The 57,671-nt window shown below is 41.2% G+C and carries 54 protein-coding genes and 1 riboswitch (2 of these 55 only partly in view); of the genes, 37 read left to right on the plus strand and 17 right to left on the minus strand.

The features are described 5' to 3' along the window. Together D890_RS0106345 and D890_RS0106350 are read left to right on the plus strand one after the other, a co-directional pair. Positions 1 to 362 carry the final stretch of a CRISPR-associated endonuclease Cas3'' gene (locus D890_RS0106345; RefSeq protein WP_083916943.1) on the plus strand. 1,033 nt of this gene lie to the left of the window's left edge, so only the last 362 of its 1,395 coding nucleotides appear in the window; its start codon lies beyond the left edge, outside the window; it ends in the stop codon at positions 360 to 362. Positions 363 to 416: 54 nt separating this feature from the next. Then, positions 417 to 2,420: a BglG family transcription antiterminator gene (locus D890_RS0106350; protein ID WP_018963680.1), complete on the plus strand. Its 2,004-nt coding sequence runs from the start codon at positions 417 to 419 to the stop codon at positions 2,418 to 2,420. Positions 2,421 to 2,442: 22 nt separating this feature from the next. On the opposite strand, the gene D890_RS0106355 is transcribed toward D890_RS0106350, so the two are convergent. Beyond that, on the minus strand, positions 2,443 to 3,270 hold the full coding sequence (locus D890_RS0106355) for a Cof-type HAD-IIB family hydrolase (RefSeq protein ID WP_018963681.1): 828 nt from the start codon (positions 3,268 to 3,270) through the stop codon (positions 2,443 to 2,445). 169 nt (positions 3,271 to 3,439) lie between these two features. Between D890_RS0106355 and D890_RS07655 the strand changes: the two genes are divergently transcribed. The 9 genes from D890_RS07655 (at position 3,440) to D890_RS0106400 (ending at position 10,397) form a co-directional block, all read left to right on the plus strand. Then, positions 3,440 to 3,940 carry a PTS sugar transporter subunit IIA gene (locus D890_RS07655; RefSeq protein ID WP_018963682.1) on the plus strand — a complete coding sequence of 167 codons (501 nt, stop codon included), beginning with the start codon at positions 3,440 to 3,442 and terminating at the stop codon, positions 3,938 to 3,940. A 4-nt stretch (positions 3,941 to 3,944) separates the two neighbouring features. Beyond that, positions 3,945 to 4,250: a PTS sugar transporter subunit IIB gene (locus D890_RS0106365; protein ID WP_018963683.1), complete on the plus strand. Its 306-nt coding sequence runs from the start codon at positions 3,945 to 3,947 to the stop codon at positions 4,248 to 4,250. A gap of 25 nt (positions 4,251 to 4,275) precedes the next feature. Continuing rightward, positions 4,276 to 5,682, plus strand: a complete 1,407-nt coding sequence (locus tag D890_RS0106370) for a PTS transporter subunit IIC (RefSeq protein ID WP_018963684.1) — start codon at positions 4,276 to 4,278, stop codon at positions 5,680 to 5,682. 93 nt (positions 5,683 to 5,775) lie between these two features. Beyond that, the gene (locus tag D890_RS0106375; protein WP_018963685.1) at positions 5,776 to 6,732 is read left to right on the plus strand and encodes a phosphoglycerate dehydrogenase; all 957 of its coding nucleotides are present in this window, start codon (positions 5,776 to 5,778) and stop codon (positions 6,730 to 6,732) included. Positions 6,733 to 6,735: 3 nt separating this feature from the next. Continuing rightward, positions 6,736 to 7,065 carry a UxaA family hydrolase gene (locus tag D890_RS0106380; RefSeq protein ID WP_018963686.1) on the plus strand — a complete coding sequence of 110 codons (330 nt, stop codon included), beginning with the start codon at positions 6,736 to 6,738 and terminating at the stop codon, positions 7,063 to 7,065. Beyond that, complete coding sequence (locus D890_RS0106385) at positions 7,046 to 8,215, plus strand: UxaA family hydrolase (protein WP_018963687.1); 1,170 nt, start codon at positions 7,046 to 7,048, stop codon at positions 8,213 to 8,215. The genes D890_RS0106380 and D890_RS0106385 overlap by 20 nt, the downstream gene beginning before the upstream one ends. A 34-nt stretch (positions 8,216 to 8,249) precedes the next feature. Beyond that, positions 8,250 to 9,398, plus strand: a complete 1,149-nt coding sequence (gene dgoD / locus D890_RS0106390) for a galactonate dehydratase (RefSeq protein WP_018963688.1) — start codon at positions 8,250 to 8,252, stop codon at positions 9,396 to 9,398. A gap of 52 nt (positions 9,399 to 9,450) precedes the next feature. Beyond that, the gene (locus tag D890_RS0106395; protein ID WP_018963689.1) at positions 9,451 to 10,101 is read left to right on the plus strand and encodes a bifunctional 4-hydroxy-2-oxoglutarate aldolase/2-dehydro-3-deoxy-phosphogluconate aldolase; all 651 of its coding nucleotides are present in this window, start codon (positions 9,451 to 9,453) and stop codon (positions 10,099 to 10,101) included. A gap of 29 nt (positions 10,102 to 10,130) precedes the next feature. Beyond that, a complete protein-coding gene (locus D890_RS0106400; RefSeq protein WP_018963690.1) occupies positions 10,131 to 10,397 on the plus strand; it encodes an HPr family phosphocarrier protein in 267 nt (88 codons plus the stop codon). A 35-nt stretch (positions 10,398 to 10,432) separates the two neighbouring features. On the opposite strand, the gene D890_RS0106405 is transcribed toward D890_RS0106400, so the two are convergent. Further along, on the minus strand, positions 10,433 to 11,029 hold the full coding sequence (locus D890_RS0106405; protein ID WP_018963691.1) for a GNAT family N-acetyltransferase: 597 nt from the start codon (positions 11,027 to 11,029) through the stop codon (positions 10,433 to 10,435). Between the two features lie 109 nt (positions 11,030 to 11,138). Here D890_RS0106405 and radC point away from each other — a divergent pair, with 109 nt between their 5' ends. The 3 genes from radC to D890_RS0106420 all read left to right on the plus strand — a co-directional run bounded on the left by radC (position 11,139) and on the right by D890_RS0106420 (position 13,297). Then, the gene (gene radC / locus D890_RS0106410) at positions 11,139 to 11,846 is read left to right on the plus strand and encodes a RadC family protein (RefSeq protein ID WP_018963692.1); all 708 of its coding nucleotides are present in this window, start codon (positions 11,139 to 11,141) and stop codon (positions 11,844 to 11,846) included. Between the two features lie 63 nt (positions 11,847 to 11,909). Continuing rightward, positions 11,910 to 12,128 carry a hypothetical protein gene (locus D890_RS0106415; protein WP_245533158.1) on the plus strand — a complete coding sequence of 73 codons (219 nt, stop codon included), beginning with the start codon at positions 11,910 to 11,912 and terminating at the stop codon, positions 12,126 to 12,128. Continuing rightward, positions 12,125 to 13,297 (plus strand): DNA polymerase Y family protein, encoded by a 1,173-nt coding sequence (locus D890_RS0106420; RefSeq protein ID WP_018963694.1) that lies wholly within the window; start codon positions 12,125 to 12,127, stop codon positions 13,295 to 13,297. The genes D890_RS0106415 and D890_RS0106420 overlap by 4 nt, the downstream gene beginning before the upstream one ends. A gap of 222 nt (positions 13,298 to 13,519) precedes the next feature. Here D890_RS0106420 and D890_RS07970 read toward each other — a convergent pair whose 3' ends face one another. Next, positions 13,520 to 13,669: a hypothetical protein gene (locus D890_RS07970; RefSeq protein WP_018963696.1), complete on the minus strand. Its 150-nt coding sequence runs from the start codon at positions 13,667 to 13,669 to the stop codon at positions 13,520 to 13,522. A gap of 130 nt (positions 13,670 to 13,799) precedes the next feature. Between D890_RS07970 and D890_RS0106435 the strand changes: the two genes are divergently transcribed. The 16 genes from D890_RS0106435 to D890_RS0106505 all read left to right on the plus strand — a co-directional run bounded on the left by D890_RS0106435 (position 13,800) and on the right by D890_RS0106505 (position 29,599). Next, positions 13,800 to 14,198 carry a hypothetical protein gene (locus tag D890_RS0106435; protein ID WP_156802693.1) on the plus strand — a complete coding sequence of 133 codons (399 nt, stop codon included), beginning with the start codon at positions 13,800 to 13,802 and terminating at the stop codon, positions 14,196 to 14,198. A 1-nt stretch (position 14,199) separates the two neighbouring features. Then, on the plus strand, positions 14,200 to 15,360 hold the full coding sequence (locus tag D890_RS07660) for a glycosyltransferase (RefSeq protein ID WP_018963698.1): 1,161 nt from the start codon (positions 14,200 to 14,202) through the stop codon (positions 15,358 to 15,360). 606 nt (positions 15,361 to 15,966) lie between these two features. Continuing rightward, positions 15,967 to 17,964: a methyl-accepting chemotaxis protein gene (locus tag D890_RS0106445; RefSeq protein WP_018963699.1), complete on the plus strand. Its 1,998-nt coding sequence runs from the start codon at positions 15,967 to 15,969 to the stop codon at positions 17,962 to 17,964. An 85-nt stretch (positions 17,965 to 18,049) separates the two neighbouring features. After that, on the plus strand, positions 18,050 to 18,817 hold the full coding sequence (gene pxpB / locus D890_RS0106450; protein WP_245533159.1) for a 5-oxoprolinase subunit PxpB: 768 nt from the start codon (positions 18,050 to 18,052) through the stop codon (positions 18,815 to 18,817). A gap of 5 nt (positions 18,818 to 18,822) precedes the next feature. Then, positions 18,823 to 19,857 (plus strand): 5-oxoprolinase subunit C family protein, encoded by a 1,035-nt coding sequence (locus D890_RS0106455; RefSeq protein WP_018963701.1) that lies wholly within the window; start codon positions 18,823 to 18,825, stop codon positions 19,855 to 19,857. 18 nt (positions 19,858 to 19,875) lie between these two features. Beyond that, positions 19,876 to 20,673: a 5-oxoprolinase subunit PxpA gene (locus D890_RS0106460; protein WP_018963702.1), complete on the plus strand. Its 798-nt coding sequence runs from the start codon at positions 19,876 to 19,878 to the stop codon at positions 20,671 to 20,673. A gap of 16 nt (positions 20,674 to 20,689) precedes the next feature. Continuing rightward, positions 20,690 to 20,923, plus strand: a complete 234-nt coding sequence (locus D890_RS0106465; protein WP_018963703.1) for a hypothetical protein — start codon at positions 20,690 to 20,692, stop codon at positions 20,921 to 20,923. An 86-nt stretch (positions 20,924 to 21,009) separates the two neighbouring features. Next, positions 21,010 to 22,047, plus strand: coding sequence for an LCP family protein (locus tag D890_RS07665; protein WP_156802694.1), 1,038 nt, complete (start codon positions 21,010 to 21,012; stop codon positions 22,045 to 22,047). Positions 22,048 to 22,210: 163 nt separating this feature from the next. Further along, entirely contained in the window at positions 22,211 to 22,888 is a 678-nt protein-coding gene (locus D890_RS0106475) for a hypothetical protein (RefSeq protein ID WP_018963705.1), read from the plus strand. A 6-nt stretch (positions 22,889 to 22,894) separates the two neighbouring features. Then, a complete protein-coding gene (locus D890_RS08150) occupies positions 22,895 to 23,206 on the plus strand; it encodes an amidase domain-containing protein (protein WP_169333496.1) in 312 nt (103 codons plus the stop codon). After that, positions 23,203 to 24,336: a hypothetical protein gene (locus D890_RS0106480; protein ID WP_018963706.1), complete on the plus strand. Its 1,134-nt coding sequence runs from the start codon at positions 23,203 to 23,205 to the stop codon at positions 24,334 to 24,336. The genes D890_RS08150 and D890_RS0106480 overlap by 4 nt, the downstream gene beginning before the upstream one ends. Before the next feature lie 174 nt (positions 24,337 to 24,510). Continuing rightward, on the plus strand, positions 24,511 to 25,236 hold the full coding sequence (locus D890_RS07670) for a hypothetical protein (RefSeq protein WP_018963707.1): 726 nt from the start codon (positions 24,511 to 24,513) through the stop codon (positions 25,234 to 25,236). 38 nt (positions 25,237 to 25,274) lie between these two features. Then, complete coding sequence (locus D890_RS0106490; RefSeq protein ID WP_018963708.1) at positions 25,275 to 26,360, plus strand: hypothetical protein; 1,086 nt, start codon at positions 25,275 to 25,277, stop codon at positions 26,358 to 26,360. Between the two features lie 184 nt (positions 26,361 to 26,544). After that, positions 26,545 to 27,333, plus strand: coding sequence for a hypothetical protein (locus D890_RS0106495; protein WP_018963709.1), 789 nt, complete (start codon positions 26,545 to 26,547; stop codon positions 27,331 to 27,333). Next, positions 27,330 to 28,472, plus strand: coding sequence for a hypothetical protein (locus D890_RS0106500; RefSeq protein WP_018963710.1), 1,143 nt, complete (start codon positions 27,330 to 27,332; stop codon positions 28,470 to 28,472). Before D890_RS0106495 ends, D890_RS0106500 begins: the two co-directional genes overlap by 4 nt. A gap of 38 nt (positions 28,473 to 28,510) precedes the next feature. After that, positions 28,511 to 29,599 carry a hypothetical protein gene (locus tag D890_RS0106505; protein ID WP_018963711.1) on the plus strand — a complete coding sequence of 363 codons (1,089 nt, stop codon included), beginning with the start codon at positions 28,511 to 28,513 and terminating at the stop codon, positions 29,597 to 29,599. Between the two features lie 217 nt (positions 29,600 to 29,816). On the opposite strand, the gene pdaA is transcribed toward D890_RS0106505, so the two are convergent. After that, positions 29,817 to 30,779, minus strand: coding sequence for a delta-lactam-biosynthetic de-N-acetylase (gene pdaA, locus D890_RS0106510; RefSeq protein ID WP_018963712.1), 963 nt, complete (start codon positions 30,777 to 30,779; stop codon positions 29,817 to 29,819). 139 nt (positions 30,780 to 30,918) lie between these two features. On the opposite strand from pdaA, the gene D890_RS0106515 reads away from it, so the two are divergent. Continuing rightward, positions 30,919 to 31,794, plus strand: a complete 876-nt coding sequence (locus D890_RS0106515; RefSeq protein ID WP_018963713.1) for a bifunctional methionine sulfoxide reductase B/A protein — start codon at positions 30,919 to 30,921, stop codon at positions 31,792 to 31,794. Between the two features lie 142 nt (positions 31,795 to 31,936). Beyond that, positions 31,937 to 33,283: a tryptophanase gene (locus D890_RS0106520; RefSeq protein ID WP_018963714.1), complete on the plus strand. Its 1,347-nt coding sequence runs from the start codon at positions 31,937 to 31,939 to the stop codon at positions 33,281 to 33,283. 205 nt (positions 33,284 to 33,488) lie between these two features. On the opposite strand, the gene D890_RS07900 is transcribed toward D890_RS0106520, so the two are convergent. The 3 genes from D890_RS07900 to D890_RS0106535 all read right to left on the minus strand — a co-directional run bounded on the left by D890_RS07900 (position 33,489) and on the right by D890_RS0106535 (position 37,695). After that, positions 33,489 to 36,452 (minus strand): M56 family metallopeptidase, encoded by a 2,964-nt coding sequence (locus D890_RS07900; protein WP_018963715.1) that lies wholly within the window; start codon positions 36,450 to 36,452, stop codon positions 33,489 to 33,491. Positions 36,453 to 36,455: 3 nt separating this feature from the next. Continuing rightward, positions 36,456 to 36,842: a BlaI/MecI/CopY family transcriptional regulator gene (locus D890_RS0106530; RefSeq protein ID WP_018963716.1), complete on the minus strand. Its 387-nt coding sequence runs from the start codon at positions 36,840 to 36,842 to the stop codon at positions 36,456 to 36,458. Positions 36,843 to 37,014: 172 nt separating this feature from the next. Next, on the minus strand, positions 37,015 to 37,695 hold the full coding sequence (locus tag D890_RS0106535) for a GntR family transcriptional regulator (protein WP_018963717.1): 681 nt from the start codon (positions 37,693 to 37,695) through the stop codon (positions 37,015 to 37,017). 181 nt (positions 37,696 to 37,876) lie between these two features. Between D890_RS0106535 and D890_RS0106540 the strand changes: the two genes are divergently transcribed. Together D890_RS0106540 and D890_RS0106545 are read left to right on the plus strand one after the other, a co-directional pair. Further along, a complete protein-coding gene (locus D890_RS0106540; protein WP_018963718.1) occupies positions 37,877 to 38,854 on the plus strand; it encodes a dihydrodipicolinate synthase family protein in 978 nt (325 codons plus the stop codon). Between the two features lie 71 nt (positions 38,855 to 38,925). Continuing rightward, positions 38,926 to 40,164 (plus strand): solute carrier family 23 protein, encoded by a 1,239-nt coding sequence (locus D890_RS0106545; RefSeq protein WP_018963719.1) that lies wholly within the window; start codon positions 38,926 to 38,928, stop codon positions 40,162 to 40,164. Between the two features lie 71 nt (positions 40,165 to 40,235). On the opposite strand, the gene D890_RS07905 is transcribed toward D890_RS0106545, so the two are convergent. From D890_RS07905 to D890_RS0106580, 8 genes are all read right to left on the minus strand, one after another. Next, positions 40,236 to 40,472, minus strand: coding sequence for a P-loop NTPase family protein (locus D890_RS07905; RefSeq protein WP_211209994.1), 237 nt, complete (start codon positions 40,470 to 40,472; stop codon positions 40,236 to 40,238). A gap of 102 nt (positions 40,473 to 40,574) precedes the next feature. After that, the gene (locus tag D890_RS0106550; protein ID WP_018963720.1) at positions 40,575 to 40,901 is read right to left on the minus strand and encodes a tRNA-binding protein; all 327 of its coding nucleotides are present in this window, start codon (positions 40,899 to 40,901) and stop codon (positions 40,575 to 40,577) included. A 31-nt stretch (positions 40,902 to 40,932) separates the two neighbouring features. After that, on the minus strand, positions 40,933 to 41,466 hold the full coding sequence (locus D890_RS0106555) for a hypothetical protein (protein WP_018963721.1): 534 nt from the start codon (positions 41,464 to 41,466) through the stop codon (positions 40,933 to 40,935). A gap of 33 nt (positions 41,467 to 41,499) precedes the next feature. Further along, on the minus strand, positions 41,500 to 42,948 hold the full coding sequence (gene brxL / locus D890_RS0106560; RefSeq protein WP_018963722.1) for a BREX system Lon protease-like protein BrxL: 1,449 nt from the start codon (positions 42,946 to 42,948) through the stop codon (positions 41,500 to 41,502). Beyond that, on the minus strand, positions 42,948 to 45,260 hold the full coding sequence (pglZ, locus tag D890_RS0106565; RefSeq protein ID WP_018963723.1) for a BREX-4 system phosphatase PglZ: 2,313 nt from the start codon (positions 45,258 to 45,260) through the stop codon (positions 42,948 to 42,950). The genes brxL and pglZ overlap by 1 nt, the downstream gene beginning before the upstream one ends. A gap of 1 nt (position 45,261) precedes the next feature. After that, positions 45,262 to 49,509, minus strand: coding sequence for a hypothetical protein (locus tag D890_RS0106570; protein ID WP_018963724.1), 4,248 nt, complete (start codon positions 49,507 to 49,509; stop codon positions 45,262 to 45,264). A 2-nt stretch (positions 49,510 to 49,511) separates the two neighbouring features. Then, on the minus strand, positions 49,512 to 50,291 hold the full coding sequence (locus D890_RS0106575; protein ID WP_018963725.1) for a hypothetical protein: 780 nt from the start codon (positions 50,289 to 50,291) through the stop codon (positions 49,512 to 49,514). Beyond that, positions 50,281 to 52,665: a phosphoadenosine phosphosulfate reductase domain-containing protein gene (locus D890_RS0106580; RefSeq protein ID WP_018963726.1), complete on the minus strand. Its 2,385-nt coding sequence runs from the start codon at positions 52,663 to 52,665 to the stop codon at positions 50,281 to 50,283. Before D890_RS0106580 ends, D890_RS0106575 begins: the two co-directional genes overlap by 11 nt. 430 nt (positions 52,666 to 53,095) lie before the next feature. Beyond that, positions 53,096 to 53,301, plus strand: a riboswitch (cobalamin riboswitch). Positions 53,302 to 53,333: 32 nt separating this feature from the next. On the opposite strand from D890_RS0106580, the gene D890_RS0106585 reads away from it, so the two are divergent. Then, positions 53,334 to 54,428, plus strand: coding sequence for an ABC transporter substrate-binding protein (locus D890_RS0106585; protein ID WP_018963727.1), 1,095 nt, complete (start codon positions 53,334 to 53,336; stop codon positions 54,426 to 54,428). A gap of 76 nt (positions 54,429 to 54,504) precedes the next feature. Here D890_RS0106585 and D890_RS0106590 read toward each other — a convergent pair whose 3' ends face one another. Then, positions 54,505 to 55,584, minus strand: a complete 1,080-nt coding sequence (locus D890_RS0106590) for a Gfo/Idh/MocA family protein (protein ID WP_018963728.1) — start codon at positions 55,582 to 55,584, stop codon at positions 54,505 to 54,507. Positions 55,585 to 55,747: 163 nt separating this feature from the next. Here D890_RS0106590 and D890_RS0106595 point away from each other — a divergent pair, with 163 nt between their 5' ends. Next, complete coding sequence (locus D890_RS0106595; RefSeq protein WP_018963729.1) at positions 55,748 to 57,139, plus strand: APC family permease; 1,392 nt, start codon at positions 55,748 to 55,750, stop codon at positions 57,137 to 57,139. A gap of 102 nt (positions 57,140 to 57,241) precedes the next feature. Continuing rightward, positions 57,242 to 57,553, plus strand: coding sequence for a secondary thiamine-phosphate synthase enzyme YjbQ (locus tag D890_RS07680; protein ID WP_018963730.1), 312 nt, complete (start codon positions 57,242 to 57,244; stop codon positions 57,551 to 57,553). Between the two features lie 23 nt (positions 57,554 to 57,576). Here the strand turns inward: D890_RS07680 and D890_RS0106605 are convergent, their stop codons facing one another. After that, a protein-coding gene (locus D890_RS0106605) for an amino acid permease (protein WP_018963731.1) crosses the window boundary here: on the minus strand, positions 57,577 to 57,671 show its 3' portion. The gene runs 1,234 nt beyond the window's last position; the window shows 95 of its 1,329 coding nt (coding positions 1,235–1,329); its start codon lies beyond the right edge, outside the window; its stop codon occupies positions 57,577 to 57,579.

Consider the following 57,671-nt stretch of genomic DNA (forward strand, 5'->3'; position numbering starts at 1 on the left):
ACGCTTTCGAATTAGATGAGTGGAACGTTGTCACACAAGACTACAACGATTTGGTACCATTTTTTGATTGGCTATCACTGGTCAAAAAAGTTTGGAGCCACTTGGGCGAATATGCTCTCATAAATGTCGGTTTAGCAAACACAAAGCAACATTTTATAAAGGCTGATGCCATAGAAACCAGTGATGACTTAGTACAAGTGAGAAGAAGATTGCCTAATGATATTAGCAATTGGCCCAAAGTTCCACGTGAAACACTGGTTCACAAACTGGCAAGTACGCCAGTTCCCCTTTTAGAAGCCGTTAAGGGAACCATTATAGGTGAATCACATGTACTGCTTAAACAACCAAATCGTGTTTTATAAGCGATAAAAAAGAACCTACAAATAAGAGCAGTTGCTATATAATATCGCTGAATCATGAAAGAAACACGCGAAATGACACGCCTTTTCAAAGAACGACATGTAAGAGAATGCTTATACCTTATTGATCTTGAAGAACCTTTATCCATAGCGGAAATAAGCAAAGCACTAAACATAAAAAGCAGGACATTAAAAAGTGACCTTAAGGAACTTGTTCCTTTCCTTGCCTCCAACGGCCTGACACTGGTAAGCAAGAGAGGTAAAGGCATTTATGTTGTAGCCAAGGACAAACAAACCAAGAAAGACATTAAGAAAAAACTGGAAAGTACGTTAAGCGAAGTTAGCCCAGACAGGGAAACACGTTGCAAAGAAATGTTATTGGATTGCCTTTTGCAAAATAAGATTCCCACATTGGAAGACTGGTGCTTCACATTTACGGTGTCGCGTCCCACAGTACTTAAAGACTTACGCATAGTAAAAGACTGGCTTAAAGATAAAGGCTTAAACTTGGTAGGCAAACCTGGAAGCGGTTATGTTTTGGAAGGCAAAGAAAAGGAATTCTGCATAAGAGATGCTTTATCAAGTTTGCTTGCTGATGAACTCCACAGCGACAGCCATGTGGAAGAAGGAATCGGGCAAAACGGTAATAAAAGGAATTTGCTAAAGGATGTGGATTTAGAAGGTGTGGAAAAATTCATTGAAAACGTTGAAAAAACCATGCAAACAACAATTGCCGATAGTGATTACGAGTTACTTCGTCTTAGAACGGCAATAAGCATAAAACGCATTAAAGAAGAAAACATTGTGGAAATGGACCAAGAAACTTTTGAAGAAATCGCTCAAAGTCCAACATATAACATAATTGCTGGCCAATGCGGTTTTTTAGAGAATTATTATGATATTGTTTTGCCACCAGAAGAAATTGCTTATTTAACTTTGCTCTTTCTAACAGCAAAACCTCAAAACCCGGCACAAACAAAACCAGACCAGAAAAGCGAACAGTATTTTGAACTGGCAAAGACTGTGGCACAGATATCTCAAGATGTACTGGGTATACCTCTTGCATATGATACAGAGCTCATCGACATGCTTGCAGCTCACTTGGAAACAACTATTAGCCGCATCAAATACGGTTTCGATATAGAAAACCCGTTGGCTGCTGAAGTCAAAGATGAATACCCTCTTTATTTTAGCGTCGCAAAAGTAATAGCTACTCTCCTTACCAATAAACTGGGTATCCGCATAATGGAAGATGAGGTAGCTTACATTGCAATGTACATCGCAACGGCTGCTGAAAAAGCAAAAACGAAGAATGCACAAAAAAAACGTGTGGCAGTATTTTGTCCGTTGGGCATTGGCATGTCTAACTTCATTTACTGGAAACTTGCAAATGAACTGCCTGAGGTTGAAGTAGTCCAAGTAGGGTCATATAAAGAACTTTCATCGGGTAAACTTGAACCAGATATAAACTTGATTGTTTCGACTATACCATTACCTAATACATGTGTACCGAGTGTAGTTGTGTCTCACCTGCTTAACACAGAAGAAATAAAGAAAATAAAAGAGAAGCTCAACTTAATGGATGCGTCTTGGCATAGTTTACTGCACCTGTTCGATGAGCGTTTAATACTTCTTAATGTTGAAACTAAGGATCGTACAGAAGCTCTTTCGCTCCTTGCTTCAAGAATGGTTCAATACGACTATACAAAACCGCAGTTCGTTGATGCCATCATAAAGAGAGAGGAAATGTTCCCCACCGCCATCAATGCACCAATACCTTTTGCTCTACCACATGTGGAATATGATTACACCATAAAAGAAGGATTTGGGTTAGCTTTCCTGAGCAGTCCTGTTTTATTCAAAGAAATGGGAAATCCAGATCATGAGATGCCCGTCAAAATCATACTCATGCCCGCACTTCTTTCTGATGGCAAATTAGGTAAAATTCTGAGCCAGCTTTTAGAGCTCATGAAAGATACAAAATTCATCCGCAAGCTATTAGCAGCCAAATCAGCTTCTGAAATAAGAAGCCTTCTTATTAAAGAACTCAGTCAGTTATAGAAAGTTATCATTTATCTACAGGCTAAGGATGTTCCTTAAGAACAAGTTCGTTTATTGCCCATGCAACGCCAGCTTGATTATTCGTTTTTGTCACTAATCGGGCTATCCGTTTGGCTTCCCTGACAGCATTTTCCATGGCTACAGGATAGCCTACCTTGCTCATTATGTCCACATCATTATAGGCATCCCCAATATACATAACTTCATCAGGTGTAACATGGAAATAATCGCATAGAAAACTCAAAGACTGTTCTTTTCCTACATTAGGTCCATAAACTTCATAGAAAGGTCCAGCTTCTTTGAGCAAAGACTTAACTACACTGGCTTCCTTATAAAGATTGTCCACAGCGTCAAGCACATCAAGAACTTTCTCTTCAGGACCGAAAAAAGCTACTTCCACTACATCCTGTGGGAGTACCTGAAGTACGTCTGGGACCCTATTTACCCTATAGCCATTTCGTTTCAAATAAACCTCGTAAGGACCTACGTAGTCCTTGTCCACAAGCATATCATTTTCCTTAATAAAGTCTGATGACACAAAATAAAACAGATTTCTTTTTCGGCTTTCCTTTACCAAATGGGACGCAATCGACTGGCTTAAATAAACTTGCCTGATAATTTCCTCCGAAAGTGGCTTGTAAATAAAAGCACCATTTTGTAGCACCACCGGTACATCTAAACCTAAACCTTGGATGACTGGCTTCGCATAACTAAAGTGCCTGCCAGTAACCAATGTAACATGAACACCCCGGTCCAAAGCCTGCTTAATTGCTTGCTTGTTCTCTTCAAGCAAGACTTTGTCATCGGTGACTAACGTACCATCAATGTCTGTCAATATGAGCTTTACCATTGCCGTTTGCCCAAATCAATTGTAACATCTGAGAACATTGTTGAATGCCCATTTTCTTTCCCATTACATCACTTAGTAAACGAAATGTACTTACTTTACATAGACATCGACAGGTATGTTAATTGACTTATAAATCAACGTGAAAAACAATGTAATCAAGGAGGTTTATATGGACGTTAAAGAAATCATAAAACCAGATTTGATCTTCAAACAGATGGACTTTAACACACCAGAGGAGGTGATTAGCTTTTTAGCAGAGAAACTTACATCCAATGAGTTGGTAAAGTCGGAATTTCGACCTGCCGTATTGGAACGTGAAAAAACATTTCCTACTGCACTGTTCACAGGCTCCATAAACGTCGCCATACCCCACACAGATGTGAAATATGTAAACAAACCCGCAATTGCCATAGCGACCTTAAAACATCCCATTTCATGGAGAAGAATGGATAAACCAGAGGATGACATTCCAGTATCCATGGTATTCATGCTAGCCATAGTAGACCCGAACGAATATGTCCTGTTCCTTTCAAAATTGACTACTCTATTCGGCAAACCCGATGTTTTAGCAGATTTGTACAATGCCAACTCCAATGCGGACATGGCAAACATTCTCTTAGCCAATTTGTGTGGCGAAGAAAAGCAAGAAAACAAGAATAAGGAGGATTGATTCCATGGCGACTGACAACAAAACACTGCGCATACTGGCCGTATGTGCTGACGGTGCAGCCACATCCACAGTTGTGGCTGTTAGGCTAAGGGAATATTTCGGAAACAAAGGCGTAAAAGTAGAAGTCGTTCAAGGTCGCGTAGTCGATGCGAAACGTTCCGTGGAAAGTGGGAAATTCGATCTTGTAGTTTCTACAGCAGGTTCCAACTTAGGCATTACCAATGTTCCCGTACTTAACGGTATCCCCTTACTAACGGGTATCGGTAAAGACCAATTTTTCGCTGAGGTCGAAAAAGTTCTTAAAAAATAGAACCAACTAAAGGGAGGCGGGTAGCATGTTTAACGTTGTTATTAAAGCTTTTGGAGCGGCAGTTTTACTGCCACTCATCATTTTGGTGTTTGAACTACTCTTACGTGTGAATTTCTCCAAAGCTTTGAGATCTGCGCTTTACATTGGTATTGGACTGAACACGTTAACATCCATTCTCAATCCCTATTTTATGGGATTAATTGGAAAAGCTGTTTCAGACATGATTACAGGTAGCGGTGTAAATCTACCTTATGTTGACACAGGATGGTCATTGTTAGCATCTTTGGCTTACTCCACTCTCATAGGCGCTCTTATTATCCCAATAGGCATAGTAGTTAACTTAGTAATGGTTTTTCTTCACTGGACAGATACTCTGGACTTAGATTTGTGGAACTTCTGGCACTGGGCATTTGTAGGAAGCCTTGTCTACTACGCAACAAATAATCTGGTTTATGGACTGCTAAGTGCTATCGCCATTGAAATGTTTCTTCTCATTCTTGGTGATGCCACAGCGCCAACCATGCAAAAGTTTTTCAACTTACCTGGCCTTGCTTGGCCACATGCCAGCGGACAAGGCGGGACACTTATTGCTCTACCTGTAAAATGGATTTGCGATAAGATCGGCTTGAGCAAAATAAAGTTAAATTCTCAAACCATACGGGACCGCTTGGGTCTGCTTGGCGACGCTTCGGTCATAGGCTTCATCATAGCTGTCATAATTGGGCTCATAGCCTGGAGTAGCAAACTTGGCGATTTACAAGTTTGGGGTAGTTTATTTGCACTCGGTATCGGAACTGCTGCATATATCTTCATGTATCCAAAAGCAACAGCCGCCTTAATGGAAGGATTTGAGCCACTTACTAGCAGAGTCAGTGAAATGCTGTCCAAGTCCGGTTCTCAAAGAGGGCTCAACTTTGGTATGGACTCCGCACTTTGCATTGGACATCCAGACGTTATAACCACTGGGTTACTGGTCATGCTTACCACAGTCCCGCTCATGTTTTTACTGCCTGGCAATAGGATTCTAATTCTCGGTGATATCGGTGTAACCCCATTCTTCTTAGCTTCAGCCGTAACGGCAATCATGGGCGGAAACATCATCACATCTTACATTGCCACAACCATATCTATGATCATTACCCTCTATTTCAGTAGCGCCGTATCTGTGAATTTCGCTTCTTTGCTTACATCCATAGGTATCGCTCTTCCTGATACAGGTTCTGCCGTTGTTGGTGCTGATACAAGGCCCTTGCATGGTTTGTTCTGGATGTTAGGCAAGTGGACTATCGGAGGCATACCCGTTGGAATCATACTTACCTTTGTGGTTATCTTTGCCATGCTTTTCTTCTTCCACCGCAATAAGACTGGTTGGTACAAAGCTTTCGGTTATGAAGAAGAAAAGGAAGAAACTGTAGCAGAAGCAAATTCATAAATAGCTTTTGCCCGTGATCCCACATCTGAGTTTTTCCACCTTACTTGGATGTGGGATCACCCACCCGATGAAAAAGAAAGGAGCTGATTATAAATGGCAAAATGGAAAGTTGTTGCCACAGCTGTTACCTTCGGTCGAATCAACAAAGAACCGCTTGAACGCCTTCAAAAGGCTGGTTGCGAAGTACTCTTAAACCCTTATGGAAGGCCTTTGACAGAGGATGAAATGATTAAGCTTGCATCGGACGCTGATGCCATTATCGTTGGTAACGATAAAGTTACAAGACACATCATGGAGAATTGCAAAAATCTCAAGTTAATTGCTAAACATGGTGTTGGAACAGATGGGATTGACATTAACGCGGCAAAAACACTGGGAATTACTGTGACGAATGCCCCAGCAACCAACAATGAGGAAGTGGCAGACCTCACTTTCGGGCTCATGATTGCTCTTGCAAGAGGTATATGCAAGGCAAACACGGACACAAAAAATGGAAAGTGGATTAAACCGACTGGAGTAAGCCTTTACCAAAAAACCATTGGTATTGTAGGCGTTGGAGCCATTGGAAGGGCTGTATCAAAGAGAGCCACTGGTTTTAGCATGAACATACTTGGCTATGACACAATGGAAAACGAAGAGGCAAAGCGGTTAGGTTTGAAGTTTGTACCATTAGATACACTTTTGCAGCAATCAGATTTTATAACATTGCATTTACCTTTGACTAACGACACGCGCAATTTACTGAACAAAGATAGGTTCCAGCAGATTAAAAAAGGTGCCATACTGATAAACACAGCACGCAGTCAATTATTAGATATGGATGCTTTGTATAAAGCACTTACCGATGGAACGCTAAGGGGATATGGGACAGATGTTTACGATTTTGAACCTCCTGAGCATCTACCATTCTTTGATCTGGAAAATGTAATTCTCACGCCGCATATTGGTGGAACAACGCTGGAGTCCAATTTGCGTATGGGAAACACCGCCGTAGATAACGTGTTAGCTGTGTTAAATGGGCAAATTCCCCCCAACGTGGTTGAAGGATGAGAAATGTCAGATATTCAACGCTCAAACAGCTCTCAATGTAAGCAAGCATTATTATTGCACCCTAAGGATGATGTCGCTGTGGCTTTATGCGCTTTGAAGAGCGGAGAAAACGTTCAAATAACCCTTGATAGGAATGTTGTTGATGTTGTCACTGCACAAGATGATATAGACATCTACCACAAAATTGCTATACATGATGTTAGTCAAGGAGCAGATGTTCATAAGTATGGAGAAGTTATCGGCGTAGCGTCTCAACCTATAAAAAGAGGGCAATGGGTTCATATCCATAATGTGGAAAGTAAGGTATGGACAAATGCAAATAAAAGCATTTAGAAGACCTGATGGAACCTACGGAATAAGAAACAAGATTCTTATATTACCATCAGTAGGATGTGCAAATGAGACAGCCCGTTCAATAGCAGAACAAGTTGATGGAGCCATTTATGTGCCTAACCCTAAAGGTTGCGGCCAAGTGGGCAAAAGTTTGGAGATAACCCGTAGAACGCTCTTGGGTTTTGCCTCAAATCCTAATATCTATGGCACCATCGTTGTTGGTTTGGGTTGTGAAACGGTCCAACCTCAAGCATTGTTTGAAGAAATTAAGAACCATTCTTTGAAACCCACTGAATTACTCATCATACAGGACGAAGGCGGAACTGTACGCACTGTGGAAAAAGGAATTAGACTCGCATCTGCTATGGCTCAAGAAATGTCCAAACAGCAGCGTGAACCAGCAGACATTTCTTGTTTATTGCTTGCCACCAACTGCGGTGGCTCAGACGCTACTTCAGGCATTAGCGCAAACGCCGCATTAGGTTACTGCAGCGACTTAATCGTTAAAGAAGGTGGCAGCGTCATCCTCGGTGAAACTACAGAGTTTATCGGTGCTGAGCACATCTTATCTCGCAGGGCAAAAGATGATAACGTGCGCAAAAACCTTCTGCACATCGTTCACTCATTAGAAAAAGAGTTCATAGAAAAAGGCATCGATCTTCGTGGGGCAAACCCGTCACCAGGAAACATAAGAGGTGGGTTAAGCACTCTATCTGAGAAATCACTTGGTTCCATCGTTAAAGGAGGTACGTCAGCAGTTAATGAAGTCGTCAAATACGCTGAGAAGCCTTCCCAGAAAGGCCTCATAATCATGGACACGCCAGGGTACGATATTGAATCTGTTACGGCCATGGCTGCAGGCGGAGCACAGTTATGTGTATTTACTACGGGGCGAGGAACGCCCATAGGAAACGCACTCATTCCTGTCATTAAGGTAACAGGAAATCCTCGTACGTTTGAGAACATGAGGGACAACATGGATGTAGATGCATCTTCCATAATACGTGGCACACAAACCATTGCAGAATGTGGCGATCAACTTTTTAACGAAATAATTGATGTTTGCAACGGCAAGCTTACAAAAGCGGAAACATATAACTTTTCTGAAAGCGCTATTTACAGGCCACAAGAGCCATGGTGTTCCTGGTAAAGATGAAATTTACTTAAAGGAGGTACTTAAAAACGTGAAAATAACATCCATCGATGTGTACAAGGTCAAACCACGCTGGATATTCATAAAAGTGGGAACAGATGAAGGTATCTACGGGTGGGGAGAACTCATATCAGGGACAAAAACAGAAACCGTGGTAGCCGGCGTTAAGGAAATGGGCGAAACCATTATAGGCAAAAATCCCATGCAAATTGAAGATATTTGGCAAACATTGTACCGCTCGTTCTTTAGGGGTGGACCTATCAATATGACCATTCTATCGGGCATTGAAATGGCACTCTGGGACATCAAAGGAAAATATTTCAACATACCTGTGTACGAATTTTTGGGAGGCCGCAGTAGAGATAGAATAATGGTTTATTCATGGATAGGCGGAGACAGACCTGGCCAAACTGTGGCTGACGAAGCCCTGGATAGAAAAAACAAAGGTTTCAAAGCCATAAAGATGAATGCCACTTCGGAAATGCATTATGTGGATTCCTTCAAGAAAGTGGATGAAGTTCTTAAAAGAGTAGATTCCATACGTAGTGCTGTAGGTTATGATTTGGAAATTGGTATAGATTTTCACGGCCGAGTACATAAACCCATGGCAAAAGTCCTTGCGAAAGAACTTGAGAAATACAGACCCATGTTCATAGAAGAGCCTGTCTTGCCGGAAAATGACGATGCATTGATAGAGATCGCTTCTCACACATCTATACCCATTGCTACAGGCGAAAGGCTTTATACGCGTTGGGGTTTCAAAGACGTTTTTAGAAGCGGTTTAGTAGATATCATCCAACCGGATGTAGCCATGACAGGCGGCATTTTGGAAACAAAGAAGATTGCAGCCATGGCAGAAGCTTTCGATATCGCTGTGGCGCCTCATGCACCTTATGGACCCATAGCATTGGCTGCTACATTACAAGTAGACAGCTGCACTCCCAATGTGTTTATTCAAGAACAAAGCTTAGGCATCCATTACAACATGGGATTCGATTTGCTCGACTTTGTAAAGAACAAGGAAATCTTCAGTTACAAAGATGGCTTTGTGGATATCCCGCAAAAACCAGGTTTGGGTATAGAAATCGATGAAGATTTAGTCAAGTCCGTTGCTGAAGAAGGCTTACATTGGACCAATCCTAAATGGCGCAATTATGACGGCACAATTGCGGAATGGTAGACCGTACAAAGTCAGTCTGTAAATAACTTTAGTTAAATAAGGAGGAACAAAAATGAGAGATTATGAAGTGTTAAATAAAATAAAGGAACTTGGAGTATGCGCCATTGTTAGAGGTACTTCTTCTGAATCATTGTTCCGAATAGCCGATGCACTCATTGAAGGCGGAGTCGGTGCCATTGAAGTTACCTTTGATACACCCGGAGCACCGAAAATGGTGGAAGACCTCGCGAAAAAATATTCCAGCAGTATCCTCATCGGTGCAGGTACAGTACTTGACCCTGAAACAGCCAGAATAGCTATCTTATCCGGTGCACGCTTCATATTGGCTCCTTCCCTGAATATCGGCATGGTCCGCATGTGCCAGCGCTACAGCGTACTTCCAGTACCTGGTATTCTGACCCCCACAGAAGCAGTCACAGCACGTGAAAATGGTGCGCAGTTAGTCAAGGTGTTTCCAGCAGGTGTGATGGGTCCAAACTATATTAAGCAAATTAAGAGCCCCCTACCCCAACTTGAAATGATGGCTGTGGGAGCAATAAATACAGAGAATTTTGCCGACTTCATAAAAGCAGGTGCTTGCTCCGCTGGAATAGGAAGCGACCTTGTTAACAAGAAGCTTGTTGAAGAAGGCAATTTCCAAGAAATCACGAAGAGAGCAAAAACCTTTACAAGCATATTCCAAGAACTGAAGAAATCTGCTTAGTAACTATTCTTAAGGCGGTGAGAACGAATATGTTGACTAAAAAGTTTGTTGTAGAAAACGAAGTTGGGCTTCACGCTCGCCCGGCTTCACTTTTTGTTGAAACAGCAAACAAATTCAAATCGAGTGTGTTCGTAAAAAAAGATGGAACAGTGGTAAATGCCAAAAGCATTCTCGGCATACTATCGCTGGGAGCTGAAAAAGGCGCAGAGTTAGAAGTAGCTGTAGATGGCGAAGACGAAGAAGCCGCCTTGAAAGCTATACAGCAGCTGATGCAGACCAAATTCGGCGAAGAATAGCAAAAGAGGAGGGTTCCATCAGGGGGCCCTCCTCTTTATTTCCCTATTTGTTTTCTCATGCGATGAAAATGAAGGGTAATGTTAGACATCAGATTAATATCGTAAGTTCGTTGAATTTCATAACCATAGTGAAGGTAAATACGAATAGCTCGCTCGTTTTCCGCTTCAACGTCAAGGCACATAAAATAAGCCCCCTGTTTCAAGGCTTCATTTTCTATGTAGTTCATTAGCATACTGGCAATCCCACGTCCTTGCATGATGGGATAAACGGATAAAAAAGCAATGTAGTACTCATCCTTTGTGATTCTGCTAACGACTGAATCTAACCTAAGCAGTGCCGGTAGTATATTGAAAAACCTAAGTTTTAACATTTTTAGCATTAAATAACCAGTATGCAGTTGTTCTCTTTGTTTTTCCATATAACTATATCCAACCACCATGCCTAAAATGCTTTCATCTTCGACGAAACACGTATGTGAGTAACTAAAGAGATTGTTATTCTGGCAATATAGATATTGCATTAAATCGCGAACATTGTTTTCCCCGAATAAGTTACAGAAAAAAGGAGCAGCTAAAAGAACCAAATTTGAAAAGTCTTCTTTGCCGGCCTTAATCCCCTTCTGTAGTTCCATACCCTTTAGCCTCCGCCTCCATATAAATGATATAACGCCCTTGCCACACTGTATAATGGAGACATGCCAGTTTTCCGCATACATATAACAATGGTGAGGTTTATGTACTGTGAGTGATCCAATCTATAAAATTCCTATAAAAGAATGGATTGTGTCAGAACGCCCCAGAGAGCTTTTGCTTACAAAAGGTCCTCAATACCTTTCTGATGCCAAGTTGCTGGCAATTATCCTTAGAACAGGCACAAGAGAGGAAACGGCAGAAGATTTAGCCTTGCGATTACTGAATACCTTTGGTGGTCTTACTGGCCTTTATAAGGCGGGTACAGAACAGCTTTTGGAGGTAAAAGGTGTCGGCATGGCAAAAGCTGCTCAGATAAAAGCAGCGCTTGAAATAGGCAAACGATTGCTCCAAGATGAAACAGCGGAAGAAATAAAAATAGGTAGCCCAGAAGATGCGGTGCAATATGCCGCTCAGTATTTCTTACCCATGCTTATGAATGAGAACAAGGAACATTTTTGGGTACTCTTGTTAGATAGAAAAAATCATCCCATAAAGCACGTTGAACTTAGCGTTGGTACTTCCATACAAACTACAGTGGATCCAAAAGAAATTGTAAGGGAAATAAGTCTAACATCTGCCCAAGCCATTATTGTCATACATAACCATCCCAGCGGAGATCCAAGCCCCAGCAAAGAAGATATTTCAGCCACAAAATTATTAAAACAAGCTTGCGAGCTTGTAGGAGCTCAACTCCTTGACCACGTCATTATTGGAAAAAACAGACATCTAAGCTTAGCCAGAGAAAAGTTAATTTAAGAATTTTTCCTAAGTGCTAATGCTGTCTATATATGGTATACATTTGTGTGCTATACTATGGGCATGACGGTCATAGTGCTTTATCATGGCGCAGAGTTCAAACCGTTAGCTTTTAGAAACGGACAAAGCTGGCTAAAAGTTAAAATTTTGCAGCAAAAGTGGCAGCAGCCGCAAGGTAACCGTCAACTTTACCATTTTGTTGTTTCCACAGAAGAAGATCAAATTTGGGAACTTATTTATATGTCTCCAGATGGCTATTGGAAAGGATGGTGTTTACCATGAAATGGGTTATGCACGTAGATATGGATGCTTTTTTCGCTAGCTGTGAACAAGCCATAAACCCAAAACTCAAAGGTAAGCCCATAGGTGTTATGGCAGACCCTTATGGAAGAGGTAAAAAACGTTCTGTCATTGCCGCTGCATCTTATGAAGCAAAGAGAATGGGCGTAAAAGCTGGAATGCCGCCCAAAGACGCTTTTAACCTATGCCCTGACCTTTTATTGGTACAAGCCCACCCATCCTTCTATGGTTATGTTCACCAAACTATGCTTAAGCTTGCCAAGCATATTTCTTCTGAAGTAGAGAATTACAGTATTGATGAATTTTTTATGACATATTATGGAAATGACCCAGACAAATTAGGGCAAACCATAAGAGCTTATGTAAAAAAGCAGTTCGGTATAACATGTTCTGTGGGTATAGCTCCCGGAAAATTGTTAGCTAAGATGGCAACTGAAGAAGGTAAACCCGACGGGCTTACATGGTGGCAGCCTCAATTCATCCCTGGCGTCTATAAATACCTCCCTGTGTCCGCCATACCAGGCATAGGGCCACGCAGGGAAGCGTTACTCAATAAGAATGGAATCTATACTTTGGAAGACTTGGCTTTAACCCCAAAGTCAGTCATTAAAAACCTTATGGGCATACTCGGAGAGTATTATCAAAAAATTGCACAAGGCATTGATGAAACCCCACTTATTACGCAAGAGCCTCCACTAAAAAGTATTACACGCAGTGTTACGCTGGACGCAAGCACACTCAGTCCATTGGTAGTAGAAGCGGTAGGGAGACTTCTTTGTGATTCACTAAGCAAAGGATTAGAAGAAATTGATTCTCGAGCGAAAGAATTGTTCATATTTTTACGCTATGATGACATGACTGCTGATTCCGTTGGCATGAAGTTAGAACTTTATACAAATAATCCAGACACCATTTTCCAAAACTTTAAACTGCTCAACAAAAAATTAAGGCCATATCAGCAAGGAATAAGATTGGTAGGTGTTGGCATGACAGATATAAGGCAGCATTACACACCAAGCCTTTTTTGCAAAGACGATCCAAACCCTTTAAAAACCACTTTGGAGCATATACGCCAACGTTATGGTTACGACAGCATTATCCCCGCTAACTTGCTTTTTGCAGAACCTTATACAACTTTGATTGCAGAGTAGTCATTTACTGTTGCAACATTAATACCCTGAAATTCCCGTAAGATATCAACTGAGTCCAGGACCTGCACTCATTGCTGAATCTAACTCACCCACAGGCTCTTCGACATACTCGGCGCGGTCTACAGCTTCCTCAGGGCCGCTCGTTATTTTGATTTTTGCCAAAGAGCTCTTCGCTTACTCTTTTAGCCTCACGCCATTTTCTACAAATATTAATAGCTGAAATCAATGCTTTTCAGAACATGATAAAGAATTCCCATCCAAAGCGCATAAAGCTTGTAAACCATAGCCATTCATAGCAAATAAGTTCACCAGAAAACGCCCAATTGCTCCTGCCACCAGCCACGCCATCTTCTTGATATCTTTAACTTTCACTCTTTATCTATCCATCCAGTTATTTTCATCACTTATACTCGCATTTCATTATCTTCCTCAAAAGGAGTGCTTAACTAAAGCTTAATTAACAGGTGTTTGAAAGTATTCGCTTATAGTGTATAAAAATAAAGTGAGAAAATTAAATATAAAATCAAACAAAATAACTAAGGGCAGTCAGGTCAATTCTTTTGTTGGTATTTTTTTGACTTCCATCGCATGGACAATTATATTAAGCATAGTAACTTGGGCAATAGCAGCTTTAGGATGGTTTGCAATTGGGGTGATATGGAAGCGCCAACTCTTCTTGCCACAAAACATAAAAGATACAGCTATAGCACTTATCTTATTAGGGCTATGGCTCTTGGTCATATTTACCTTTTTCGCTCTTTGGAAAAGGTACAACTACAACAAGTACTATCTGCACAACAAACGAAGCGTAGAGCCACTAATAGATACACCAGAACCATTAAAGTGGAAAGAACTTAATATAGATCCAGGCTCAGAAAGCTCAAAAACGCGAGGGGGATAAAATGTTTGCAAACTATTGGAAAATCTTCAGTTATTATATATATCTGTTTCCACTACTAATGAGTGTGGTGTATGCCATTGGAGGTGTCTATTTCTGGCAGCGCAAAGAAAAAGCGAGTAAATTAACACAGGAGGTTAACCTCACAGAGGAATTCCCTCACGTAGTTGTCCTTATACCAGTTCATAACGAAGAGGAAACACTCGATGAGACTATAAGTAATATCACTGACTTAGACTACCCTTCCTATGATGTTCTGATAATTGATGATAATTCCACAGATGCATCTCTTCAAGTCATCAAAAAATATCTTAACAGTAAAAAGAACCTTCATTTGATCCATTTAACGAGGAACGTTGGGAAAGCTGCAGCATTAAATGTGGCACTGGAACATATAGATAACATTCCTATAAGTGTCGTAATCGACGCAGATACCACACTTTCAAAAGATGCTTTAAAGCAGCTGGTTAAACCATTTTATAAACAATCACGTTTAGGAGCAGTAACTGGGAATCCTGTGGTAAAAAACCGAAAAAATATTCTAGAGAAAATCCAGACAGCTGAATTCGCCTCAATTATTGGCCTTATGAAGAGATCCCAACGTGCTATGGGAAGGGTTCTGACAGTTTCTGGTTGCGCCACAGCTTATAGAACAGATATTCTAAAGAAAGTCGGAGGTTTCTCCAGTAAAACTGCTACTGAAGACATCGACGTTACCTGGAAACTACAAAAGCAACATTACGAAGTATGGTTTGAACCACAGGCACTGGCCTACATAGAAGTACCTTCCTCTTTCGGCTCTTATTGGAAACAACGTCAGCGGTGGGCTTTGGGCGGATGGCACCTCTTAAGAACCCATAAAGACATATTTGCCCATTGGGAACAACGAAGATTATGGCCCATTTATATTGAGTTTGTTCTTAGTTACATCTGGGCTTTGTTGTTCGTGGTCGGAACTATTACGTGGGGTGTGACCTATGTTTTACTGGATTCCCCCTTGGGGTTAAATCCTATACCTGCATGGACTGGCGCTGTACTCATATTCGCATGTTTATTTCAATTTTCAACTGCCCTATTGGTCAACAGTAGATATGATAGAAATTTGTGGCATGATTTCTTTTATGTCCCCTGGTATCCACTATTCTTTTACATCATCAATGCTTAAGCCATCGTATGGACCGCACCAAAAGGGATCTTTGGAAGTCTGGAAAACGTTGGCAAATGGAAAAGTCCCGCAAGAAGAATGGTAGATTCAGCCTAAAATAGCTAGTCAAGAAAATAAAGATCGAGACATATATTCTCTAAAAGGTTTGCGTTAAAAAACATTTTCAGAGCTTTTTAACAATAGTAGCATCAAACCAGAATTTCTAAACGTACTTCTTTCCCAAGAGAAGACCAGGAATATGAAAAAGGTACTGTTAAGAGCCAAGTTTATATCGACGCTCTTAACAGAAGCACCTATTCTGGTGCGAAAAATGGTTTAATGTTCATACACCCTGTGTAGCAGCTACCACCAGGTTTTAACCAAAAAACCAGATCTTGGTACCGAAATGCCATTTCTAATACCAATTCTTACATAATTACTAAGGCTTATACAACCTTGGTCGCTGGAAGGTAATGAAAGATTATAAAATGAAAGTCTTCTTTAAACCAAGGTGTTATTTGCTTTATTGAGGGGCATTTATTCATATAACAAGCGATTGCGCATATACATAAAATTGTATTTAAAAATGATAAGATATATTTATCCTGTGCCTTAAGGAGGGACACTATGAAAACAAGGTCATTAAGGTTCAAACTTTCTCTAACCATAGTGGCAACAGCACTGATACCATTACTTTTGTTAGGTATTGTCGTGGCTGTCCGTACATCAGGGAACATACAAAATCTTATTACAGAACAGTTGAAAACACAAAATTCAGCAGATGCATCCAGTTTGCTCTCCTTCGTTAACTTACATGGCTCACTCGCATCATACTTAGCCTCAAATGAAACTGTTATCAGCTTGGCTGAAACGGGTGATGCTTCTTTAAGCCAAACCGTTTTCCCCATGCTTGATACCGCTCTAAAGCAATACACATCTGCAATGAACGTTTATGTAGGAACAAAAGACGGGCTCATGATTTTACGCCCTGAGCAGCAGCTACCTTCTGACTACGATCCAAGAACACGTTCATGGTATCAAGAAGCTATAGCAAAACCCGACAGTTATATCATGACCGAACCTTATGCAGATGCTTCAACAGGCAAAACTGTAGTTACCGTAGCAAAAGCCGTGTCCTCCAATGGCCAGTACGTTGGTGTGGTTGGTATAGATTTTGAAATAAACAACCTGGTAACGCAGATTTTTGGTGATACGGGAAACACTCAAAAATACCTACTCAATGATAACGGCAAAGTACTCATAGCAAGTAAGAATGCAGCCATTGCCGCAGGTACAGACCTTACTGCTGACGGCATGTTTAAGCAAATACAAGATGGAAGCACCAAGAATACATTGTTCAAAATTACCTATAAGGGAGAAACGCGCTATGCCCTGTCAACAAAACTTGCTAATGGCTGGTATTTCTTATCGTTAGTGCCGACGTCTGTTATTTCAGAACCCATACGTTCTGTTATCGTCATCACCGTAGGGATAGGATTATTGGCATTGGTCTTAGCGATCATATTTGGAATAATGATTAGCAGTAATCTAATAACCAAACCTATTGAAAAGCTAAGAACAAGTGTATCTGCAGTTGCCAAAGGAAACTTAACATCAAAAGTAAACATCAACAGTAAAGATGAAATTGGCGAAATGGCTCAGGACATCAACACAATGATACAAACCTTGAATGAAATTATGACAACAAGCGTTGAAGCTGCATCAAGGCTTTCCAGTGCTGCGACGAATTTAGCCGCATTAACGGAAGAAACCAGCGCATCCGTTGAAGAAGTCACAGCACAGTCAAGTGAAGTAGCTGCAAATGCCGAAACCACATACCATGCCATTGAAGACTTCGGAGGTGGCGTGGAACAAGTATCTCAAACAGCACAGAGTATTGCCTCTGATGCTCAGCATTTAGCTGAAGAAACAGCAAGTATAAGGCAATCAGCAGAAGAAGGAAAAGATCGCATTGCTCAAGTAGTAGAAAACTCTGAAAAAGCTTTACAAAACACTGATAGAACTGATAAAACCATGCAAAAACTCACCGAAGATGCCAGGAATATTAGTTCTATAGTAGAAACGATAAACCAAATAGCTGAACAAACGAATTTGTTGGCATTGAATGCAGCCATAGAAGCGGCCAGAGCGGGTGAAGCAGGTAGAGGCTTCGCCGTAGTGGCTGACGAAATCAGAAAACTTGCAGAAAAGAGCCAAGAAGCCACAGAGAACATAGCAACCATACTGGACGTTATACAGAAAAGAGTTGCTGCTGTCAGTGGTTCTGTGAGTGAAAACTTAGAGTCCGTTCAAAGTGCTGTAAACAGAGCAAGAGAAGCTCAAGAACAATTCTCTACAATTCTTTCAGAGGTCATAAAGATTGCCTCCACTGTAGAAAACTTTGCAGCGGGAGCAGAACAGCTCAGTGCATCCACAGAAGAGCTGAATGCTGCTGCAGACAGCGCTGTTAAACCTGTAGAAAACATAGCAGAGCAGATTCACCAGATAAGTGAAGCATTAAAACAACAATCTCAAGCTGTTTATCAGGTTGCTCAAGAATCTACATCCATAGAAGATTTGGCACAGCAGCTAAAAGATATTTCTGACAAATTCGTCCTTGAATAGGATGCTCTAAACGAAAAAAACGTTGCCTTAAGGGGTAGGCTTTTTCACCTACCCCTTTTTTAGTTGAATGTATTAGACTTTAACTGTGGAATGTGTGGATGGTGGGCAGACTTTACACAATAGTTTTGAAATAAAACAGGCTGGCGATTCATCTCTATTGGTTCAATTTCGAGATGAAATATCCCCAGAAATAAATGCTGCTGTTAGACGCCTTGATTACGCATTTAATAAGATGAACATTCCAGGTATCATTGAAACAGTTCCTGCTTATTGTTCTCTGCTGATTATTTTTGATCCGCTTGCACTTGACATCGAAGTACTCAGGCAAACAATAGTGGATATTGGTAAAAGTTTCAATTTCTCTGCCCTTCCACAGCCTATTGTCACCACCATACCTGTTTGCTATGGCGGTAGTTTTGGGCCCGATCTCGACTTTGTTTGCCAGTATACCCACTTGACAAAAGAAGAAGTAATCGCATTACATAGTGAACGCAATTATCTTATATACATGCTCGGCTTTTTACCCGGATTCCCTTATCTTGGTGGTATAGATAAGCGGTTAACTGTCCCGCGTCTTGATACCCCACGCATAAGCGTTCACAGTGGTTCTGTAGGCATAGCGAATAACCAAACAGGCATATATCCTGTAGAAAGCCCTGGCGGTTGGCGCATCATTGGGAGAACGCCATTAAATGTTTATGATCCTTTCAGAAAACCTCCTGTTTTATTTGATGCTGGAAACTACTTAAGGTTTAAGCCAATAAACGCTCAAGAATACGAATCCATTAGAAAACAAGTGGAAGCAGGAACCTACAAACTAGAAACACAAGACGTGAAGGGAAGAGCAGTTTAACCCGTATGGCTACGGCTTTTGAAGTACTATCACCAGGTTTCTTAACTACTGTTCAAGACCGCGGGCGATTAACGTATCGTCGCATCGGTATGCCCACCGCTGGCGCTCTAGACCAGTACTCTTTCCGAATTGCTAACATGCTTGTGGGGAACAATCCTCTTGCCGCATGCTTAGAAACAACTTATATCGGGCCCACTTTGAGAGTTCTATGTAATACTGTGATTGCGCTTACTGGAGCACTATGTGATGCCGCCATTAATGGGAAACCTATGGCACAATGGAAAGCTATCAAAGTACATAGCGGCGATATTATTTCCATTGGACAAGCTTTAAATGGTGTTCGCAGTTATCTCTCTGTTGCCTGCGGCATCGATGTTCCGCTGATAATGGAAAGTAGGTCTACTTTTATTAGGGGAAAAATAGGTGGCATAGAAGGGCGGGCTCTAAAAAAAGGTGATGAAATAGGCATCTTTACGTCTTCTGATTTAGAACCATGCGATAGTAATGCAATTCCTGAACCTTACAAACCTACCTGGAGCAGTGATATTACACTCAGAGTTATCCTTGGACCTCAAGACAATCATTTCTCTGAAAACGGTTTAGCCACATTCTTCAATAGCACTTACACCATTACTGAAGAGTCTGATAGAATGGGCTATAGACTTAATGGTAATGGAATCGCATACGTAAGCTGGGAAGCAGGCCAAATTATATCTGATCCCATACCCTTAGGTGCTGTGCAAATTCCACCCAATGGGCAACCCATAATCACGCTTATGGATGCGCAAACTACGGGCGGTTACCCCAAAATAGCCACCATCTGCACGGCAGACTTGAGCTTGATTGCACAAGGAAAGCCAGGGGATAAAGTGCACTTTACCGCTATAGGTAATGATGAAGCAGTTAAATCTTTAAGGGAGCAAGAACAAAAGATAAGCATACTCGGCACAATGATGAAAAGCCATCCACAGGAAGATGGGCAATATTTTCATGTCATGGTAAACGGTTTGCCCTTTGACGTTTGGGTAAAACCAGAATAATCTTTTGGAGGGTTATATATGGCCTTTATGGTTGATTTAAATGCGGATATGGGCGAAAGTTTTGGAGCATACGCGTTAGGGTCCGATGAAGAACTCCTTAACCACATAACATCATGCAACATCGCCTGTGGCTTCCATGCCGGTGATTACATGGTCATGAAAAAAACGGTGACCATGGCAGCTGTAAAGAATGTGGCTGTAGGTGCTCATATAGGTTTTCCAGACCTACAGGGCTTCGGTAGACGCGCCATGCAGTTTAGCACTGAAGAAATTGAAAACTTAACCATTTATCAAATAGGTGCACTGCAAGCTTTTGCACAAGCCAGCGGTATCAATTTAAAACATGTTAAACCACATGGAGCGCTCTATAATATGGCCGCCACTGACTACAATATCGCAAGGGCCATAGCTGAAGCGATTAAAAAAGTAATGCCTGACGGCATTTTGCTTGCCCTGGCAAATTCTGAAATGGTTAAAGCTGCACACGATGTTGGCATAAAGGTTGCGCAGGAAGTTTTTGCAGACCGAGCTTATAATCCAGATGGCACTTTGGTATCACGCTCCGCTGTCGGCTCCACTATTCATGATCCTAAAGAAGCTGTAAACAGAGTTTTAAAAATGGTATTGTACAAAAAAGTGACGGCAATAAACGATGAAGACATAAGCATTAATGCCGACAGTATATGTGTACACGGAGATAACCCACAAGCAATAGACTTAACAAGAGCCATACGTAGTGCCTTGCAGGACAACAATGTAAACGTAGTGGAACTTAGTCAAGTGATACAAAATAGCAACCAAAGTCGAAGTTTATAACGGAACATCCACATCTGTGGCTCTTTATGTCTATAAAGGTTATCTTATTGTGGTTGCAAACACTTTCAAAACTAACAGATTCGTTATTGCAGCATTCAAAAATGGTAAACCTATCGAACCCATGTTCATAACACCCTATCATGAAAAGCTACAAAGAAGAAAATTGCTCAGCCATGACCAAGCAGGCAATCGGATGAACACATATCTTGTTGAAAAACCTCTACAAATTATCGTTCCTAAAAGTCCATAAATCTGAGAGAAAGATAGCCTTTATTGAATTCTATCTTATGCAGTCTAATCCTGTGATTTCCAACATTCTGCGATATAATCTTAGATATGAAAACAAGGTTTAGTATCTCAAATATACTGATTGCTCTTGGTTTAGTTATTGTTTTTGTTATATCGTTCGTGGGAGGCGTTTATGCCCAAAAAATTGTAATGCCAAAATTAGGAAGCGTAAGCATATCCGATATATTAGGCACAGCCACAGGACATTTGTCTACGCTTACAGGCTCAAAGAATGATCAAGTCTGGCTTATAGCTGGCCTTGATACTGTTGGCAAGATGGACGAAGGCGGGTCTGTAGGTCATAGCGACACACTGGTTCTTGCGTTCATACATGGATCCACAGTGAATTTGCTGTACATCCCACGCGATTCATTAGTAAACATACCCGGGGAAGGTACAACAAAAGTAACTCACGCTTCTATGTACGGCCAGGGTACCAAATATGGAGGAGTAAGTAAGCTTGTGCAAACATTGAAAAACAATTTTGGTATCAGCGTGGACCACTATGTGTTTGTAAATTTTAGTACTGTTGTGAAGATGGTTGATTTAATGGGTGGGCTTACAGTGGATGTGCCTCAAAGATATTGTTATGAAGGTATAGGTGTTCCACATTATACATGTTTAACTCCGGGTACTCAGACACTAAATGGGACACAATTTTTGGTTTATTGGCGGGTAAGAGATTTTGGATCTACCCATATGTCCGATTTAGATAGAATATCTAGGCAAGTATCTTTGATAACCGGTACTAATCTTAAAGACCAAGTTATTTCCAAGCTTTCTCCATCTTTCCTATCCAGCGCCGTAAACATATGGAGCGACTACGTCATTTCAGATATGAACTTGGTTGAAGTGGCACGATTAGCTACAAAAATGAAAAATGCTAATCTCGTTGTGGACGTATTACCTGGAGATTTTTATGTAACACATGTGTTTGACCTAAGCGTTCCTGTAGATGTTTATAAATGGGACTCCGAATGGCTCAAAAGCTGGTACGTTAAGACTTTAGGTAACATTGGGCAAGCATTTGCAGCAGGTGTAAATCCGCCAGAATTTAGTCTAAATTTCGTACGAATTGCAGCATAACATTTTCTCAAGGTTTAGCTGACCTTTTTATCCACCTCTGTTTATTGTTATTCACAGAAAAGTAAACAACTTTATAAAAATGTGATATAGTACCTTTTAAGAGGGGGTATTAACCTGATAACATGTATCGATGGAATTTAACCCCCTTAGGAGGTTGAGGTTTATGAGAAATGTTAGGTTCTTAAAAGATGGGTGGAAGGTTACGTTGGTTACAGTTACCATTCTCGTTCTAATGCTCACATGTATGTTTACACTGAGTATTAGAAAACCTACTGTAGCAAAAGCAGAAGTTGACAAGACTGAGGTAGAGGCACTAGTTAAAAAAGCAACTCTAATTTTTGCAAATTCTATTCCCCATGATAAATTTCTGTCTTCAAGTGCAAGCGTCGTTGAACTAAACATTACAGATAATGGCATAGAGGCCATTGTGAACACAGAACAAACTTTTGTCCTGGATTACAACACTCCGTATGATGAGCCGTATTTAAAAGGAATGATGCAGAAACTAAAGGAAGACAAATCCATTTCTTCCGTAGAAGAAGTCAGCATTGCTGAAGAATACATGAAGGAACGAGCAGCGGCTATACAAGATGAGATGGAAAACCCGGCCACAGTTTATTGTACCTATAAACTTCTCGCATCCAACTTGGAAGAGGCCCAGAAAGGCAATTTTACAGTATACATCTGGACAAATATTGATAAAACGCAAAATGGCGTTATAAAGAATTGGATTCCAACAGATTTTTATTCTTCTCCAGATGAGGAAATGGCAGAGAAGGGCTATGAAAGTCTCGATACTTATGTTAGTGCTGTAGAGCAAGCTTACACCGAAGCGAGATGAAATATAGTGAAAAAGGAAGGTAACGGCAATGAGAGTGTAGCGCCGGTAAGTTATGACCATGCCAAAGCTGCCAGCTATGCTCGCACATATACGTCGAATACAAGCAAGACCAGAACCTGCAGTAATGGAGTCGTAGTGAAACAGGATACATCTTACTACAATAGTGGATATTTTTCCTTATGTGCCGATTGCGCAAACTACGTTTCACAATCCCTACGTACTGGAGGTATACCTATTGACAGCGTGTGGTATCCAAGCATAGACAGTGCGGGCAGAGTCTGGTACCACGTGAATAACACAACAGGAGGAATCCAATGAAGAAATCCGTGATTGTGCGGAAATGTGTTCCATTTTTCTTGTGTTGTTTACTTGTTCTGAGTGTCCTTGGATGCTCAAGTGGCACGCCTTCAAGCGCCGAAGGGATCCCATTGCTACTACGTTATACTGATAGCGCTCAGCATGAAGATAAGTTGATCAAAATGACATGGGACCCAGAAAAAGGCACCGCTAACATTGACACGAACGCCGCTTTATCATTTAAGAATACGGCAACGAAGTTGGATTTTTGGGTAGCGCTTGGTTTACCGTATGGTGTAGCAGCGGAAGGTGCGCTTCCGTCTAATACTGCCATATATTGGAACGGTGCAGATAAAATCACTTTGTTTACGTCGGAGGAATATTCTTCGCAAAAATTACAAGGGAATGGCCTTAGTGCGGATATTGTGACAGTCAAGGCTACGCCACTCTGCAAACAATATTTTAATGCTGCAAACTGCTATACAACGAGCACCACATTGTATTCGTTTAAGGAAGGTTCTCCTATTTCCACGATTTACGAAATTACGTCGGCAGAGGCAAAAACTACAACTTTGCAAGGTTTCACAATTGGCATAGGGAAATCGGATGAAAAAACGTATGCTCTAACCTCAATAGTTGGGGAAGGAACACCTGGATCAAGCGAGTACTTGGTAGTATATACAATAGATCCCACCGGTTCAATAAGCCAACAAACCGTTCAGAATAGCAAATTTGAAAATTTTTCTTACAGGTCTGACAACGGCGTTTGGGCCACATTTGCAGACGGCAATTTTTACATGACTGGGGCTAAAGTCAACGCTACCTCCGGCACTCCGAAATACACTCAAGTACAATCCTTAATCGATGGGTTCCAAGTCATCTCCTCTGCTACAACTCTGGAACCGTTTGGTTATGCTACTCCATCACCTGCGTTCTACGCATACAAAAATTACTTATTAGCCATTGGGCAAACATTTAGTTTTGACGAACTTACTATTGCAGCCTTTCAGAACGAAAAACTTATGGGATTTATCCTGGTTACCCCGCTCGACAAGCCTGAAGCAAACCTCGTAACGTACGACGCTACTGGTAAACAGCTTAATACGTACAACATTCAAACGCCTGTTCAAGTTGTTATTCCTCAATCGTAAGCTTTTATAAGTTGGGCAGACAAGTTAGTGGTGTTTGCCCAACTTATTCTATTAACTTCTATTCACAGAAAAGTAAAGAATTTTATAAAAATGTGGTATAGTGCATGTTAAGTGGAGGTATTGATCTGGGGAAAATAACCTAAGGGTATCTACCTCCGTAGGGGGGCAAGGATTATGAACACAAACAGGTTCCTAAGGAATGGGTGGAAGGTTACGTTGGTTACAGTTACCATTCTCGTTCTAATGCTCACATGCATGTTTACACTGAGTATTAGAAAACCTACTGTAGCAAAAGCAGAAGTCTCACAAGAACAGCTCAAAGAGTTACTTAATAAAGCTTTGTTGAATTATCTAAAGGCTACTTCAACTTATATGAACATCTCTGAACAAACAGTGGCACTAACAGAGTTTAACCCTGATTCTCAACCCATTGAAGCCGTATTTGATGTGTCTCAAACATATACCCTTGATCATAAAACGGCTGATGAAGCTCCTTTAGTGGCTGGAAAGGTTAAATGGCTGGAGGACAACAGAACGAACCTAACTCCTGATGAGATTTCTGTAGCTGAAGTATTGATAAATGAAATAAGGGAACAAATTCAGGAAGGAATGGTTGAACCATTCACAGGTGGTTCAACATGGAAGGTTACAGCAGATAGTGTGGAGGATGCAGTAAGCGGAAACTTTAAGATTTATTTATGGACAGTAATAGAACACACACCTGCTGGAGACGTAAACAACTGGAAAGTGACGGATTTTCTCTCGTTAGCGCCTACCGAACAGGACGTTTACAATGGCTTTGGGGAGACCGTAAAAGCTGCCACGCACGCTCATCAAACGTTTATTGAGAATATGAAGAAAGAGCAACAAACAAGTTTAGAGAATACTATTATTCCTTAAGTTTACAGAGGAAGTGAAACATTGTGGGTGGTAACATAATGAAAAGAGGACGTGTAATTGGTTGCTTTTTGCTAATTGTTCTTCTCGCCATTGGGTGCACAGGCACCACAAGCCAAAATGCCGTACCATTGATTTTTCAGTACAACGATGGGGACCAGGTAAGCTACGTAAATGCACTCTGGTCTCCAGAGAAAGGCACGATGGAAATTGGTAAAGAACCCATTCTTTCCTACTCAGCCAGTTTACCCATAATTGCCGCGCATTGGGAAAGTTCTGGCAAAGCCTCTCTCTTCACAAGTGAGGATATCTCAACAACTTCTCAAGTGCAAACAAATGGAGTAGATATTAATGTGATCAGTTTGGCTAACTCCTTGCCTTCATACTACGAACCGGTGGTTGCCTATACAACCACGCAAGCAATCTATGCCAAGGGAGTAGGCGAACAGGGAACAACGATCTCCAAAATAACTGCGTCGGCTATGCAACAATACCAGGTGAATAATGGGCAGTACTTAGGAATGGGAGCTATAGGTAATAAAACCTACGTCGTTGTAGGTAGCCAAGAAGCATATACGGGTAAAGGGCCACATACAATGACTATGTCTGTAATTCTTGATACTATTAATCCTGATGGAAGCATAGTAGCCAAAACAGTAAGAACCGGGTATAATGCATCGTTATTAACGCAGTACTATGCAACACCAGATGCTAACATACCTTTTGCTAATGGCAATTTTTACTTTGCCAGATACAAAATAGATGTAACCGCGCAGGAACCCAAAATGGTTGAAACAACTACGCTTACCAAGAGTTTCGAAATGATCTCCACAGCTAGTTCATCATTAGAACCATACAGTTTCGGGGATTATTTCCCTACATTCAGTAAATACAAAGATTATCTTGTTGCAGTCGGCATGCTTAATAGTTCCAATGGACTAACAGTAGCAGCATTCAAAGACGACAACTTAGTTGGGTTTTCGTTGATAACGCCTTATACAATGGTTAGGCCTATCCCAGAAAGTAGCAAGCAGACGAGAATCTATACCTACAATGCGCAAGTTAAGCAGGTTAGGAACTATCCCATAGAAACGCCTCTTAAAGTTATCGTACCTGATTCGCCATAAAAGATAGGGAGCGGCTAGTTTCAAGTTCGGCCGCTCTCTTTTCTTAACACTTTCTTGTTTATTGTTATTCACAGAATAAGTAAACAACTTTATAAAAATGTGATATAGTAACTTTTAAGAGGGGGTATTAACTTTGGGAAAGAACAACCTAAAGGTATCTACCTCTAGAGGGGGTGCAAGGATTATGAACACAAACAGATTCCTAAGGAATGGGTGGAAGGTTGGGTTAGTCACGCTCACTATCGCTATGATAATCATCACAAGTATGTTTGCTTTAAGCCTCAGAGAACCCAAAGTGACAAAGGCAGAAGTTGACAAGATTGAGGTAGAGACATTAGTTAAAAAAGCAGCCCTGATTTTTGCCACTGCAGTGCCACATGATAAAACACTTTCATCTAGTGCAACAGTTACTGAACTAAACATTACAGACGGCGGCATAGAGGCCATCGTAAACACGGAATGTACCGTTCTCCTCGATTACAAGAGCCCTTATGATGAGCCTTACTTAAAAGGAAAAACACAGTGGCTTGCAGAGAATAAGACCAGGCTCACAACTGAAGAGATAAACGTTGCTGAAACAGAAATAAAAATACATGAGGATTGGGTAAAGTGGGAAATGGAGGTTCCGTCCGGGTCCAATGCCACTTACAAACTAACTGCTGCGAATTTACAAGAAGCTCGCAATGGAAACTTCACTTTGTACCTATGGACCGACATCGATAGGGCCTTGAACGGGACACTCCGAAACTGGATACCAAATAACATTTTTATACCAACAGATGCGGATGCAGAAAAGGAGGCCTATGAATCGTTCGGTGATACGGTAAAACAACTGGTCCCAGCATATGAAAAAGCAGAACAAACTGTCAAAGAAAGAGCTCATGAGACACTGAGCGGGCCCGGAAGTTCCTTTAGCCCTGCTACAAATGGCTATGACTGTCATGTGATACCGACTGCAGGTATTATACAATGAAAAAACAAAGTACAAAAGCGCGAGCAACGATGTGTTGTTTGATTTTTACGTCAATATTTTTATGCATATTCGGCTGCACAAGTGTTTTACCGTCAGATAATATTGAAACGTTGCCACTTTTATTACGTTATGTGGATGCTATAAACTACCAGGATCAACTGCTGAAAGTTACGTGGAATACAAAAACAGGCACCGTAGAAATAGACACGTCTACAACGCTTGCCTTTCCCAATTACGCAAACGAGAGCAACTTTTGGGTAACATTCAAACCTTGGATCGGGTTATCCTCGCAACCGCAGGAACATATGTCAAATACTGCCATTTACTGGGATGGTTCAGGCACTGCCACATTGTTCACTACAGAAAAAGATCTTTTCGTCGGACTTCAGGAGAACAATCTTAAGGCAAATATTGTTAGCCTTACATCTACGTCGATGTGCAACCAGTACTTTAACATGACAAACTGCTATACTACACAAAACAAGCTGTATGCCTTCGAGCCAGGTTCCCCTAACTCGGCTATTTACAGATTCTCCTCCACAGAAGCTGTCAAAACAACGGTGAGCGGTTACGCTATGGGCATTGGAGCAGAAGGCAATACTACCTATGTTCTGTCAGCCTCCACTACACAGTCGTCAACCGGACCTAAGAACTTTCTCAATATCCAGTCTATCAAAGCCGATGGCACTCTAATAGAAAAGAAAGTCGCAAACAGCGAAACGAAAGAACCATACGCATCTGACGCAGATGGTTTGGCAGCATTTGTAAACGGCAGTTTTTACTTACACATTGCTAAGGTAAATGCAACCTCTGACAGCCCTAAATTTGAACTGGTGCAGTCGTTGACTGACGCTTTCAAGACTATTTCTACGTCCACATCACTTGGATCATTTGGCGGGCCCTACCCATCCCCAGCTTTTTACGGATATAAAGGCTACACGATTGTTGTAGGAAGCACATTCAGCCCGGATGAAATTACCGTCGCGTTGCTTAAGAATGATGAACTTTTGGCTTTTGCCATCATCACACCTATTTACAGTGCTGAAACAAAGTTTATAACTTACGACTCGAAAGGCAAGGAACTCAGCGCTTACAGTGTTCCAACGCCTGTTCAAGTTGTTGTTCCTCAATCATCTTAAACTTACAGAGGAAGTGAAACATTGTGGGTGGTAACATAATGAAAAGTGGACGTGTAATTGGTTGCTTTTTGCTAATTCTTCTTCTCGCCATTGGGTGCACAGGCACCACAAGCCAAAATGCCGTACCATTGATTTTTCAGTACGACGATGGGAATCAAATAAGCTACGTAAATGCACTCTGGTCTCCAGAGAAAGGCACTATGGAAATTGGTAAAGAACCCATTCTTTCCTACTCAGCCAGTTTACCCATAATTGCCGTACATTGGGAAAGTTCTGGCAAAGCCTCTCTCTTCACAAGTGAGGATATCTCAACAACTACTCAAGTGCAAGCAAATGGAGTAGATATTAATGTGATCAGTTTGGCTAACTCCTTGCCTTCATACTACGAACCGGTGGTTGCCTATACAACCACGCAAGCAATCTATGCCAGCGCAGGCGGTGACCTATCGACAACGATTTCCAAAATAACTGCGTCGGCTATGCAACAGTATCAAATGGATAATGGGAGATTTTTAGGAACGGGAGTTATGGATGAAGCAGCCTATGTGCTCGTAGGTAAGCAAAATCAATACAAAGTACCAGAAACAGCAACATCGGCTCACTTAGCTACTATGTCCGTCATTCTTAATATCATCAACCCTGATGGGAACATAACGACAAAAACGGTTACAGACAACTACGATGCATCCATGCTCGTACTACCAAACCTCAATATACCTTTTGCTGCTGGGAATTTCTACTTTGGCGGTTTTCGCGTTGATGTAACTGCCCAGGAACCAAAACTTATTCAAACAACATCCATAACTAAAGGCTTTGAAATTATCAGTACCGCCACCAACTTACAACCTTTCGAATTCTATGAAGAAAGCACTTTCCCAACTTATACTAAATACGGAGATTATCTCGTATGCATTGGGCAAACCATTGGGCCTACTGAACTTACCATAGCAGCATTCAAGAACAATGAACTCGCTGTATTTTCCTTAATTACACCGTACACTATGCTTAGACCTATTCCCGAAAGTGTACAGAATACCACAATCTACACTTATGATTCAAATGCCAAACAGCTCAAAGCATATTCCATGAAAACGCCGCTTAAAGTTTTCGTACCCGATTCGCCATAAAAAGACTAATGGCTCTCCAAAAGGCTGAGCGTTTTGCCCAGCCATTTATGAATCTCGGAGTTGGTTGGAAAATCGAATATGTACCACTTTTGCTGCCAGTTTTCCCGCTAATGCGCTCTTGCCAACCATTGAACATAAGAGCATAAGTTGAAAATCAGCATTATAGAGCTAAACAATGGAGGAAAAGAAGTTCCTGCTATCGACTTTATCCGGGGATTTATGGTATCTCATCCAGAGTCCCAAAGCGATATCCTTGGGCTTTTATGTCTTTTATAAGCTTGTCGAGTACTTGCACATCGTCTGGAGAAACCGCGTGGAGCAGTATGACAGCCCCGTTGTGGAGCCTGCCCATTACCGTGTTATAGGCTTCATCAGGGCCTCCTTTTAGTGGCACCCAATCCGCCATAGCTATGCTCCAAAACACGGTCCTATAGCCCAAGGCGTTGGTAACGCAAAGCGACCTTTCGCTGTAATCGCCATTTGGAGGTCTTAAATACTTCATGGTTTGGCCAGTCACATCGTAATACATCTGTGCAAGTCTGTTTATTTCATCTGTGGCTTTAGCATCACTTACTGTGGGCAAACTCACATGGTTTACCGTGTGGTTGCCTACGATGTGCCCTTCATCCACCATGCGCTGGACTAAATCAGGTTCACTTTTTACAAAGGCCCCTGTTATGAAAAACGCTGCTTTAACATTATTTTCCTTTAGAATATCCAGTATTTTTGCTGTGTTACCTGCTTCATATCCTTCGTCAAAGGTAAGGTAAACCACCTTCTTAGTGGTATCGCCTGTAAAAATGGCATGATACTTTTGCACTAACTTTTCTGCTATTGCCCCCACATCAGGCGTTTGGTGATTTGGCAAAATCCTCATACCCCATCCATATTTGGTATTATCTAATGTTGTGGGACATATACCTTCCAAGCCACTGACTTGCTCTGTGGTAGCTGTGGGAGTTACTGGCTCTTCGTCCTTGGTGCTGCTTTGAGGAGGCTCTGAAGGAATCTCTTCTTCTGGTACTGAAGGTATTATATTTGCTGCAGTGGACGTCTCACCTCCCATTGTTCCATTCGAAGGAGAATGTTTTGTTGGTCCAGCAAAAAACGACCCCAGGGCAAAAGCGCCAATCAATACAACTAATACAACAAATGCTGCCAAAACTGCTTTACCTTTCACCTAATCACCACCTTACATTAAAATGGTATATCCTATTGACCTATACTCAACAAAAAGTGGGTATACTAAAGCTGATGTGGCTAAATTGCATGTTTCAAAAGTGGAATTCTTTAACTCACACATAGGAGGAATGTAAGCTATGGAAGATAAGAAAGACTTTTCTGAATTAGAAAAAAAGGTCATGTTCGAAAAGGCTACAGAGCGTCCCTTCACTGGGGAATACTACGACTTTTTTGAGGAAGGAACCTACGTTTGCAAAAACTGTGGCTTACCGCTTTACCGTTCTCAGGACAAGTTCCATTCTGAGTGCGGTTGGCCCAGTTTCGATGACGAAGTACCCGGAGCTGTTCGACGCCAACTGGATGCGGATGGGATAAGAACAGAAATTGTATGTGGGTACTGCGGCGCTCATTTAGGGCATGTGTTCACCGGTGAAGGTTATACAGAGAAAGATACGCGCCACTGCGTTAATTCTGTCTCACTAAGATTCCTTCCCAAAGGACAGAAACCTGAAAAAGAGCAAATATTCTTTGCTGCTGGTTGTTTCTGGGGAGTAGAACATCTCTTTAAGCGGTTTGATGGTGTTTTAGATACAGAAGTTGGTTTCATGGGAGGCCACAAAGAAAACCCTACTTACAAAGAAGTATGCACGGGAACTACTGGGCATGCAGAAACTGTTAGAGTAGTTTATGATACCAAAATTGATGTAGAAGATTTGATCAAGTACTTTTTCGAAATCCACGACTTTACACAGGTAAATAGACAAGGTCCTGATTGGGGCGAACAATATCGGAGTGTTATTTTCTATACCAGTGATGAGCAAAAAGAAAAAGCAGAAAAAACAAAAGCATTTCTTTTAAAACGTTACAATGTGGCAACTAAAATAGAGAAAGCGTCCACATTCTGGCCTGCAGAAGATTATCACCAGGATTACTATGACAAGACAGGCGGCACCCCATATTGCCACTACAGAAGAACTGTTTTCGATAAAGATATACCTATCTCTTTAGACTAAAATAACAAAAGGCTCCAGCCACACGTGTGGCTGGAGCTGTCCCTTCCCCGTCCGTGTTTCTTCCCTTTCATTTTAACACAACCATAACATTAATTTTCTATTAAAATAAAGTATGGTACCAATTGAAGGGAGGAAAACATTTATGCACATGCCAGAACCTTATCGTATCAAAATGGTAGAACCAATACACCTTCTACCAAAGGAGCAAAGAGAGCAGAAACTTAAAGAAGCTGGTTTGAACGTATTTTCCCTGAAGGCACAAGATGTTTTCATTGACTTACTCACCGATAGTGGGACAAATGCCATGAGCGATAATCAATGGGCAGGAATTATGATGGGTGACGAATCTTATGCTGGATGTAGAAACTTCTATAATCTGCAAGACACTGCTCAAAGTATTTTTGAGTGCAAGTACATAATTCCCACACATCAGGGCAGAGGTGCAGAAAACCTTTTGTTTGGCTTACTGATTAAGCATGGGCAGTATGTGCTTGGAAACGTGCACTTTGATACTACTGAAGCCCATATAACCCTCAAGGGCGGACAACCAGTAAATCTTGTTATCGATGAAGCATATGACACATCAACGTATCATCCTTTCAAAGGAAATGTGGACACTCAAAAACTGGAGCAATTCATAGAAGAACACGGTGCCGAGAACATTGCTTTCATGCTTATCACTGTAACTTGTAACACTGTAGGTGGTCAGCCTGTTTCCATGGAAAACATAAAGCAGGTTTCGCAAATTTGCCGCCGTCATGGTATTAAAGTTTTCATAGACGCAGCACGTTTCGCAGAAAATGCATATTTTATAAAAACGCGTGAGGAAGCCTACAAAGACAAAAGCATACCAGAAATTGTTAGTGAAATGTTTAGTTACGCCGATGGATTTACCTTTAGCGCGAAAAAGGATGCTTTGGTAAACATAGGCGGAATGATAGGCATTATGAACGACGAAGAACTTTATTTGCGATTAAGAGAGCAAGTCATCATCTACGAAGGATTTCCAACTTATGGTGGTTTGGCAGGCAGAGATCTGGAAGCTATTTCCAGAGGCCTCAGAGAAGTGCTCGATTTTGATTATCTGCAGTCCAGAGTAGGCCAAGTGGAGTATTTAGGTTCCCTATTGACGGAAGCTGGCATTCCTATCCAGACGCCTGTAGGGGGACATGCCGTGTTCGTCGACGCCGGAAAGATGCTGCCGCATATTCGCTGGGATAACTTCCCTGGTGTAGCACTTACATCAGAGCTTTACTTAGAAGGCGGTGTAAGAGCTGTGGAAATAGGTAGCCTTCTTATGGGCAAGCAAGCTCCTACTGAACTTGTACGTTTAACCATACCCCGTCGTGTTTACACAAACAGTCACATGGATTATGTTGCAGAATGCCTAAGTAATATAAACAAGCGTAAGGAACAAGTGCGCGGCGTAAGAATTACTTATGAGCCGCCAGTCTTAAGACATTTCTTAGCACGCTTCGAGTGGGCTTAAGAATAGAAGAAGGCGAAGTAACCTTACAAACAGCGTTACTTCGCCTTCTTTAGCTTTTATCGTTATTCATCATGCAAAAGTGGAACACATAGACTTTCTACAAATCTTGTCCTTTCTTAAAAGTCTTTACCAATAGCCATGGGCGGCAAATATGCGCGCATGGCTTCCATTCATTGCTCAAGTTTACAAACATACAAAAACTTGGTTAGACTTTACGCTGCAAAATATACACATTGCTGTCTTTAGAGAAAGTGATTACCATGCCTATATCTGAGTTTTCCATGTACTTAGGTTCTGTATAATTGGAGACAACAAAATGACCTTCCTCCTTAGTAAAAGTGAGTAGTTGCGTGTAATAGCCTGCAAAACCAGTGGAAGTCATATAAGCGTAAGTTATGGTTGCATTGTTTGAACTCAGCTCAATTCTATAATCATCAATCCATGGGCTCGACTGTCCTATAACCCAATGTTCTGCGTTGAAAGCATCATACGTTTTTTTCTGTAAATCCTTGCTCATTAGGCTGTACAACGTTTTACCATCTCTATTTTTCGCGGCGGCAGCCCACCTCGCGGCTAAAATTTGCTTTTCAACATTGTCGCTGTTGAACGTCATGTTCCTTGCTACCCATTGCATTTGCTGCAACGCCCTGTCATAGATAGGAACAAAGTCGTAAGCCACATTACCCTCTTGCGGGATCACGTAAGTGTGGTATTCGTTGGTAACACTAACTTTACCCGCTATGGATGAAGTACGTTCCAGCACCACATTACCATATATTGGATAATTAGCCCCAGAAAGAGGAACTACTTTACCAGTCATCTTAGCATTCGGGCCAAATAATTGAGAAATGTCTTTAGAATGGTCATAATAACTCATCGAAACTTTGCACATTTGCTGATTGCCTTGAGTAAAGTAAACGGTCGTGCCATCTGGTGAGGTAGAAATGCTCCATGTAGGCGGAACCAAGAAGGTGAACAAATCAGTAGTGATCTTTTTCCAATTCGATGTATCCACATAATCTTCCAATGGGATAATTTCTTTATAACCTGAGACGACAACCCTACCATTTTCTGTACCGAATGTTATCTGCTCACTGCTTCTGTATGTTTCTTCTCCGGAATCTGTGTAATAGTACGTTATGACAGCATGATCACCATCCACCTCTATTTCGTAGCGCTCAACCCAAGGGCTTGACCAACGAATTGTGAAATAGACAATGTTTGGATCTTCATCAGAACGCTGGTCAGCAATAAACTGCTGTTTCATCTGATTGTTCATTATTTCATAACGCGCTCTGCCATCACGTGTAGACCATGCCTGCGCCCAAATAAGAGCCAGATTGTACTTTTCATCAAAGGTCCACGTCTTGCCATAATCTGACGTTTGATACCTTACGACCACATCAACAGGCTTGCCATTAAGCTCGCTCTTATTGTTATGGAATGTTACCTGAAGAACACCATTAGATCCATTAAATGCCAATGATGATGCACTGGCATAGTCACTAATACTCTTAAAAGAATCTGGAATTGTTATATTGCACTTTGTCCATGTTTTGCCACCATCAGTCGTGCGATAAACCACTGGATTTGGGTCATCCAAGTATCTATAAGAGATAAAACCTATTTTTTTGTTGGCAAAAGCTGCGCCGGTAACTATGCCTGAATACACATCAGTCGGGTTACCAATTTCATGCCACGTTCTACCACCATCTGATGTTTGGAAAACTCTTGTCTGTTGGTGCCCCATAGCTACATCGCTGCCTAATACAAGCCAACCATCACGGATACTACTAAAGCCTATAATTTTATTGAAAGATAATTCATTAGCTGTATTAGGAATATCCGCTGTAGTCCAACTTTTACCTTGATCTTGTGTAACAAGAACCTTTACAGATTTGCTTGTTTCATCGTCATAAGCAACCGCTATGACCTTATCTGAGAGATAAATGGCTTTATCTCTAAAATAGACATGATTATCAGAAAAATCAATGTTGGGATCATTTTCGTCAACTTTCAATGGTACGGTTATTAACGAATTGGTTAAATAGCTATCAGGCCTAAGCGAAATAACAATGTGCCCATTATCTATGCCGTAAGAGTAGCCAGCATCTATCAGGGCAATATTGTCTATAGTCATAGAATTGCTTTTACTGTTATTCCCTAACGTTATAGTTGAGCCCACAACGAGTACAGCAATAATGACTACACATAGGGCAATAATACCTTTCCTCTTCCCTCTCATGTCAAATATGTTCCCCAGCCTCTCTCTCATTGCCTTCATCCCCCCATAAAAATATGTAGATAATACTGTCCCGCTCTCCTTTCCTTTGTGTATCGCTGACAGTATCGTCTCTCCATACTGCTTCCTGAATTCTTTATCTTTCCCTTCTACTACCTCTGAGTCACACGCCATCTCTATGTCTGCATTCAATCTTCCCCTCATTATGTATACCAGCGGGTTGAACCAGTGCACTGCATTCGCACTTATCACCAATAGCTTGCTCCATATGTCTTTGTGCTTGTAGTGGATCAGCTCATGCTCCATTATGAGGGCTATGTCTTCTTCACTGTATTCTGTGCTTGGCATTACTAACATGGGCTTTATGAACCCTATCATCATTGGACTTTGTACTTTCTTACTCTTTATCAGCTTGATCTGGCTCTTTACTTTCATCTGCTGCTTTATATCTTTCCAAATGTTTAATGTGCCTTCGTCACTTACTTCATCTGAGAAACGTAGTACATTTTTCTTAAACACCAAATATCCTATGATGTAGTAAGCAAGAAAGAGCAGTGTTCCTATTATCCATATGATAGGAAGCACTTCTGCAAGGGTTACCGTGTGTTCCACAGGTGTGTTTTCCACTTCTGCAATGGGCTCACTATGTATCGGTGTGATATCCCTTTGTGAGCTTATGTCAGTGTTGTTTGCTACAGGTACATTTATTTCTATGTTTTGACTTACCAATGGTATGGTTACAGGCGCTTTTTCTACTGTAGGACTTAAGGGTATGAGCAGCCTTATGCCTATAATCAGCCACACTATGTACCGCCACTTTGGAGTAAAGTTCTTATTCATCAAAGGTTGTAGTAGAAACATTGCTACTATTACAATGGAGGTTGCTATGGATACTTGCACCACATTATGGAACAACCATTCAAGCATCCTTTATTCCCCCTTCGTTAATTCCTCTATATATTCCTTTAACGCTATTAGTTCTTCTTCGCTTACTGAGTTGCTTTCGTATAACGCAGTTACAAAACTTGTCAGCGAGTTGTTGTATAACTTCTCCAGTATGCTTTTGCTTTCCCTCTCCAAGTATTCCTGCTCAGTTATTGCAGGAGTGTATATGTTTATTTTCCCTTCCCTACGGCATTCTATAAAACCTTTGTTGGTTAGACGTGCAAGAAACGCAAGTATGGATGTAATCTTCCAATCCCTTTTGCCTTTCAGCTTCTCACTGATGTATGCAGATGTTACTGGTTGATTGGCATCCCAAATAATCTTCATAATCTCCAGCTCGGAATCAGGCAATCGTTTTATAACCTTTTTCATGTTTCCCCTTCTTTCTACTTATGTCGAATTTACAATATCATTCTACAGCAGTAGAAATATTTTGTCAACTGTGATCATTCATTAATATAGACGTTTTGCCCCCGTAGATGTCTCAATGCTACAGGATATCAGTACAAACTTAAATGTTGATTTGATAAAAACTTGTCTAAAACTATAAAGTGCGTATAGCTTTAGCTTCTTCGGAGCTGTTTGTCAAAGATAATTTCTCAATAGAATTACAAAAATCATTTGTGCACTTTCTAAGATGTTCTTCCATCAATTTGCGTGCCCTAGACGCATTTCCACTCTCTATGGCAGCCAGTATTTGACCGTGCTCCTTGATGGAAATATCATAGCGTTCCAACAGGAAATCTGCGCTAGCAACATGAAAGGTCACATTTTCCCAGAAACTTTGTAGCATGTCAATAAGCGTTTTCATTTGAGCCATATTAGTAATTTTCAGATGAAATTCCTTGTTGCACCGAGCATATTCAGTTGAGTCCCCAATTTGTGAGGCAATAAGGCTTTCAGCGTATATATTTTTTAATTGTTCAATATCTTTGTCTGCCTTTTTTTGAGTAGCAAGCTCAGCAGCAAAACCCTCTAAAACTGCTCTTATCATGAACTTTTCACGTGCTTCATTAACATTAGGAAGCTTCACCATGCAGCCAACCTGAGGAATAACTTCTACGTACCCTTCACTTTCCAACTTTTTCAGAGCATTTATTACAGGCGTTCTGCTAAGATTAAGCACCTCTGCCAACTTATATGAAGAGATAGTCTCTCCGGGCTTAAGGTTGCCATTTAAGAGCCACTGCTTTATTTGATTGTATGCGTAATCTGTTCTATTCATTAATTACATTATACATTTCACTCTAAGAAAGAACTTCTAAATAATGTTAAGAAAATTCTTGGCATATATGCTCATGGCGTGCTGTTGTTACTTGTATTTAGGTTTCGTTTAAAAATTGTTGACATTCATTTTATGTTGTGCTAACATGCTAGCATGTTAATAAACAAGGGAGGCATGTAAGATGAGTTTGAAGTTCACTGCACAGCAGGTTCATGGTATTTACAACATCATGCCAACGCCGGCAGTTCCTGGCGGAGACAGATGGGATTGCGAAGATTCTGTAGACTATGACGAGACAGTTCGCCTGGCTAACATGCTGGTTGAGAACCATGTCGATGCTATTTTGACCAACGGAACATTCGGTGAGTGTGCTACGCTAACGGAGCCCGAATGGCGCAAGTTTAATGAGACAGTAATTAGGACAGTCAATGGTAGAGTGCCCGTGTTCGCGGGTGCCACAACGCTGAATACCCGCGATACCATTAGGCGTTCCAGAGAACTCATGCAGATGGGTGCCACAGGCCTGTTCCTCGGTCGTCCTATGTGGCAACAGATGGATGAAGATGCCATAGTTGGCTATTACAGCGATGTGGCAGAAGCGCTCCCAGATGCGCCTATCATCGTGTACGATAACCCAGAAGCATTTAAAGGGAAAATTAGCTCTCACACTTATGCAAGGCTCGCAAAAATACCGAATATCATTGCTGCAAAATACATGGCTGTAGGGCCAACATATTTGGCTGATTTGGAAGCTGTAGGTGACAACATCGTAATAATGCCCTTGGACAGCGACTGGTATTATGCTTGGCTCTGGGCACCTGACAAAGCAAAAGCCACATGGACTGGCAGTGGAAACTGCGGCATGGCACCACTACTAGTTCTAAAGAGAGCAATAGAAACAGGCAACAAGGAGCTCGCTTTGCAGGTGACCATGGATCTCCGTGAGGCCTATGCTACCCTGTTCCCGCACGGAGACTTCCACGAGTTCTCCATATACAACATTCAGATGGAGAAATATCGCATGAATGCGACTGGCGCCGTCAATGCAGGACCTTGCAGACCACCTTACAACCACTTCCGTGAAGACTATGCCCAAGGTGCCATCACAGTTGGACACAAATACATTCAATTGGTAGAAAAGTACTCCAAAATGTTGTAACTGTTAGGTATATGGGGCAGGAGTCTCAGTTTCGAGATTTCTGCCCCCGCACTTTGGGAGGTGTAAGAACCATGCTAAACATGGAAAAAGGTGGTTCAATAACGCAATCAGCAAAAGACTTTGGAAAGAGTATTACACCCGCTGGTGTAGGCGTAGCCATTGCCGCTACACTTTTCGGCGAAGGTCCAGTATTCCTTCTTCTTAAACTCCTAAATGACGCTCACTTAGCCAGTAATATTGCTGTTTCTTGGCTTACTATAATCTTCATCGTTGCAGGTGTTTTCAGCATTTTTGCCTCTCTATATTACCGTATGCCAATACAGTTCGGATTCTCCATTCCTGCGGTAGCCATAATAGGGAGTGCCCTCATTAGATATCCGTTCAGTGATATCCTTGGTGCAGTGCTCATTTCAGGTGTCATAGTATTTCTACTGGGCGTTACAGGTTTGTTTAAATGGGTGTTGAAATATGTACCCATACCGGTCATTCAAGGTATGATTGCAGGTGCGTTGGTAACGTACGGCATAGCAGTTGTTAAAGCCATAGTTGCAGACCCCATTGTTGCAGGTGGTACGTTCCTAATATTCATCGTATTCAGCCTTATTCCTGTAATTTCAAAACGTTTTCCACCGATACTAAGTGCTCTCATTCTAGGCTTTGTTTTAGCTTTAGTAGCAGGTAAGGTAAACTTAAGTACAATTACATTCAGCTTTTCTTCTCTAACATTCGTTACTCCAACGTTCAGCCTGGATGCTATCCTTGAGCTTACTATCCCGCTCGCCATACTAACAGTAGGTTTCGGAAACATACAAGCCATAGGCATTCTCAAAACCCAAGGTTACAATCCACCAGTAAACAGCTTTGTGGTCCTCAGCGGCATTGGGACCATAATAAACTCCTTCTTTGGAGGTCACAATGCTGTAGTCGGTGGACCTACAATCGCTATGATGGCAGGACCGGAAATAGGCGAAAAAGATCAAAGGTACTCGGCAGCTGTGCTTGCCGGTATCCTCATGATCATTGTTGCCATCCTTTCACCCATCGTTCTTTCATTTACTCGGTCAGTGCCCAGCACACTCATTGACGTTGTCGCTGGTGTTGCCATGCTCTCAGTCATAGCTAACAACTTCACCCAGGCATTTAGCTCGCCTCTAAAAATGGGTGCCTTATTTGCCCTCATGACCACATTAAGCGGCATAACCTTATTTCACATTGGAGCCACGTTGTGGGCAATTATCTTTGGTACCATCATCTCACTGCTCCTTGAGAGAAACGCTTACCTCGAAATAGTCAAGAACACAAAGTACTAGCCAACTTCACCTTTAAATACCTCTGGCGTACGCAGGCTCCTGCCAAGAAACGGCAGGAGCCATTTTTGTTATTAACTTGCCGTTTCCATTTCTTGAACTTTCCCCATGGTTTGCTCCAGATATTCGTAGGTCACCAAGTGGAGCCCACTTTGGTCTAGTAGGTAGAGCTGATCGCACACTTCGGAAATGAACTTCCTATCGTGGGAAGCTACTACTATACCTCCCTTATAGGATTTCAGTGCGTTTCTTATCTTGAGCTTCGATAGCGGCGTTATGCTATCTTTACAGTTTTCAATACAGGGTTCCACGCAAGCTAGTTTGTTATGGCATCATTAGAAAAAGTAAAGGCTACTTCCTAAAGTGAGCCATGGGAGGTGGTTGTGCGCATCGTTTATCGTAGCATTGATCAATCAACCAATTCTGTCCCCTAAGGGCACTTCCCTGTCAGGCTGTAGCAGAACAACTCCGCCCTGCGTGTAGACCCCGAGCACCAGCACCTCAGAAATAAAATCGGCAACCTGCTTAGGCGGAAAATTTACCACGCAGACGACCTCTCTGCCGAGCAAATCTTCTTTTTTGTAAAGCTCTGTAATCTGTGCGCTGGACCTTTTTACACCCAAAGGACCAAAATCAATAGCGAGCTTGTAAGCAGGTTTTCTTGCCTTCGGGAAGTCTTCTGCGCTGATTATTCTTCCCAATCTTATGTCCAAATCAGCAAATTCATCAAAAGATGCCATCAGTATGTACCTCCCAAAAACTTGCGTCTAGTTACCAGTTTTCTTCCGGATCTTCATCCTCATAAAGTTCATTGAGAATGTCATACAATTCATACTCAGCTTCAAGTGGAATGTAATCATTCACTACCAGGTTTCTGTAATCACTCAGCAAAAGACGTACCCTTAAAATCTTATCGTCGTCCCATTTCCTGGGCTCTTTGTCACCAAAATACCATCTGGGATACACAAGATAATCCCATTGAGTCTCGGGTGGTTCATCTATGCTTGAACGATGTCTTTTCCTCTTGTATACTACTGTTATTTCAGCATCTAATTCTATGCCAGCGATTACTTCTCGATACTGGTTTGGAATCTCTTGTTGCTTATTTCTCCTACCAAGAAGGGAAGCGACGTCTTTTTTTAATGATTGCTTTGTTTTAGGCTTATCTGGCAAGGTATTTTTTGTTTCAACAGCCTTGTCTTCTTCTAAAGCATCTATTACATCATCCAGTTGTTGCAAGAGCAAGTCTTCTTCCAAGTAACTAAAATCTGCGCTATAATCCTCATTTATGCTATCTTCGGGCATTGCCATTCACTTCATTTCTGTAATTGTTCTTCTTCAAGTAGTAGCATGCTCTTCCTTAACAACAATATCCGGTATTGCCTCTCTAAACTCTGGATCCATGAGATGTATCTGTTTTTTGACGATGGCGCGCTTCTCTAATGCGGGTTTTAGGCAATACGTTTCGAATTCTTCTTTCGTTATTCCGGAAGGATCAGTAACGTGAGGGAATAAAATTTTCAAGTAAGCACTGCAAAGCCGCTTTACTGCTGTTACATCTCTTGTATCCGCTTTCGGAGGAATATAAAGCATCTCATCCACGATAGCAGCGTACTCTCCCTTGTCTCGTAGTTTGTGCAAAACTTCGGAAAAGAATTCTACATTCAATGTGTATCCGCTAACTTTCATATCTTCATTTATGCGTGGTAAGTACCATCCTTCTATAAACCCGTGAAACCTATCAAGCAATGCGGAATCTTGAAAGAAACTTGGTAAATGACTAAAATAGATGTTATTAATTGGTTTTCTGTCACTTGTCAACGGTATATTACCTAAAAGCATAAACCCCGCTTCGGATGTTTTCGTGACATCTGCGATGGTAAACTTACCAAGCTCCAGATAGTTCTTGAGTGCACCCTTTAGTTCTTCTTCCTCCGCGAATTTAATGGTTTCTATTTCATCCAAAGCAACAAAATCATACCTGGTGATGTACCCGAAAGAACGGCGTGAAACATCATAAAACATTTTCGCACGCGTCACGGTGCCACCACTTATACACCAACCATACTTGGTCAAGTTGTTAAAAATGTACGACTTTCCAGTACCCTTTGGAGCAAGTTCTATCATATTAAGGCGTGGTTCTGCAAAAACAAGCAATCTTGAGATAAAAAGCAGCCTCTGTTCCATAGAATCAAACCCTTTAGGCATGTATTCCATAGCTCTTATCAATACATCAATCCATTCGTCTAAAGAGAACTCTTTTCGACCATCTTTGAAATAGTCCAAATCAATTTCATAAGGTTTGAATGGCTTGAAGTCCATAATTGATATTTGGCCACGTTCGTTCCCGTCTGCAGGCTCATATATAAGCGTGAAAATGCCCCATATTTCATCTGCCAAAAGGTCTGGATGTGCTTCCACAACAGACTTGGGGATAACTCCTTCTCCCGGATTAATAGCAAAATCTGGCATAGAAAACCGAATCATACCTTTAGCTACATCTGCTTGCGTTTGAACTCTTGCTAACAATGTATATGGTTCTCTTGTTTGAATAAGCCGTTTTTTTATTGTTTGAGCTCGGCTTTTATCAGGCAAGAAATTGTCTAAGTAAGTTAAAAGATCTTGCTTATCAAGAACACCATCCTCATCAGTAAATTTCTTAATGAGCCAGTCTTTTATAAAAGAAGGTATGTTCCTACCTGAAAACACCCCATAGTTCTGGGGCATTTTGTAAACAGATTCATCCGGAAAAACATCCTTTATCTTTTCATCTAAGTCCTCGCCCATCACAAGCCCCTTTCTTCAATACCACCTTTAACTGCAAATTCTACTTCCTGTTCAAAGCCGGGAAGAGTTATTTTTGCAGTATAATTACCAGATTTTATGTTACTTAACTTTATTTCAAACCAATCCCCATCTTTTGATACCTCGTACCGAGTATTGCCTACTGTCACGTGTGGTACAGACTTTGGCTCTGGCTTAATACGAAAGCGAAAGACACGTCTACGCACGGAGATAGTCGCGGACTCTAACTTCACCTCGTATTTGGTTTTTGCAGCTATGTGGGCAAAGATGACAGGAATTAGAACTTCTTCCGGGGTTGCCCCTCCATGTGACTCACGTCTCGGTATTACTCCAAATGACACATGTTTCAATGCCAAGGCGTATACGCGCTTGCTCCCTGTATCTTGGTAAACAACGACATCTTCATCGTGTGGCAGTTCCTGATTAGAATCAAGCTCCGCAAAGCGCCCTTCGTGATGAACCTTTTCAAACTTAAACTTGTTTATTTTCTGAAATTTATTTCCAGCAAGAGCTGTAAAACCATGATCAGCAACAATACAAAAATCCCTTTTCGATGAAGTTAACATTGGTAGAATTTCGTTCGCGATTATTTCTAATTCCATGACAAAGTTCTCTGGGTACTTATATGTGTTCTCTCTGTGGATGTAGTTATCCAAGCTGTCGATTCTGTCCACACCTTCAAACATATTGAAACTTGTAGCTGTCGGAAGGTTAGCTCGGCTTAAGTGGACTTCAATTTTGTACCCCATACTTTCCAACTTATTACATACCAGAGAAGCAAATTCCATTCCAAGTCCATCAATCCAGCGCAACATACTACGGTCTATTCCCTGAGCCAGTTGAGTTGCTGTGGGTAAAGAGTAATACCACGAATAAAACGATGCTTCATTTTTGTTCAATTTGTCGAGAATATTTCTTAGCTCATCTGTAATTTCATTCTTCAACCTACATTTTTTATATTCTTGGATATAAGTCACGAGTATATCTTTAAACTGAGAATCACTTATTACGTTTATATTGGATAGGTAATGATCAAGCTCTGGATAAACTACACTCAACTCTCGCATTAACTTCTCGTAATTACGTACCAACCAATGCTTCTCAGCAGGAGCAATACCTGTTACTATAGCTCCTACCTTTTCCGTATCAAGTACTTCAAATTCCTTTTGAATTGTATTGTTTACTTCAGGAGGTATTGTCTTTCCCAAAACATTGTGAAGTGCACTAAGTAATTCACGGCGTTGCACTAACTGTTCTTTTGTTAGATTTCTTTCAAATGGCAGCATCCAACTCTTTTCAATGAATTCTTCTGTGGTCGTACTCTGCATAGATCTAAATACCACGGAAATAAAAGCTGAGCTATTGAGCTGTGGGCTGTTTATAACAAAATTCTTGATTAACCACCTTTCAAAGTCATTTCCTGCCTTTGCAGCGAAAACTTCTGCCCAATCGGCATGATAAGCATCTTTGAGGTTGTATTTGCTTTCAATTAATGCCTTCAGTGTAACGACATTGATTTTTTCGAATTCCTTTATCAACATCGTCCAATGCTCAGAGTCTTTCTCATCATACGGAATCTCGTGTACATCGATGAACATCACTTTCTGAAGAAAATCTTTTTGTGTAAGGACATTATTTACAGATACCACATCATCAGAGCAGAAGCAAGATTTAGGACGAAGTGTTTTCGAGAAACAAATAAATTCATCTGATTTCGATTTTTCCCAAAGCTTCATCAAGGATTTCACATCCGGTAATGCATTACTGTCGTCTATGGTGTAGTCGAACTTTATCAAGTAGACCTGTACTTTGTCTCTTGGGCTTTCCAGTGTCCAACGTGGATCACTTCCAATTTGTCTTGTCCTTCTGCTCCAAAAAACTGAATCGAAACGTTCGATAAGGCCCTCTAATATTACATAAATTCGTCTATCTGGTTTTTGAGGTGAATTCTCTATTTCCATAAGGCCCATCATCAGCGAATAGAAATCTTCATCAGGCCAAAAACGGACCAAGTTCCCCAAGGAAACTACTACTACATCATCTTTTTTCTCTCTTATCGCCTGCAGAATTGTACTAAGGCTTGGGAAACCATCTGAAAACGTATTCAACGGAAACAACTCAGAAGCATCCAGGATATCTAATTCCCTTAATTTTAGCAGCATAGTTATGTCATTTACTGCCCATACGCTCTTTGTGAATATGAACCTAACAGGATACCGCGTTGCTGAAGGAGTATTGTCAGATTTATCTTCATCTATGAGCTCAATAAGACTCTCCATGGAATTGACATTCATACTAATCACCCAAGCCTAGTTCAACAAGCCATTCATACATCTGCGGGTGATCATCTATCAAATTAAGAATGATTGCTCTTGCATCGACCACACCATCTTCTATAGTTTCCCTTATTTTTTGCTTTCTCCTTTCACCAACTAACGTTGAGACTCTGCTGTTCAGCTCATTGATAAACCGGTCTTTATCCCAGTAAAAATCAAAATCCTTCATGCGTTGCCGCATCTCTCTTAACATTTGCTGCAAATTGTCATCGCTCATATCTGCAGTGTCAAACCGATCTGCCAAAATGTTTCTCAAAACAGAAACTCCATTTTCCGGGTTTAATGCTGCTTTTAACCACACCTCTGAATCTTTTATGCGTTTTGTCAAGTTTTTCAACATTTCGGCGTCAGGTTTAGACCAGCCAACTCTGACGATATCGAATACATCCGAAAGAATGTCCTTCACTTGTTGGTTTGTAGCACTTTCTACGAAGAACCAGTACGGATACCCCGTCGACTCCAACCACTCATAAATACCACTTTTTAAGCTATCTATGTTCTCAGTTGGACCAATTTCAAAAAGATTAGCCACAGTTTGAATAAAACCCTGTAACTTCAGCGCATCAGCAAGATCATTCTCCCTTATCCGCCATGGCTCCACGTCAACCACTTTATCTAATCTCTGTTCAGGTTTCAGAACTGCGTCGCAGCCAGACTGCCCGATCCAAATGCTTAGCGATTTCATTCCTACTGTTGGAGTAAAGTTACCAGCTAATACATCTTCATTACCACTTAGCAAATTTACATATTTCCCATAGTCGAAAAGGTCAGGAGAAGCTTCAGTAGTTACTAAATCATTTAGCGATTTTACAACTTGCTGTAGCTCTGGATCGCTGTAGAAATACTGGAAAAGCCATATAGGGAAGCCTATTTCTTCATTTAACTTCTTTCGTACTTCGACTAAAGTTTCTGAAATACTGGACGGCTGCTCATTTAGCCGGAATATTTTGCTTAGAATTTTCGCAAGCTGTTTCTCCCTCTCAGACGCTTCTTTACTTTGCTCCCATTTTTCTAGTTGTCTCTTTACCTTATCCTCTTTCCAAAGCGCAACTTCTTCTTGCATATTCATTTCAAGAAAACTCTTTACAGCTGAGAGATCTTCTTTGCTTATTGATGCAGCATCTTTTTGCTCCATTAGCCATTTTTCAAAAGTTTGGTTTAACTTTTCGATGTCCAGTGCTTTCTTCAGCACAGGCTCTACTTTAGCGAATAACTTATAAACTTTTGAAATGGTATCTTGCCTTAGTTCCCTATCAACAGAATTTACCAATATATCCATCACTTTTGCTATTGAATCCGATGTTTTATCAATTTTCTGATCGAGTATTCTTATGTCTTCTACATATTCCAGAATCCAAACTGGTACTTTCGCTTTTTCGGTAAACCAGTTCCTAACGCTCCACCTGGCTTTGGCCAAGTCAATATTTTCTCCAGATCCGAATAGCCGAGACAAAAGTTTGATTAATAAACCTTCTTCCTCAGAACCAAGCCTAACCTGTAAATCATCAGGGCTAACAGCATCATTATCAAAGGAATACAAAATCTTGGTTAGTTTGCCGGCCATTAAATCTGGTGTTATTTTTATCCCAGTGTTGGCTTGATATAACTTCTCCATGAACGGCCGCAATGCAAAGGCTAGAACGGCTGTGCTTACTTCATTAGGATAAAGGCCATACGGTTCTGAAGCCAAAAATCGTAGAATACTGCCCAAGTTGAAAGTTGAACTCTTTACTTCGCCCAAAGTACGTTCTACTTCTTTGCATATCTTAATAACCGGATGATCGTCTTCTAAATAATCTTTTCCTAACCTAAGGTCTTTGTCGACAATGTAATTATTACCGCTTACAAACATTTGCATTATGGCCGTATATCTCGCATTTACCTTGGTTCTTGAAATAAGGTCCTCTAAGTTTTGTGACGAAATAAAAATCTGTGCTACTTTTTCAGCTCTTTTCTTCTCCCAAATGTTTTTATTTTCGGTAAGAGCCTTTATATGTTCCAAGCCGAACTCAAATACGTCCTTACTAAAATCATTAAGGACTCCTGATAAAGAGCCAATGGTTATGTCTTTCCTGTCCTTGTTTAAATAGACTGTTGCCATTCCTTTTGTTATTGTGTCCTCGAATTTTTCTACAATTATCCGTTCCCATTTATCATTTTCTGATGCAGATTGGTAACCATGCTCTTTGGCAACACATGATCGTGCCTTATAGTTAATAAACCGATCGAATTCCTTACTGCCCATGGAATTACGAGCAAGCAAAAGTGCTACTTTATGCGGATTAGAATCATCGGAATCATTTAAAACTTCATTTATAACTACTTCCATATTTTTAATTTCTTCATCATTTTTGCCGATAAACAAGGCAACCTTTAACGTGTAAGGTTTTTGGAAATCTTGCTTCAGAGCTCTTTTAACATCGTAACTATGCATATTAGCTCCGTAAATCTTTACTTCCATCTCTCTGATTACGTTGGTTTCTACAGCTTTGGTTAGCTCTTCAGCAATATCTGGATATTCCCTAATCGCTTTCGCTATATCCTCATATTTCGAACTAAGTTCTACTTCCTTTTCCCTTACTTCTCCCTCAGGCAAATTGCTAAAAACCACTTCATACAGGCCATCTGGCGTTAGATCTAATATCTTCTGTTCAAGTATATAGGCTAAAACTTCCTCTACATAGTTTTCATAAGCAGTACCGGCAAAAGCGGCTTTAATATTATCTTCTGTTGGTAGAAGCAGATTTGATTCACCGTTTACCGTGGTTTCCACTATTGATAACAACGCATTCAAGAGCAAAATGACCCGAAATACGGCACTGTAAGCAGGCCCTTTTTCATTGAGATTGTCTTTACATAAATTGAATTTTCCTATAACTGACTTTATTTTATCGTCATCGTAATTCTCGAATTCCTGAACAAAGAAATCCCAAAGTGCATCAGCCGTAAGGAAGTATTCAGTTTCACCATTTATCTGCTGCGGATACTTTTGAATAAAGCCTTTGAAACCAGCTTCTTCATCATATAGAAAACTAAATATAGTTCTTTCAGAAGAACCCACAAAATCTGCTAACTTAGCTGACAAAAATGCAGTATAGGGATGTATGGGAAAAACATCAGTTACCATTTTTTTCAGGTCTGAACCACCACTGGTGCTCAATCTAAATATCAAGCTAGAAAGTGAAAAATTTTTCAAACTCTGGTCTCTTAGGGTTTCCCACTGCTCTTGATTGGTTTTCTTGATTGCGTGAGATATGATGTCGTATGTAGTAAGTTCTTCCATCTTATAAGTCTTTGTAATAAACCTATCCAATACTTTTCTCTCATCTTCCGTGCTTATAAGTTCTGTAGTATTTCTGTGGCTCACAATAAACAAATAGATATCAGATGAAAATGTCCTTTCTGCAATGTTTTGCAGTGACGTGAGTATTTCTGGAGCTCTTTTTTGTATATCTAGAACAGACGTAAACTCATCCCAGTAGATAGCCACAGCATTAGCTATGTTTTTATCCTTCAAAATCTTGACAACCTCTGTCAACCACTTGTCTATTTCATCAGTAGCCAACATAACATTCAAAGCTTGTTGAAATGATTTAAATACTTCCACATTGCCTTGATCGAGAGCCGTTAATAAGCCATCTCTGTTACCAACCATTGCTTTGAGTTCCGGTTTATCTTCTAAGAAAGAATCCCAGTTATGGCCATATTTTTCTTCGTCCAAAATATGGTTTTTATAAATTTCAAAATCTGTTTTTAGTATGACATCCAAGCCTTCCTGCTGAAAAGCCACTCTTACTGCATTTTCTAACGCTAAGTTAAACGAACGCCCATCGTTAATAGAACTACTACCTTTCAAAACAACCGGAAATACCCTATTCTTCAGTCTATAGTTTTCTAACTTCTTCTGAACCTGTACATCCACTTTTCCCAGTTGCTCTACAAAATCCGCGACATCTTCCCAAGGATCCCAGAGCAAATGCTTGAGCACACTCGTGGCATGGCTTTTCCCTACCCCATATTTGCCCTGCAGCCAAATAGACATTTTTTCTTTGGGGTCATTTGACTCCAAAGCCGTCAAAAATGCTTTTAAAAGCTCCATAAAGGAACTTACAGGAATGAATTGTTTCCAACTGTTTTGAGTTTCTTCTGTCAAGTCATAAGCCGGCTTGAAGTAATCGTAAAGGCCCAGAATTTCCGAATACTTCACTTCTACACACCCCCTAGTGGCATGCACATTCTGATAACATCTACCTTGTTGAGTTCCTTATTCAGATCCAAAAACACCTTGTTACTAACCCAAGTGATTTTGAAAAAGCCATGTTTTGAACTGCTTACCAATGCGTCAGCGAGTTCTGCCGAATTAATACAAAACATGGTTTGCGGTGAATCAACATAATGTTCTACATCCTCCAAAGAGAAAGAGAATATGTCGTGGCTAATGGCAAAAACATATGTTGCATAGACAGCCACTAAGAAACTCAACCTTGGATGGCCAGTCTTATGTACAATGCGGTTTCGTCCATTCTTAGTTACCTCACCTTGCTTCAAATCCTTACCGATAGGGGTGTATTGCAGAGTACTGATTAAAGAATTGGTGATATTTGTTAGTGTTCTTTGTCTCTTATCTGTGCTGCGTAATTGGTACAGAATAGTTTCCTTATCATAGTCACCAATGGGCTGATTTGCCCACCAGAGAAATATCGCAGAGTTATGACAAAATTCCGTCCAAACTACGCCCCACAAGTCTAAAGAAGAAAGCTGGCCAGAAGCATTTAACAACCTAAGTGTCTGAAAAAGCTCTGTGGTTTGTTTTTTCCTATCAATAAAGCCCGCGTCTACCAGATACTGGTAAAGAGCGTCTTTTTGCTTAGGCCCTAAGCTGTTATTACTCAAATAATCTTCACCAAGATTCAAAAAAGAAAGCATCCATTGCTCATGAAACCCAAATGTTAGATATCTCCCAAAGGCACAACTACTCTTAGAATTCACTACACTCCTCCAATAGAGCATTGGAATTCTTGATTGAAGAGTTAAGGTGGATATTATCCAGATCGGCTACCAAGTCTACATTAATTAAACCCTTATACTGCTCTTGCATTCCACGGAGTAAGCGTTCTAAGTTCTGTCTCTCAATTCCGAAAATAACGTAGGGGCCACCATACGTTTTGTTAGCTTCATCATAAAGTTCGTGGACGGTTAAGTCATAGTAACCTTTATTAAGTGCATAACGATAGAGCGAATACAATAAAGCCAGTGGGTGTACGTTGTTTGCACCTGTCTTAACAACTATTCTTTCTCTGTTACGTTTAATCACGGTTATGGCTCCCATTTTTTCTAAATATATATTTTCTTGAAACGTGTTCATTAAGGAATCAATACCACTTGATATGGTCCTCTTGCTTATTGGCAAACTTTCGCTCTCCACCATCTGCTTGAGTTCGTTAGATGTAAATGCTTTTCCCCAAGGTATGCGTGTCAAAAACCAAAAGACTGGCCCTGAATTGTAAAACAAATTAACCCAGATTAACTCAAAAGCCAATAATTCATCTTTTTCGAATACGTTCCTTAGTTGCTCGTAAACAACTGTAACTGTTTTTTTCTTACTGTCCATAAGCTCCGCGTCCCGTAGCCAAGAGAGCATAGCCTCTACTTGCTTAGGTCCTAAAACGTTATCAGTAACCCATTTGTCACCTTTACCAAAGAAATCTTTAAGCCAGTCACTTCTTAACCCAAACCTAAGATAACGTCCAAATCCAGTTGATGAGGTCATTTCTTTGCCCCCTTCATTTTGAGAAACCATGGTTGCTACAGATTTTGCCCGAAGGCACCCTTTTTCTACAAAATCCAAGCAGTTATAACAATGTATGCAAAGGCTGGTGTTTATTGATACCGCGGGCATAACAGAAAGAGCACCTGTGGGACACACCACTTCGCACACACCACAATGTACGCAGTAAGTAGATTTATAAGCCAGCTTGTTTATTCTGCCAATGAGTATTCTGTTCCCTTCAATCCCAGTCACATCCACAATGGTTTTTACACCACCATTACTGCTAACAGAAAAATTCAGGGCCCTCCCAGAAGCCAGAACGTCACCATTTACTTTACCGTTTTCATTAGCAAGCCTTACTGGACCTAAAACCTTTATCCACTCTTCAAAACGTTCTCCAGGGTTAGATAAAACAAACTTCTCATGCGATGAACTCTCTTGAACGATGTCCAATCTCGTGGTGCCAGTGTCTACGCCCTCGCCTCCGCCTCTCTTTTTCCAATTACCATCAGAAATGTATTTCTTGAACTCACGCCCATCTTCGACCCCAAGCAACTTGACTGACTTTTCTACTTCATTCATCAAGCTCTCCAGAGAATCAGGATAGGTACGGCCTATAATGTATTCCCACCAATTAGAGCCATATGGGCAAACACTACACCCAACGCGATCTAAACCCCGTCGGTAGGCACTGTTCAACGGAAGCCCTTTAGCGATTATGTAAAGGTAAACTTCTGTTGTAGACCAATACTTTATGACTTCGGCATTCACCTGAGTAAAATGCTTAACGTTTTCTGCCAACCGTGAATAGCCTTTTCGCCGTGCACTTTCCTCCTCACGGACGCCATCAAAAACGACAATCCTTACATTGTCAGTTTTACCTACTAAGTTTCTAACCAGCCTTATCATTGGGGCACTCTTGTGAACAGAGCAACACCACCTTAGCATCATGCCAGGAGGACCAAATTCTTTCCATGTTTCTTCTGCTTTCTTCCAATTGCGTGCCGTGTAAAACTTAAGTTCTGGATATGCAGGCTTGTACAATGCCTTCGTCTTTTCAAAAGTTTCGTAAGTGGGAGGTATTTCCATGGTTGTGTCGGTAAAGATGACCATGTAGTCAGAAGGCGGTATTACCTTGGAAACAATATCGAGTATGACTTGTGAGTCTTTTCCGCCACTGAATGAAACTACAAGCGCACTAACTTTGTCTTTGTACCTCTTATAAATATGGTTTACAAAATCAATAGCTTCGTTTTGTAATACTGACAATTGATCACTGTTTTCTGCAATAAGGCCACTAATATTGATAGGTTCAAGCACAAGGTGTTTTCCTTCTTCGGTAAACTCCAACGTCGGGTCTTCATAGATGCCACCACCATTGGCTTCTGCAACAAGTTTGCCTTTGTAATAGTATCTTCTTCCTGCTCGCCATAGCAATGGCTCTTGCGTGTGGGGATAACGCCATTTTTTGTCAAAGCCCAATAAATCTAGCTCTTCGAAGAAAACAGGCCGCGGGCTCACATTTAGACTTTTATCTTTATCGGGTATAAGAACAACCCCATTAGTTTCCGTATCCCAAATAACTCCGTACATAGACACCCCTTGCCACCTAATATGTATTGACAAATGCAATATTTATCACAATTATTTTAGCACGTTGCATCAAAAACATATCAAAAATATGTGAATATTTTCCTACTATACGCAGACGTTATGAGGAAAACACTCTCTTTAGATAGCATAGGCATGTTTAAGAAAACTCCAAAACTTTTATAAAGCACCTATTACCCTCTTTCATTTAATAGTTGTGTTCCTAAAAACCTTTCTATTCACTAATTACGACCAATCGTTTTACAGTTTTAGGAACGCAATACTTTATGCCAATAAATGCATAGGGTCCCTCACAGATTAGTTCTCCGGAAGCGCTGCAGTAATAAAATTCATTCGACCTTTTCGATAAGCATACACTAATCGCATTCTTGGCCCTCTAAGTTTGCACTTCCCTGCTCAATAATCTATAATGTTCCTAAGTACCGGGTCAGGTGCACATTTTGTAAATAATGTGCCAAAAGGGAAGTTCGGTGAGAAACCGGCGCTGTCCCGCAACCGTGACCGGGGAGCAAAGCCTAAGAGAATGTGAGCCACTGGCTGCCAATAAAAGGCTGCTGGGAAGGCAAGGCCGAGCGTTGATCCGGAAGCCGGGAGACCTGCCTGATCTGCTACTTCCGAGCCTCTTTTGCGAGGACAAAGGAGGTGATCACATGAGGTCTCGGTTTTCGCGCATTATTGCGCTTGCGCTTGCAGTGTTGATGCTTACTGCACCAGTGTCTGCAGCGGTGAAGGTAACAGATGATGTAGGTAAGACGATTACTTTAACGAGTGTTCCCAAGCGTGTTATTTCTTTGGCTCCAAATGTCACAGAAATTATTTATGCTTTGGGTGCACAAAGCAGTTTGATGGGGCGCACACCCGTGGATGATTATCCACCTGAGGTAAAGAATGTGCCAGTAATGGGTGACTATACCCAGCCAAACATTGAGCTTTTGCTCACGAAGAAACCTGATTTGATTATTGGCACTGTCAGTTTTAGCAAAGACACGTACGATATCATGCAGAAGTACTGGAATGTGTTCATAGCAGACTCCAAATCCGTTAACGACGTGTCTTCATTAATTGATCGCATGGGCATGATTTTCCAAAAACAGACACAGGCAAAAAAATTGGAAGAACAAATAAGACTCATGCCAGTGGCTCTAAAATCCCTCGGCGGTCAACACCCACGCGTACTTTTGCTTATGTGGAATGATCCACCTATGAGTGTGGGCAAGGGAACATTTATAAATGACATGCTAAGCCAAATAGGTCTCATTTCTGTGACCGCCAGCTACTCACAGCCATGGCCAACGTTGGGAGAAGAATCTCTGCTTAATCTGAACCCAGACTATATTTTGTATCCAGAGAAATCTATGGGCGGAGAAACTGCATCCTTCAAAGGCCAACCCTGGTCAGATTTGAAGGCTGTAAAGCAAGGCAAAGTTGTCTCTTTCAACGATGACTGGGTTTTCAGAGCAGGGCCAAGGCTAACGCAAGGTATGGCTCAGCTTTATCTAAAAGTTTCACTGCAAAAGCCCGAAGCAAAGGTATTGTTTGTGTCTAATAAAGCACAAGTTGCATCGTTGAATGGAAGTTTAATAGATTACTCAAAGTTCACACTTAAGAATGGTAGGTTCTATATAGACCCTGCATATGCTAAACAGCTTGGCATAGCGGCTTCCAGTACAGCAAATCTAAGAAGTATTTCTTTGCAAACAGCTTGGGTTAGCACGGAAAAAATGGGTGTATTCTTGCTCAAATAAGGCACACCTCCTACCTTAAACCGTATAAACACACAGCTTCTAAAAGCGTGCCATCTTTGGATGGCACGCTTTGTCCTTAAAAGGATATGGCTTTCCCTGTTTGCGCAGAGGTATATATGGCATCGATAATCTGTGTAACAGCAAAAGCTTGCTCTGGTTGTACCAAAGGTTCTTTATCGTCCTTTATTGCTTCTATCCACGAGCGAATTTCCAGTTCTCCAGGATCTGCAGGCTTACTTTCATAATAAGCTGCGCCATGAAGATCCGTTTCCACCGTCTTTAGGTAAAGGCTCCCCATGTCTTCTCCATTTATTCTTAGCCCATGCATGTTGTCTGCACCTGCTTTGCTTCCACATAAAACGGTTTGCGCTTCCCCTTCATCAAGAATATTAAGGGCCCAGCTACTTTCTACCACAACGGTAGCGCCGTCAGCCATGGTCACAAAGCCGAATGCAGATTCTTCCACCTCAAACTTACCCGGGTCCCATGGGCCCCAAGGGTTAGCGGCATCTTCCTGTTTTGCAAGCACACCATAAGTAGTTCCAGTAACCGTCTTTACTTGATAGTTATTCATAAGCCAAAGGGTTAAATCCAGTGCATGGCTACCAATGTCAATTAGGGCGCCGCCGCCCTGCATATCTTTATTTAGGAAATTACCCCACGTAGGAACACCTCTACGGCGCAAAGCTCTTGCTTTAGCAAAATAAATTTGCCCCAAATCGCCACGTTCCACTATGTTTTTTAGCATCATGTTTTCTGGTCTAAATCGGTTTTGGAATGCGATAGTTAACTTTTTTCCACTTATTTTTGCCGCTTCTATCATGCGCTTGGCGTCCGCTACATTCGTAGCCATGGGTTTCTCGCACATTACATGTTTACCTGCTTCCAGTGCCGCAATAGACATCTCAGCATGGAATTTGTTAGGGGTGAGTACATGCACCACATCGATAGAAGGATCTTCCAAAAGCTCCTGCCAGCTTTTGTATATTTTGGCATCTTTTGAACCAAATTCCTTTTTTGCTCTTCTTGCCTTTTCTTCTGTGGGATTATAAAAACCCGCAATTTCCACACCATCTGTCTGAGATAAAAATGGCATGTGCTTGGCAAACGCGATGCCGCCGCAACCTATAATGCCAACCCGAATCATACTGTCCATGTTGTCACCTCACTAAATAACATATTACTTGGAATACATGATGAAATACATAAATTGTGATAAGAATCCGTTTCCCTTAACATGAATAGTGTTTTGCATTAACCATAGTTTTAGATTATACATGCTGTGACAACTATATGATAAGAAAAAGGAGGCTACGCATATGACTAATGCACCAACTGAACAAAGGGGCTTTCGTAGGGAAATGGGGTTATTCGATGGTATCAGTTTAGTAGTTGGTATCATGGTTGGTTCTGGTGTTTTTTATATTGGGGCATATGTTTTACAGCGCACAGGCATGAGCCCTGGACTTTCTATTCTTTGCTGGATAATAGGAGGAATATGTTCCCTTTTGGGTAGCATATGCTTTGCAGAATTAGGAGCGGAGAGACCATTGGCAGGTGGCTCTGTAGCATGGCTTAGCGAAGCTTACCATCCCATTGTAGCGTTCTCAGCAAATTTTACTTCGTTGTTTCTTAGTGGAAGTGGATCAATAGCCGCCTTGGCTATTGCCATACCCAGTGCGTTTGTGTCTTACTTTGGAATCAGTGCAATTGAAGTAAAACTAATTGCCATAGCTCTCATTATCGGTTTGACTATATACAATTGTCTTGGCGTAAAGATGAGCGCCATTTTGGAAGATATTTCCACTGTTGCAAAACTCGTACCCATAGCGATCATCTTAATTGCAGGGTTCGTTTTCGGTAAGCAAACACCCAACTTAAGTCTGGTTCCAGCACAAAGCTCGGTCAGTTTCGGAAGCATCATGAGCATGATTGCTTTTGCTACAGTCTCTGCTTTGTGGGCCTATGAAGGCTGGGCAAACTTAGGAAGTATGGGTGAAGAAATGAAGAACCCTGGCAAAAATATCCCACGGGCGTTAATATTGGGAGTACTTTCTGTGACCATCCTTTATGCATTATTCAACTTCTCTATTATGAAAATGGTGCCTTACTCTAAGCTAACATCCATGATAAACAGCGGCGATTTTTACTTAGGCACAGAAGCTGCACGTATGGCCATGGGTAGCATTGGTGAATCTATAGTCATTGTCGGTATGGTCGTTGCCATGTTCGGATGTCTCCAGGGGATGATTGTTGCTTTTCCCAGGGGTTACTACGTTATTGGCAAGCAAAGTTATTTGTTTAGGAATTTCGCTCAAATAAACCAAAAGAATGGCATTCCTACTACGGCGATAATTGCTACTGCCATTGTTTCATGCGCACTTGTCCTCCTAAGGAATCTCGGGCAGTTAACTGCTTTGGTCATTTTCTGTGGCATGATATACAACTTCTTGACTGTAATCGCTGTAATAATCTACCGTAAGAAGTTTCCAGATTTAGAGAGACCTTACAAAGTATGGGGATATCCATTTACCGTCATACTTGCAGCAGCAGTTTACGCATTTCTTGCTGTGGAAACATTCATGAATGATCCTGTCACAGCCACCATTGGGTGCATAGTACCCGCCATATCGTTCGTTGTTTATTACATAGGAACCATTCGGGAAAAACGAATAAACCAACTTTTGGAACAAGAGCCTCTGGAAGAATAGCAACAGGCCTTATATAGCCAACAACAAAAAAATGTACCTTGCCATTGCCTGAGTACATTTTTGTTGAATCTAATTTGCTCGGAGTTCTAAGCAAACATCCTCTTGCTAGTTACAAAGCACACAACAACCGGAATAACTGTGAATGAAAGCTTGGAATGTTTAGAACAAGACATAGAGAATCTCCTTGCAGAACTGGTACCTGAAGATAAACCTTACCATCATGCAAGGATGCTACGCGATTATGGTTCAACGGCAGGCAATGCCACAGGGCATCTAAAATCCTTGTTATGTGGAAACCACTGCCACATTCCACTCCAAAATGGAGAATTGATTGTGGGAGATGCACAACAAGTTTATTTCTGCGAATTTGACGGTCCCGCGAAGAGGACCTATCCAATTATCGTAGAAACATAGGCTCATCTATTAGCTGAAACGATTTAGACACTTTTAATGGCGCTTTCCCTCTTCCACATGTAATATGCAGGCAAGCCTGTTGCGACGACAATAAGCGCTCCTATGGCTCCTTGGAGTG

The sequence above is a fragment of the Coprothermobacter platensis DSM 11748 genome, assembly GCF_000378005.1.
In the GTDB taxonomy this organism is placed as follows: domain Bacteria; phylum Coprothermobacterota; class Coprothermobacteria; order Coprothermobacterales; family Coprothermobacteraceae; genus Coprothermobacter; species Coprothermobacter platensis.

What these genes read in the sequence shown, in the direction of transcription:
- D890_RS0106580 (WP_018963726.1), bottom strand. Translation starts at nt 52,665, where the DNA reads ATGTACGGAGTTATTTGGGATACGGAAACTAATGGGGTTGTTCTTATA.
- D890_RS0106595 (WP_018963729.1), top strand. Translation starts at nt 55,748, where the DNA reads ATGACTAATGCACCAACTGAACAAAGGGGCTTTCGTAGGGAAATGGGG.
- D890_RS0106405 (WP_018963691.1), bottom strand. Translation starts at nt 11,029, where the DNA reads ATGGAACTACAGAAGGGGATTAAGGCCGGCAAAGAAGACTTTTCAAAT.
- D890_RS0106480 (WP_018963706.1), top strand. Translation starts at nt 23,203, where the DNA reads ATGAAGAAATCCGTGATTGTGCGGAAATGTGTTCCATTTTTCTTGTGT.
- D890_RS0106505 (WP_018963711.1), top strand. Translation starts at nt 28,511, where the DNA reads ATGAAAAGTGGACGTGTAATTGGTTGCTTTTTGCTAATTCTTCTTCTC.
- D890_RS0106490 (WP_018963708.1), top strand. Translation starts at nt 25,275, where the DNA reads ATGAAAAGAGGACGTGTAATTGGTTGCTTTTTGCTAATTGTTCTTCTC.
- pglZ (WP_018963723.1), bottom strand. Translation starts at nt 45,260, where the DNA reads ATGAATGTCAATTCCATGGAGAGTCTTATTGAGCTCATAGATGAAGAT.
- D890_RS07665 (WP_156802694.1), top strand. Translation starts at nt 21,010, where the DNA reads ATGAAAACAAGGTTTAGTATCTCAAATATACTGATTGCTCTTGGTTTA.
- D890_RS0106375 (WP_018963685.1), top strand. Translation starts at nt 5,776, where the DNA reads ATGGCAAAATGGAAAGTTGTTGCCACAGCTGTTACCTTCGGTCGAATC.
- D890_RS0106400 (WP_018963690.1), top strand. Translation starts at nt 10,131, where the DNA reads ATGTTGACTAAAAAGTTTGTTGTAGAAAACGAAGTTGGGCTTCACGCT.
- D890_RS0106530 (WP_018963716.1), bottom strand. Translation starts at nt 36,842, where the DNA reads ATGAAAAAGGTTATAAAACGATTGCCTGATTCCGAGCTGGAGATTATG.
- D890_RS0106590 (WP_018963728.1), bottom strand. Translation starts at nt 55,584, where the DNA reads ATGGACAGTATGATTCGGGTTGGCATTATAGGTTGCGGCGGCATCGCG.
- D890_RS0106495 (WP_018963709.1), top strand. Translation starts at nt 26,545, where the DNA reads ATGAACACAAACAGATTCCTAAGGAATGGGTGGAAGGTTGGGTTAGTC.
- D890_RS07655 (WP_018963682.1), top strand. Translation starts at nt 3,440, where the DNA reads ATGGACGTTAAAGAAATCATAAAACCAGATTTGATCTTCAAACAGATG.
- D890_RS0106445 (WP_018963699.1), top strand. Translation starts at nt 15,967, where the DNA reads ATGAAAACAAGGTCATTAAGGTTCAAACTTTCTCTAACCATAGTGGCA.
- D890_RS0106520 (WP_018963714.1), top strand. Translation starts at nt 31,937, where the DNA reads ATGCACATGCCAGAACCTTATCGTATCAAAATGGTAGAACCAATACAC.
- D890_RS07900 (WP_018963715.1), bottom strand. Translation starts at nt 36,452, where the DNA reads ATGCTTGAATGGTTGTTCCATAATGTGGTGCAAGTATCCATAGCAACC.
- D890_RS0106385 (WP_018963687.1), top strand. Translation starts at nt 7,046, where the DNA reads ATGCAAATAAAAGCATTTAGAAGACCTGATGGAACCTACGGAATAAGA.
- D890_RS0106420 (WP_018963694.1), top strand. Translation starts at nt 12,125, where the DNA reads ATGAAATGGGTTATGCACGTAGATATGGATGCTTTTTTCGCTAGCTGT.
- D890_RS0106550 (WP_018963720.1), bottom strand. Translation starts at nt 40,901, where the DNA reads ATGGCATCTTTTGATGAATTTGCTGATTTGGACATAAGATTGGGAAGA.
- D890_RS0106395 (WP_018963689.1), top strand. Translation starts at nt 9,451, where the DNA reads ATGAGAGATTATGAAGTGTTAAATAAAATAAAGGAACTTGGAGTATGC.
- D890_RS0106365 (WP_018963683.1), top strand. Translation starts at nt 3,945, where the DNA reads ATGGCGACTGACAACAAAACACTGCGCATACTGGCCGTATGTGCTGAC.
- D890_RS0106585 (WP_018963727.1), top strand. Translation starts at nt 53,334, where the DNA reads ATGAGGTCTCGGTTTTCGCGCATTATTGCGCTTGCGCTTGCAGTGTTG.
- D890_RS0106535 (WP_018963717.1), bottom strand. Translation starts at nt 37,695, where the DNA reads ATGAATAGAACAGATTACGCATACAATCAAATAAAGCAGTGGCTCTTA.
- D890_RS0106555 (WP_018963721.1), bottom strand. Translation starts at nt 41,466, where the DNA reads ATGCCCGAAGATAGCATAAATGAGGATTATAGCGCAGATTTTAGTTAC.
- D890_RS0106415 (WP_245533158.1), top strand. Translation starts at nt 11,910, where the DNA reads ATGACGGTCATAGTGCTTTATCATGGCGCAGAGTTCAAACCGTTAGCT.
- brxL (WP_018963722.1), bottom strand. Translation starts at nt 42,948, where the DNA reads ATGGGCGAGGACTTAGATGAAAAGATAAAGGATGTTTTTCCGGATGAA.
- D890_RS0106380 (WP_018963686.1), top strand. Translation starts at nt 6,736, where the DNA reads ATGTCAGATATTCAACGCTCAAACAGCTCTCAATGTAAGCAAGCATTA.
- D890_RS0106540 (WP_018963718.1), top strand. Translation starts at nt 37,877, where the DNA reads ATGAGTTTGAAGTTCACTGCACAGCAGGTTCATGGTATTTACAACATC.
- D890_RS0106500 (WP_018963710.1), top strand. Translation starts at nt 27,330, where the DNA reads ATGAAAAAACAAAGTACAAAAGCGCGAGCAACGATGTGTTGTTTGATT.
- D890_RS0106355 (WP_018963681.1), bottom strand. Translation starts at nt 3,270, where the DNA reads ATGGTAAAGCTCATATTGACAGACATTGATGGTACGTTAGTCACCGAT.
- D890_RS0106515 (WP_018963713.1), top strand. Translation starts at nt 30,919, where the DNA reads ATGGAAGATAAGAAAGACTTTTCTGAATTAGAAAAAAAGGTCATGTTC.
- D890_RS07670 (WP_018963707.1), top strand. Translation starts at nt 24,511, where the DNA reads ATGAACACAAACAGGTTCCTAAGGAATGGGTGGAAGGTTACGTTGGTT.
- D890_RS0106460 (WP_018963702.1), top strand. Translation starts at nt 19,876, where the DNA reads ATGGCCTTTATGGTTGATTTAAATGCGGATATGGGCGAAAGTTTTGGA.
- D890_RS0106370 (WP_018963684.1), top strand. Translation starts at nt 4,276, where the DNA reads ATGTTTAACGTTGTTATTAAAGCTTTTGGAGCGGCAGTTTTACTGCCA.
- D890_RS0106475 (WP_018963705.1), top strand. Translation starts at nt 22,211, where the DNA reads ATGAGAAATGTTAGGTTCTTAAAAGATGGGTGGAAGGTTACGTTGGTT.
- D890_RS0106545 (WP_018963719.1), top strand. Translation starts at nt 38,926, where the DNA reads ATGCTAAACATGGAAAAAGGTGGTTCAATAACGCAATCAGCAAAAGAC.
- D890_RS07660 (WP_018963698.1), top strand. Translation starts at nt 14,200, where the DNA reads ATGTTTGCAAACTATTGGAAAATCTTCAGTTATTATATATATCTGTTT.
- D890_RS0106350 (WP_018963680.1), top strand. Translation starts at nt 417, where the DNA reads ATGAAAGAAACACGCGAAATGACACGCCTTTTCAAAGAACGACATGTA.
- D890_RS0106455 (WP_018963701.1), top strand. Translation starts at nt 18,823, where the DNA reads ATGGCTACGGCTTTTGAAGTACTATCACCAGGTTTCTTAACTACTGTT.